Genomic DNA, 51,541 nt, shown 5'->3' with positions numbered 1-51,541 from the left:
ACCTTGTGCTGGGCGAGTACCGCCTGTTGAGCCTTGTGATGGACGATTGCCGCCTGTTGAGCCTTGTGATGGGCGATTGCTGCTTGTCGAGCCTTGTGATGGGCGATTGCTGCCTGTCGAACCTTGTGATGGGCGAGTACCGCCTGTTGAGCCTTGTGATGGACGAGTAGTACCGCCTGTTGAGCCTTGCGCTGGGCGATTGCCGCCTGTCGAACCTTGTGATTGATTTGGAGCCATTTTTTGTTCAGCACCCTTCGTTTCTACTTTTGGCGCACTTTGTTTAGTGACATTGCCACTGAATTTACTATTCAGTTTTGTAATTGAATCATTATCCAATGTAGACATATGATTTGTGACACTTACATTTATCTTTCCAAGCTCATCAATAACTTCTTTACTCGTCCGATTCACTTGTTTCGCGTATTCGTGTACCCGTATTTTCGTCATTAGTCCACCCCCGGTTATATTCGTTGAGCAGCCCGGACACTTTTTTAGCAAAACCATTGTCCGTTAGCGCAAGTACGACCCGCGACTCTTTTCCAACTGCATGTCCAAGCTCTTCTCGATTCCCAAAAACATGCTTCTCAACGTTGTAAAACGTACTTTTATCTGTTAATTTTTTCATCGTATTTTTAGATGCGTCCTCTGAAATAATCACAAGACGCGCCTTGCCGGCACGAATCTCCCGAACAACCAAATCTTCACCCATAATAAGCATTCTTGCCCGCGCCGCCATGCCAAGCATTTGATAAATCTTTTTTGGATCTGTCATTTTAATGCCTCCCGGCGGATTGCGTGGAGAAGATCCTCGAATACTTGTTCAGGTACGGCCGTCCCAAGTTGACTTTCAATCGATCTGTTACGGCGCGCGGATTCAACTGCTTCTTCGGATTTTGACACATATGTCCCTCGGCCTGACTTCTTGCCAGTGAGATCGACTGAAACTTCCCCTTCTTTCGGGCGAACAATGCGGATCATTTCCTTTTTAGGAAACATATTGCCTGTCGCCGCACATTTACGCAGAGGAATTTTTTTCATGTTTGTCATGTGTACTCATCCTTCCTCTCAGTCTTCGTTTTCCGTATCCGTATACAGATCAATTGTTTCAGTTCCAACGGCTTCTGTCACTTCATCTTCAACGAAGTATGGATCGCTTTCGTTCGCGTCTTCATCCAATTGGACTTGTTCTATGATTAACGCACTAGTTGCTGACGGATAAATCCCAAGTTCCCGTGCATCCGTTTCGCTCTTAATGTCGATTTTCCAACCAGTCATTTTGGCAGCAAGTCTAGCGTTCTGACCACGTTTCCCGATAGCAAGTGACAATTGATAGTCAGGTACAACAACCGTTGTCGATCGATCTTCTTCATTCACCTGAACGTCAATTACTTTTGACGGGCTCAGTGCATTTGCTACGAATATAGCTGGATCCTCTGACCATTCGACGATATCGATTTTCTCGCCATTCAGTTCATTTGATATCGCTTGAACGCGGGCACCTCTTGCACCTACACATGACCCGACCGGATCTACTGCATCATTATTCGTATGAACTGAAATTTTAGAACGATCTCCCGCTTCTCGTGCAATCGATTTGATTTCAACGATGCCTTCAAAGATTTCAGGAACCTCAACTTCAAACAACCTGCGAAGAAGGCCAGGATGTGTTCTAGATACGAACACTTGCGGTCCACGTGATGTACGTTCAACTTTTGTAATATATACTTTGATACGATCATGAGGTTTATACGTTTCTGTCAGAATCTGTTCCCCTACTGGTAAAACAGCTTCGACTTTCCCAAGACCTACATACAAATTTCGTGCGTCAAGACGTTCAACAATACCGTTGACGATATCATCTTCCCTGTCGACGTACTCTTCATAGATGATGCCACGTTCCGCTTCCCTCACACGCTGCGTAACAACTTGCTTCGCAGTTTGTGCTGCAACACGACCAAAATCGCGTGGCGTCACTTCTTCTTCAACAACATCCTCCAGTTCATAAGATGGGTTGATTTTATGTGCATCTTCAAGACTGATTTGTAGACGCTCATCTTCGACTTCTTCGACAACGTCTTTTCTTGCATAAACTTTCATCGTTCCTTTATCAAGGTTCAAATCAACGCGCACATTTTGTGCCTGATTAAAATTGCGTTTATATGCGGTTACAAGTGCTGCTTCGATTGCTTCTACTAATACGTCCCTGGAAATGCCTTTTTGCTTTTCTAGGGCTGTCAATGCATCGAGTAGATCACTACTCATGTTAATCACTCCTACTATTCAATTATGCGGAAAAGTCGATTGCCAAACGGGCAAGTGCGATTTTATCCTGGCCGATTACAACCGTTAATTTTCTTGTCTTAATGCGCATTTCAACTTCTGCACCCTCGGGACCATATGCCAACAAATAACCTTCGAACTCTTTCATATCATTAATGGCTTCGTACGTTTTAATGAATACGAACTGTCCAATCGCTTTTTGAAAATCTTCTTCCTTCTTCAACGGACGCTCTGCACCTGGTGAAGATACTTCAAGAAAATAGTTTTGCGGAATTGGGTCAGTACGGTCAAGCTCTTCACTTAACTTTTCACTAACTTGAGAGCACTGATCAATATCGATGTTTCCGTTAGGCGTATCGATATAGACCCGTAAAAACCAGTCTCTTCCTTCTTTAACGAACTCTACATCGACAAGTTCCAATTCTAGTTCCTCAACAATTGGAATGGCGATTTTTGCGACTTCTTCCGTAATATTACTCATCTTAGCCCTCCCGAAATATTAATCAAATACGCCTCGGCGTATTTGCGCCCAGATTAAGTAGATTAATTTCACTACAAAATCCGTAGCATCCGCCGGAGGCTCTAATTTCACTTGATGAAAGCTTGAACTCCTACCAAATAAAATTAAAAAACAGTACAGAACAACAGAAAAGAGCGGGAAATCCCACTCTTTTTGCGCAAGACTATTACAAAAGTTGTTCCCATCATACCATACGATATTTGCTGGTGCAAACAAACCGAACAAGAAGGGTTCGGTTTGCTTGTATAATTCTAGCTCCCTTTGCGGAAATTATACAATAGATACCCAACAACGCACCCTATTGTAATTCAAAAAACATAGCGTAGATTCTAGAAGAGAGACAGCTGATTCGCATCAGGCATGCCTTCCAAACAACCTAACGAGTCCATATACTCGACAATCGTCTTCGAAACACGACCGCGCTGTTGGAAGTCTTCTTTCGAAAGAAACTCTCCGTCTTTCCTTGCTTCAACAATTGAATTCGCAACGTTCGTCCCAAGTGAAGGAACTGAATTGAATGGCGGAATTAGTGTATTGCCTTCAATAAGGAATGTTGTTGCGTCGGATTTATACAAATCTGGTCTTTCTAATGAAATACCGCGTTCCCACATTTCCAGCGCAATTTCAAGTACGGTGAGCAAGCTCTTTTCTTTCGGCGTTGCATCCAGCCCTTTTGCATTAATTTCTTTAACTTGCGCCCGTATCGACGCCGATCCCTTCGTCATGGTCAGTAGATCAAAGTCCGTTGCCCGTATTGTGAAGTATGTTGCATAGTACAAAATTGGGTGATGCACTTTGAAGTAGGCTATGCGCAGCGCCATCAATACATAGGCAGCCGCGTGCGCTTTCGGGAACATGTATTTAATCTTTTTACACGATTCGATATACCAGTTAGGCACGCTTTGAGCTTTCATTTCCGCTTCAAACTCCGGTGTCAATCCACGACCTTTACGGACAAATTCCATAATCTGAAATGCCATCGACGGATCTAATCCTTGATAGATTAAATACACCATAATATCATCACGACAACCGATAACATCTTTCAGTTCGCATGTTTTGTTTTGGATCAATTCCTGTGCATTGCCGAGCCAAACGTCCGTACCATGAGACAATCCAGAAATTTGAATCAGTTCCGAAAACGTCGACGGCTTCGTCTCTTCAAGCATCTGTCGAACGAATCTTGTCCCAAACTCAGGTACACCGAGCGTCCCCGTCTTACAACCGATTTGCTCCGGGGTGACCCCGAGCGAAGTTGTACCACTGAATAATTCCATAACCCCTTTATCATCCGGTGGAATCGTCAGTGGATCAATTCCAGATAAATCCTGCAACATTTTAATCATCGTCGGATCATCATGACCGAGAATATCGAGTTTCAATAAGTTATTGTCAATGGAATGGAAGTCAAAATGAGTCGTCTTCCAGCTCGAATTCAAATCATTCGCCGGAAACTGAATGGGTGTAAAATCAAAAATATCCATATCATCCGGAACAACGATTATTCCGCCGGGATGCTGCCCTGTATTCCGTTTAACGCCAGAACACCCTTGTACAAGTCGATCAATTTCAGCGCCGCGGAAGTTCAAGTTATTATCATTCATATAACCACGTACATAGCCGTAAGCCGTCTTCTCAGCGACAGTCCCTATCGTCCCCGCACGGTAAACAAAATCTTCACCGAACAGTTCCTTGGTATAATTATGGGCATGCGCTTGATAATCACCACTGAAGTTAAGGTCAATATCCGGAACTTTATCCCCATTAAACCCAAGGAAAGTTTCAAACGGGATATCCTGACCATCCTTTTTGAACGGCGTTTCGCATGTTGGGCACATTTTGTCTGGAAGATCGTAGCCAGAACTGACGGATCCATCATCGAAAAACTCGGATTTCTTGCAGGTCGGGCAAATGTAATGTGGCGGCATCGGATTTACTTCAGTGATTTCCATCATTGTAGCGACAAGCGATGAACCGACCGACCCCCGAGACCCAACAAGATACCCCTCATCCAGCGATTTCTTCACAAGCTTGTGTGAGATTAGGTAGATAACCGCAAAGCCGTGGCCGATAATCGACTTCAATTCTTTTTCAATACGCGCTTCGATGTTTTCCGGCAATTGCTCACCATAAATTCCGTGTGCCATCGAATAAGTCAATTCACGTACTTCTTCGTCCGCACCTTCGATTGTTGGAGTATAAAGATCATCTTTGATTGGTTTTACGTTCCCTATTCTAGCTAAAATTGCATGCGGGTTATCTATAACTATTTCTTCCGCAACTTCTTTACCTAGAAACGCGAATTCCTCCAGCATTTCATCCGTCGTTCGGAATTGAACAGCCGGCAGCGAATGCCTGTTCATCGGATTTGCCCCACCTTGTGATCTGACAAGAACTTGGCGGAATACCGCATCCGTTTCATCAATGTAGTGGACATTTCCTGTTGCACAAACCGGTAGACCAACCTTTTTCCCAAGCTTGATCAGTTTGCGCATAATGTCTTCCATATTCCACTCATCGCGAATCAATTCAAGTTCAAGCAGATGCGAATAAACCGGTTTTGGATGTACTTCCAAGTAATCGTAAAACTTCGCAATCTCCTCTACTTCTTCCATTGGTTTCTGCATAAGCCCCTCGAACACTTCACCTTTATCACAACCAGAGCCGACAAGCAACCCTTTGCGGTATTTAACAAGCAATGAACGTGGTATACGCGGAATACGATAAAAGTAATTCATATGTGAGTAAGAAACGAGTTTAAACAGGTTTTTCAATCCTTCATCATCGACCGCTAAAAGTGTACAATGCGATGGGCGAGACCGTTTGTAAACGTCTCCTTCACCAATATGGCGGTTAAAGTCATCCAAGTATTCGATGCCTTTTCCTTCCGCATCTTTTAACAAACGAAGGAACAAATGCGCAGTCGCTTCAGTATCATAGATTGCTCGGTGAGCCTGAGTCAGTTCGATTCCGAACTTTTTCGCCAGCGTGCCTAGCCTGTGATTCCCCATTTCTGGATAAAGGAAGCGGGCCAATTCGAGCGTATCGATGACTGGATAGGCTGCGGCTTCCAAGTCCGCCTTTTTACATGCTTGATAAAAGAAGCCCATATCGAATTTCGCATTATGGGCAACAAGAATTGAATCGCCAATAAATTCGATGAAATCTTTCGTAACATCCTCGATTTCCGGTGCATTTTTTACCATATCATCAGTAATTCCGGTTAGTCTTGTCGTTGTAGAAGATAACGGATGATGCGGATTCGAAAACCTTTCAAATGTCTCAATTATCTCGCCATTCTTCACTCTGACCGCAGCCAGCTCAATGATTCTGTCATACACCGCTGAAAGCCCTGTCGTCTCAACGTCAAATACAACAAATGAATCATCTTCAAGCTTTCTATGCTGTTCATCAAAAACGATTGGCACTCCGTCATCCACTAAATTTGCTTCGAGGCCGAAAATGACTTTCACACCATGTTTTTTCCCAGCGCTATAGGCCTCTGGAAATGATTGAACGTTCGCGTGATCTGTAATTGCGATTGCGGGGTGTCCCCATTTCGCTGCTTGTTCAACAAGTGCAGATGCAGTTACAACCGCATCCATCTGACTCATTGTCGTGTGTGCATGCAGTTCAATCCGTTTTCGGTCCTTCGGCGCCTTGTCTTGTCTGATTATAGGAGACACTTCCATAACGTCTTGAGCCATCATAATGAGATCGCGAACGAACGTATCGTTTTGGATACCGCCGCGGGCTCGAATCCAAGTCCCTTTTTTCAGCGCCTTCATCATTTCCGCATCTTCGTTATCACGCGAGAACATTTTAACAAGAATTGAATCCGTGTAATCTGTTACTTTAATCGTCAACAGTGAGCGTCCACTCCGCAGTTCACGAACATCCGTGTCAAACACATAGCCTTCTATTGTCACGCGACGTTCTTCGTCCTGAATTTGCTGAATTTCGAGCATAGGCTCATCTGGTTTAATTGGCGTTCCGAGACGGAATGGTCCAGATACAGTGCCACTTTCTTTCTGGGATGTTTCCCTTAGTTTTAAATCATCAAGCGCTTTTTTACCATACGCTTCCTCTTCTGCTAGTCGTTGTGCCATAAATGCTTCACGGGCAGCCTCCGCCCCGCTATCTTCCTCTGTCAATTTGAAATCGACGACAGGCCGCGGAAATCCGAATGATGTATAAACATCCGTGATGAGTCCAGCATATTTGCCTTTCATCATTTGCAGTTCCAAATCATTCGTACAAGTAAGCGTCATTTTACCACCCGTCATGACCGGCTTTTGTCCACTAAGACGTTCTCTGATTGGCGGGGACATATCACTCAACTCTTCGATGATAAACGGCCAATAATCCGTTAGTAATTGCCCATCTACTTCCTGGTTTCTGGATGTAATATGAAGCTTAACCGTCGCAATGGCCGCAAATGTTTTATTGATACGTTGCGAAAACACTGTATAGATAGCTGCCGGTAATGGCTTGTCGAGCGTTAAATTAAATTGCCACACTCTTGATTTTCGGTGAATGTTCACACGATTAAGTTCCGCATTTTCAAAGTGAATGACATATTGATCATCCGTCATCTCAATTTGCTGCAGCAAGATATATAATTTATTTATAGCGTCCATAAGTCTCTCCAATCCTTCATCAGCGAAAAACGCAAGGCGCCAAAAGGAACGCAGCTTAAGTGCACCACTTCCTGTGGCAACAGCTGCATGACCTACATCCTGTAGGCCCGCGACAGGCATAAGTCGATCCAGGGGAAGGCAGTCTAAGAGCGCGACTTCCTGTCGCAACGACTGCATACCTGCATCCTTGCAGGTACGACGGGGCGCTCTTTGCCACATAGCTGGATTGACTTTCAAGGAACCTAGCCAAAGTATGCCGCGTCCTGCGGCAATGGCTACGTGACCCACATCCTGTGGGCCCCCGAGCGGCTGGCGCCTAAAGTTAGACACTGTTCTAGGTCAAAAAACGTATTCTTTCTTATTCTTCCGAAAAAGAAGGGAAGTACCGACATGCGGCCTTCCCTTCTCGATAGTTATTCAGCTGTGAAAAATGCTTGTAACTTTTCAGTTAATTCTTCTTTTTGCCATTCAGCCGTTTCTCCGGTTTGTCTGAATTTAATTTCGACAATTCCTTCAGAAGCTTTTTTTCCGACTGTAATTCGAACTGGCAAGCCAATTAAATCCGAATCGGCGAATTTAACGCCTGCTCGTTCAGGACGGTCATCATAGAGTACATCGTATCTATACGATTTTAGAACACTATATAATTCTTCAGCCAATTCTTTTTGACTTTCATCCTTAAGATTAACAGCAATAAGATGGACATCAAATGGCGCAATCTTCTTCGGCCATTTCAAACCGTATTCATCGTTGAATTGTTCTGCGACAGCTGCAAGTATACGTGAAACGCCAATGCCATAACAGCCCATGATGTATGGTTTCGATCTGCCGTTTTCATCAAGGAATGTTCCGCCCATTGGTTCGCTATACGTCGTACCTAATTTGAATACATGTCCAAGTTCAATGCCTCTAGCGAACTTAATCGTACCGTTGCCATCCGGAGATGCGTCTCCTTCGATGATGAAACGAAGATCTTCATAACGATCCACAGCAAAATCACGTTCTGGATTGACATTCGTCAAATGGAAACCATCTTCATTCGCTCCGCATACACCGTTAACGATTGAAGCGATTGAGTGATCTGCAATCACTTTGAGATCAAGAGGAAGTTTAACTGGCCCGATTGAACCAACCCCACAAGAAAGAAGTGCAGTAACATCACCTTCTGCAGCCAATTCAACTTCAGATGCACCTAGTACATTTTTCAGTTTAATATCATTGATTTCATGATCGCCACGACAAAGTACTGCAATTAGCTCGTCATCTGCTTTGAAGATTAGCGTCTTAATAAGACGAGTCGCATCGACATTCAGGAATGAAGCGACTTCGCTGATTGTTTTTTGATCAGGCGTTGCGACTTTCTCCACTTCCTGTAACGCTTCATCAAGTTTTTCATAGTTCACATTCACTTCGGCCATTTCAATATTAGCAGCATATGACGAAGAGTCGCTATACGCGATTGTGTCTTCACCAATGTCAGATAGTGCCATGAATTCATGCGTATCTGTACCACCGATTGAACCACCATCTGCCATAACCGCGCGGAAATCAAGTCCAAGTCTCGTAAAGATATTCGAATAGGCTTGCATCATTTCCTGGTATTTCTCATCAAGGCTCTCTTCCGTCGCATGGAATGAATACGCGTCTTTCATAATGAATTCGCGTCCTCGGAGAAGTCCGAAACGTGGACGCTGTTCATCCCTGAATTTGGTCTGGATTTGGTACATCGTCAATGGTAACTTCTTATACGATTTAACTTCATCACGGACAAGAGAAGTGATTACTTCTTCATGAGTCGCACCAAGAGCGAATTCCCTTTTATGTCTATCAGTCATTCTGAATAGCTCAGGACCATACGAGTACCATCTTCCGGTTTCCTGCCATAGTTCAGCTTGTTGCATAGCAGGCATAAATACCTCTACCGCTTCGATTGCTTCCATTTCTTCACGGATAATTGTCTCGACTTTTTGGAGTACTTTTTTTCCTAAAGGTAGGAATGAATAAATTCCGCTTGTATTTTGTCGGATAAAACCTGCGCGCAAAAGTAATTGATGTGATTTTACATCGGCATCAGAAGGTACTTCACGCATTGTAGGTATGAATGTTCGCGATTGTTTCATCTATGTCCCCACCTTAAGTAATGTTTTTGGAAGTGTTGTTAAATTCTCTAGATTAAACGGCGCCTTGCGCTTTTCTTGTCCAGACTACAGACGCCAGCCCCTCGAGTCGCTTCGGTCCTGTCGATAAAGGCATAGAACGCCTTTACCGACAGGCTCTCCAGCGCTTGTCGGAGCTAAACGGCGACTTGCGCTTTTCTTTAAGAAAAGAAAAAGCGCTGTATATCATTCCAGGTTACAACAAGCATAAGCAACATCAGCAGAACAATTCCAACAAAATGGACCATTCCTTCTTTCTGCTTGTCAACTGGCTTACCACGAATCGCTTCAAACAAGAAGAACAATAGCCTTCCGCCGTCAAGTGCTGGTAATGGCAACAAGTTCATAATCCCCAGGTTAATGCTTAAAATTGCAGCCCAGTTCATAAGACTATATATACCGCTCTTTGCCATCTCCCCAGTAGCTTGGTAAATACCTACCGGACCTGATAAGGCGTCGAATGACAATTGACCCGTTACGAGCATCCCAAGTAATTCGGCTATTCTTTTAAACCATACAATTGTTTCTTCTGCCCCATACTGAACTGCTTTTAAGGGACCTTTCACTACTGGGCTTGTATATTTCACGCCAATCTGACCGTATTCTGTCCCTTTTTCTTCGAGTGTCTTTGGTACAACATCCATTATCACTGAATCACCGTTACGATCCACTTCGAGTTGGAGCAATACACCGGGACTGTTTTGAATGATTGTAGCAAACTCCTGCCAAGTGCTGACAGGTTTACCATCGACCCCTGTAACGTAGTCTCCATCTTTCATCCCTGCAACCTGTGCAGGATCACCGCTAACTACGCTCGTAATAATCGGTTCATATGTCGGAACACCTTGTAACAATCCAATCGCAAGGAATATGAAAAACGCCAGGATAAAGTTAAATAATGGACCTGCAAAGATAGCCATTGCTCGACTGCCTAGAGATTTCGATTCGAATTGGCGATCATACGGAGCAATAAGTGTTTTCTGCCCCTTCTCATAGATAACCGCTTGTCTAGATACGTTGTAACGGACAAGCTGCCCCTCTTCATCATAACCTTCGATGAACAATTCCTTTTCTAAATCAGATGATTCTGTTTCAAGGAACAGAACATCGGGATTCGCAACATTGCGGTTCAAATAAATTTTTTCAACTTCATTTGCAGTATTAATCAATAGACCTACACGATAACCAGCCAGTAATTCAACCGTATCAAAGTCTTCCCCTGCCATCCGAACATAACCACCAAGCGGCAGAAGTCGAACTGTATATAACGTTTCGCCTTTTTGAATACCAATAATTTTAGGCCCAAATCCAATTGCGAATTCACGCACCATAATTCCAGCCTTTTTCGCAAACAAGAAATGTCCTAGTTCATGAAAAAAGACCAACGTACCGAATACGATTATAAACGAAATAACGGTTTCCATGAAAAACCACCTTCACTGACCTCTTAGGCCGTTTCTAAAAAACTCATTCTACCATAGCATACACCATTTTTCGAGTAAGCGAATCTGTTTCCAAAATCGCTTCAAGATTCGGTGTTGAAATTGTTCGATGCGCCTCCATTACCCGTTCAATGATATCTTCAATTTGTACAAATTGAATGCGCCCATTCATAAACAACGCTACAGCCACTTCATTTGCGGCATTCATAGCAGCTGGCATTGTACCACCTTCTCTACCTGCAGCATATGCAAGTCCCAGCGCCTTAAAGCGAACAAGATCCATTTTCTCGAAATGCAACATTCCAATTTCTTCAAGACGAAGCGGCTTCGCGTTTTGCATTGGAATCCGATCAGGATAGGTCAAAGCGTATTGAATTGGCACCCGCATATCAGGTGAACCTAGTTGCGCCATGACACTAGTGTCTTCGAACTCAATCATCGAATGGATGATACTTTCTTTGTGAAGCAAGCAATCGATTTTATCATAAGGCATTGCAAAAAGATGATGCGCCTCAATCACTTCGAGTCCCTTGTTCAACATTGTCGCCGAGTCGATTGTTAATTTATTGCCCATCGACCAATTAGGATGCGCGAGAGCCTGTTCGAGCGTCACGTTGGAAAGTTCTGCTCGCGTAAGATCCCTAAAACTTCCGCCTGAAGCGGTCAAAATAAGTCTAGAAATACGTTTCGGATCTTCTCCGTTCAACGCTTGGAAGAGTGCTGAATGCTCACTGTCCACAGGTAAAATCGATACACCGTATTTACGGGCTTCACTCATGACGATATCCCCTGCTGCGACAAGTGTCTCCTTATTGGCAATGGCGATTGTTATCCCTGCACGGATTGCTTCCAGTGTTGGTTTAAGTCCAACACTGCCAATGACGGCGTTAAGCAAAATATCAGCACCTGTGCGTGCCGCGATTTCAACAAGGCCCTCATCGCCATAAACAAATTCGATAGCTGGAAATTCCGTTTTCAGCTTTTCGGCATCTTCACGTCTGATTACAGATACCATTCGCGGATGATATGCGGAAGCAATTTCCCTTACACTATCGATATTCAAACCAGCCGAAAAAGATACGAGCTTAAATTTATCCGGGTTGGAACCAATGATATCCAGAGTCTGTATACCGATGGAGCCTGTAGCACCAAGTAGACTTATTTTCTTAATCATATAGACACCCTTTCCCTTATCCTACAAAGTGTAGAAAATGAAGTAATGGCAATACAAAAAGGAGACTATCAAACCTGTCTAGAATCCCACCATGGCCTGGTAGGAGCTTTCCTGAATCCTTAACCTCATAATGCCTTTTTAATGCCGATTCGACAAGATCCCCCAACTGCCCGACAATCGATGCAATAATCGTTACAACAATAAGTATGATATATGTAGAAGCAATTGGGAAGATGATTTGGAAGATGCAAGCAAAAACAACTGCTGACAATACACCCCCTACAAAACCTTCGACTGTCTTATTTGGAGATATTTCCGGCCACAACTTGCGCTTGCCGATTTTCCTACCTATGAAATAAGCACCAGAATCGGTCGTCCAAATTACCAGCAAAGCATACACGACATATTCGATTCCAAACAATCTCGTTTCAATCAAATAATAAAATCCGATTCCGACATACAACGTAGCCAAAACAGCAAAAGCGGCATGATCAAACGTAAATCGATTTTTAACAACAACTGTATAAATCAATAGCATAAGGACAATAGCGAATGTCATTTCGATTTTTGTATAACCAACCATTTCGTAGACGTTACCGCTCCAACTGGCAGGCATAAGTAAAATTGCTAGCGCTATCCATGTCAAAATACCTTCGATTGAAAATAGTTGGATGTCCCTCATTCTTAATAGTTCATATAACCCAATTGTTGCAATTGCATAAACTGCAATCGTGAAGGGCATCCCACCTATTACAACTACCGGAACGAAAAAGATAAGCGCAACGATTGCCGTTAATATCCTTTGTTTCAAACGTCCCCATTCCCTTCTACACTTCCAAAACGTCTATTTCGCATTTGGAATTCTTCGATCGCATTCAGCATGCATATTTCATCAAAATCTGGCCACAACACGTCTGTGAAAGAAAACTCGGCATATGCGAGCTGCCACAGCATGAAATTGGACAGCCTGACTTCACCGCTTGTGCGGATTAGTAAATCCGGTTCCGGTAAATGAGCGGTCATTAAATGAGATCCAATGAGTGACTCATTAATATCCTCAGGATTAATTGAACCAGCCGCCACTAGTGCAGCAATTTCTTTCACAGATTCAACAAGTTCTAGCCTACTACCGTAATTCATTGCAAAGTTCAATGTTAAACCGTCATTGTGCTTTGTTTCGTCCATTGCTTTACTAATTGCTTTTTTCGTATGATCTGGCAACATTTCAAAGTTTCCAATCATTTCAACTTTCACATTCTGCTCGATTAGCTCGGGGAGATAAGTGCTAAGAAACTCTCCAGGAAGTTTCATCAGGAAATCTATTTCGAGTTTCGGGCGTTTCCAATTTTCCGTAGAGAATGCATAAAGTGTAAGCACTTTTACACCAAGATCATTTGCGATGCGCGTTATTTTACGAACCTTTTTCATACCTTCATGATGACCTGCTATTCTGGGTAAATTACGTTGTTTCGCCCATCTGCCGTTGCCGTCCATAATAATCGCCACATGAGCAGGGATATGCCTGCTTTTAACAGTTGCAATTCGGTCCGTAATTGAACTAGCTGCCACCACATTTTTTTTCCCGAAAAGTTTTTCTAGCATGTCGTTTCCTCCACTCAGCTACTATCAGAGCAAGTACATACTCTATCGTAACAAATTAGACGGTTAATTTCATTTTTAATTGCAGTTAAAAGAAAAAGACGTCCTGAAATAAGGACGTCTCGAAATATAGAAAGTTCTTCTATCAGATTTCCATTATTTCATTTTCTTTAACTTTTGCAATTTCATCGATTCTCACAATTTGCGAATCCGTCAACTTTTGGATTTCCTCACCATAGCGGCGTAGCTCATCCTCAGTAATATCGCTACTTTTTTCGAGTTTCTTGAAATCTTCATTTGCATCACGACGAACATTGCGAATCCCGATTTTTGCTTCTTCTGCTTCTTTTTTCACAGATTTCACAAGCTCTTTACGACGATCTTCTGTCAATGCTGGAACAGCAAGGCGAATGACGCTACCATCATTCGAAGGTGTAATTCCGATATCCGATTTCATGATAGCCTTTTCAATATCGGCAAGTATTGTTTTGTCATATGGTTGAATGACAAGTAGACGCGCCTCAGGTACTGAAATACCAGCCATCTGTGATATCGGAGTAGGAGCGCCGTAATACTCAATAGTTAATCTGTCCAGCATTGCAGCACTTGCACGTCCTGCACGAATAGACGCTAGTTCTCTCGTATATCCACCAATTGCTTTTTCCATACGATCTTTAGCTTGATCCATTACTTCGTTAGCCATTACAAATTCCTCCTGACGACCGTCCCAATCGATTCACCTAGGACAGCTCTTTTGATATTTCCATTTTCCATAATAGAGAATACTACGAGCGGGATATCGTTGTCCATACACAGAGTTGAAGCCGTAGAATCCATAACTTCAAGCCCTTGATTAATGACATCCAAAAACGATAGTTCTAAGTATTTGACTGCATTCTTATCTTTAGCTGGGTCAGCTGAATAAACGCCGTCCACATTATTTTTTGCCATAAGAATGACATCCGCTTCAATTTCAGCTGCACGGAGTGCTGCTGTCGTATCAGTTGAGAAATATGGATTTCCCGTACCTGCTGCGAAAATAACGACCCGTTTCTTTTCAAGATGGCGGATTGCTTTGCGGCGTATGTATGGTTCCGCAACTTGCCTCATTTCAATTGATGAAGAGACGCGGGTTTCAACGCCGATTTTTTCAAGTGAATCTTGTAGAGCAAGGGAATTCATGACTGTAGCAAGCATGCCCATATAATCTGCTGTCGCACGATCCATACCCATTTCACTGCCTACTTTACCACGCCAAATATTTCCGCCTCCGACAACAACGGCAACTTCGACATCGAGGTCAACAACTTCTTTCACTTGTTCTGCAACGTTTTTAATAACCTCTGGCGAAAGACCGAAACCTTGATCACCAGCAAGTGCTTCTCCGCTTAATTTCAAGACGATACGTTTATATTTTGGGTTGCTCATTTGTATCCTCCATCTATTCTTTATTCTTGAAAAATGGGGAACACACGCATGTGTTCCCCATTTGTTAATCTATAACGGCTCAGTTACCTTTAACTTGACTCATAACTTCGTCTGCGAAGTTATCTTCAGGTTTTTCAATTCCTTCACCTACTGCATAACGGATAAATTCTTTCAATGTGCCGCCAGTTGACTTCACGAAGTCCCCAACTTTTTGATCAGAGTTTTTAACAAACGCCTGGTCAAGAACACAAATATCTTCGAAGTATTTACCGATACGGCCTTCAACCATTTTCGCAACGATGTTTTCTGGTTTACCTTCGTTAAGTGCTTGTTCTGTAAGGATTTTACGTTCGTGCTCAACTTCTTCAGCAGAAACTTGGTCACGTGAAACGTATTTCGGATTCAATGCTGCAATGTGCATTGCAACGTCTTTTGCTGCATCTGAATCTGTCGAACCTTCAACAATAGTAAGGACACTGATTCGTCCACCCATGTGCAAGTATGGACCGAATGCATCGTTATCCGTTTTCGTACGAATTTCATAACGACGAAGCGTGATCTTTTCACCGATTTTAGCAACAGTGTTTGAAATATGATCCGCTACTGATAATCCGTTTGGCAATATAGATGCAACTGCTTCTTCGACTGTAGCAGGTTTTGTAGCAAGAAGATGTACAGAAAGGTCGCTTACAAGCGTTTGGAAACCTTCATTTTTTGCCACGAAATCAGTTTCTGCGTTCACTTCAAGAATAATTGCTTCGTTACCGTCAACGTAAATAGACGTTGTACCGTCTGCAGCAATACGATCCGCTTTCTTAGCAGAACTAGAAAGACCTTTTTCACGTAGGAAATCAATTGCAGCTTCCATATCACCGTTTGTTTCTGTTAACGCTTTTTTACAGTCCATCATACCTGTACCTGTTTTTTCTCGTAATTCCTTAACCATTTGTGCTGTAATCTTCATTTTCTATTCCTCCTATATTAAGCCATCGATTCCGAAAAAAGACGATAAGGGTATAAGCCGCTTATCGTCTTTTCGTTTACTGGATTTACTCTGCAGCTACAGTTTCTTCTTGAGTCGCTTCTTCGTCTTCGCCTTGTCTTGATTCAAGCAAAGCATCAGCCATTTTGCTAGTCAATAGACGTACTGCGCGAATTGCATCATCATTCGCAGGAATGATGTAGTCAATTTCGTCTGGATCACAGTTCGTGTCAACGATTCCAACTAGTGGAATATTCAATTTGATTGCTTCAGCAACCGCGATGCGTTCTTTGCGTGGGTCAACAACGAACATAACATCCGGAATTGCTTTCATATCACGGATTCCGCCAAGGAATTTAACAAGACGTTCGTGTTGTTTCTTAAGTTGTCCAACTTCTTTTTTAGGAAGCACGTCAAATGTACCGTCTTCTTCCATTTTCTCGATTTGTTTCATACGTGCAACACGTTTTTGGATTGTGCCAAAGTTTGTAAGTGTTCCACCAAGCCAGCGTTGGTTAATATAATACATTCCAGCGCGTTCAGCTTCTTCTTTAATTGCATCTTGTGCTTGTTTTTTAGTACCGACGAATAGAACTTTTCCGCCATCAGCACCAACTTGACGCATGAATGCGTAAGCTTCTTCAAGTTTTTTCACCGTTTTTTGAAGATCGATGATGTAGATTCCGTTACGTTCCACGAAGATGAATTTCTTCATTTTCGGGTTCCAGCGGCGTGTTTGGTGACCGAAGTGTACTCCGGCTTCTAGCAGTTGTTTCATTGAGATAACTGACATTTTGTATTCCTCCTGTTTTGGTTTAATTCCCTCCGTGTACCTCATCCGCCAAAACGACCTCTCGGCACCATTCCTGACGTCCGTCCACGTGTGTAGTATTACCATTCGATAATATACCATATGAATATCTTTATTGCAACCTACTTCACCTAAATCTCAAGATTAACTCTATCTCTGTGCGTCCCTTGCTTAGTTGCTTAGCAATTTCTTCTATGGACTGTCCCGCGTCATGCAGCCTAATTACCTGTGTTCGTTCATCCTCGGCTTCTACTGGTGCCACAGCCTCCTCTGGAACCTGTCCTGCAGCCTTATAAGACTTGAGAGCAAGATTAACTGGCATTGTAGGTATGCTGGCACGCATAACGGGCCGGACTTCTTCTGATTTTGCGGATTGTTGTGCATCACGTACTATTGTTTTTTGGAGAGTAGGTTGTTTAACACCGACTGTAAGCTGCTCAATTAAGCGATCGTTCTCGTCTTTCAACTCTGATAAGTATGCGCCAATCGAGTCGTCCATTTCAGTCATTAGCTTGCGCTGTTTTTTTTCAAGATCATCAAACTTTGTAACTTTAGTGTAAAGCAAAGCTAGGAAGTAAAAACTTATTATTTGTATGATGAATAAAAACACTAAGAAAATCGTTATCATCGTCATTAGCCTGTAAAGTCGACAAACGCACCTTTGTATGGGTGTACCGTCTTCTTTTCCTCTTCATTTTGTTGTGGATCTCCGTCCTGAAGCTGACCTTGTTCCTGTCGATGTCCATCCGCATCCGTCTTCGCTGCCTCTTCCGATTCCAATACAGTTTCTTTACCTTTAATTGCTTGTCGTTCCATAAGAGAATTAGCATGGTCTAGGTTTAATTGAGTTTGTTGGTGCTTTTGTTCCGCGATTTCCCCTGCATCGAAAGTCTTGGGTATGGCAATTTGCAGTTCAATCCCTTTCAGACTCATAAAATCCCTCCATCAACAATTTCAGCTGCTAATAGTTTGCGTAGTTTGAACAACGCCTTAGAGTGAATTTGAGAAATCCGCGACGTAGATAGACCTAAAATTTCTCCGATTTCTGTCAGAGTCATTTCTTCTGTATAAAAAAAGCTCAATACAAGCTGTTCATTTTTATTTAGTTCTTTAATTTTAGTGATCAAGTCACCAATCAATTCGGTCATCATTGTCTTCTGCTCAGGTGTTCTTGTACCCTCGTCTTTTATGACAAACGACTTTTGTCCTTCATCGTCATCATCATTGATTTTCTCATCAATCGAAAGAACGTTGGAAAAGTAATGTTCATGGACAGTCTGATAAACCTGTTTTACACTTATCCCCATATGTCCAGCAATTTCTTCCGGTGTCGCATGACGTTGCAACTTCTGTTCAAGCTTCATAATTTCTTCTTCTTGTTTTTTAGATTTCTCCCTTGATGATCGCGGCAACCAATCTTCTTTTCTCAAACCATCGATAATTGTGCCCCGGATACGAAAAGATGCATACGTATCAAATTTAAAATCCCTGCCCGGATCGAATTTCGTCAACGCATCAAATAGACCGTGAAGCCCAAGACTCATGATGTCGTCTCGAGACACATTACGTGGTAGTCCAGAGCTAATCCGTTGCACATGATAGCTTACAAGTGGCGTGTATTTACGGACAAGTATGTCTCCTGCTTCGGGATCACGATTATGAATCCACAGGTCCCAACATACATCTTCCTCCATTAAACCCTGTTTCGACATCGAATCCCTCGCTTTCCATGCTGATTCCGACATAGTTACTTATATTATAGCAAAGAAACGTAAGAAAAGCGCAAGGCGTCTAAAAGGAACGCGGCTTAAGTACGCCACTTCCTGCGGCAATAAGGAGGGATGCAGTTCAATCCCTCCGAGCGGCTGGCGCCTGGAGTCTAGACACCGATCGAAGTAGGAAAAACTTATACTTTCATTCAAAAAAGGCGACTGGACTTACCAGCCGCCGTTCTTAATTGTCCTGCGGCCGAATTCATCCGCTCTATTCTCAGATTTCTTTCGTCCCTAAGTTTACTGTACGAATGTTTAGCATTGATTCTATAGGATTAAATTCAATTGTGCGGCCGCTCGAGCCACCTGTGTCTTCAGCAATAATTGGGATAGACAGTCGTTTCAATTCTTGTTTAACGGCTTCAACGTTTCGCGGACCAATGCGAATCGTGTCGCTTGAACCGAATTGAAACATTTGTGAACCACCCGCAATTTTCGCCTTCAAAGCCATCGGTCTGACACCTTCCGCCTTTAGCAATTCCATCAACGCGTAAATACCGGTATCCGCAAATTTAGCGACATTAATGCGATCCGATTTACCAAGACTGGAATCCGGAAGCATGATATGTACCATACCCGCAATTTTTTTGCGCTCATCGTAAAGCACAATTCCGACACATGAACCCAGTCCCGAGGTTCTAATTGTCATCGGTTCCTTGACGATATTCATATCCGCAATCCCTACCCGAATTACCTCATTCAAAATATCCATCTCACATTACACCTAGTGATCGGAAAATTGTAACGTAAGATGAGGGGTCCGGAAGCAGGAAAAAGTGACCGTTCACACTTGAAATTCCTTCCCCACTTTCCTCACGTATCTGCGTGTCAATAACGATGACCTCATCGCTATAATGAGATACTTCAATCAGTCCGAAACTGACGATTGCACCAACCATGTCGACACTTAATGAAGGTACTGTGGGATAAATTTTCAAGCCTGTAAAATCGGACAGTGCGGACAAGTAAGATCCCGAAAGAATATTGCCTAGTTCTTGCATTGCGGATACACCTATATCAGGTAGATTAGGGGAAGCAAAATCGAATGTCTCGTCCCCAATTAATTTTCTAATGAAGTGATTTGCTGATTTAACTGGAAGAACGAAAAACATGCTGCCAGACAAATCCCCCTCAATTCGGAGGTAGATTCCAGCAACTATTGTTTCGGCACCACCAGCAAGGTCACACATCTCATCGAAAGATACTAGTTTGACATTCGGAACATGCATATCGATTTTACGGTTAAGCAGTTGTGACAATGAAGTCGCCGCATGTGCAGCTCCAATATTCCCCACTTCTTTCAATACATCAAGATGCATATCTGTAATTGAATTGTCAGAGTTCATCTGACGTCACCCGCTTCACAGGCTCTAGAACTTTATCTAGATTCAGCATAACAAGTAGGTGTTTCCCAACTTTTGCGACACCTGATATGAAGTCTGATTCAACGGAACCGACAACTTCTGGTTGTGGTTCGATTGCATTCACCGGAATGTCGAGTACATCATTCGCAGCATCTACAATTAGCCCTACATCAAATTCGTCCAAAGTGACAATAATTATTCTTGTACTGTCATCTATCTCTTTTGATGTGAGGCCAAACCGCTCACGTAAGTCGACAATTGGTGTAACAATTCCTCTAAGGTTAATGACTCCCTTAACATAAGCTGGCGTTTTGGGAACCCGAGTAATCGAAAGCACTTTCTCGATTGACTGAACGATATCAACATTGATGGCATACTCCATATCCAACAATTGAAAAACGATTACTTTCATTTCTGTTTGATTGAGTTTGTCAGTCATATTCTTCACCCCCGCTTATTTAATCAATGCGTTGCAATCGACAATGAGTGCAACTTGTCCATTTCCAAGAATCGTTGCACCGGATATCGCAAATACACTTTGCAAATAATTCCCAAGCGATTTCAACACAATTTCCTGTTGTCCGATGAATGAATCAACAATCAGTCCGGCTAATCTTTCGCCTTTACGGACAATAACTACAGACTGATAGCCATCCAACTCACTATTTTGTTCTGGTATTTCGAAAATTTCAGTCAAATTTAATAATGGAATGATATTGCCACGGAAATCGATAACTTGTTGGTTATGCGCATTCATAATTTCAGAAGTCTGAATGATAGCCGTCTCAATGATTGATGACAACGGAATCGCAAACACTTCTTTTTTCAACTCTACTAGCATAACGGAAATGATAGATAACGTTAACGGAAGTTGTACTTGGAACAAGGAACCTTGTCCTTCTTTCGATTCAATTGACATAAACCCGCCGAGCGATTCAATGGTGTTTTTCACGACATCTAACCCTACGCCCCGTCCAGATACATCCGAAATTTTTTCAGCTGTCGAGAAACCTGACGCAAGAATGAGTTCAGCTACTTGACGGTCCGTCAGCGTTTCAGCCGTCTCTTTTGTAACGATGCCGCTTTTAATTGCTTTTGCAAGGACGCGTTCACGATTTACACCAGCTCCATCGTCTTCAAGCTCTATAAATACATGATTACCTGAATGATAAGCACGTAGTGTTACTGTACCTTCCTCAGGCTTTCCTTTTGCAACTCGCTCAGTTGGATTTTCGATGCCATGATCCAGTGCATTACGAATCAAGTGAACGAGCGGATCCCCGATTTCGTCAATAACTGTTCGATCAAGTTCGGTTTCAGCTCCAATGATTTCAAGTTCGACTTTCTTGTTAAGATCACGTGCCAACTGCCTGACCATTTTAGGAAAACGATTGAATACTGTCTCAACCGGTATCATGCGCATGTTTAAGATGATGCTCTGCAAATCACCAGATACACGCGTAATCCGTTCGACCGTTTCATTCAATTCTGGGTTATGGATTTCACTTGCGATTGATTGAAGTCTCCCCCGATCAATAATCAGCTCTTCAAACAGATTCATAAGAACATCTAGTCTATCAATATTCACCCGGATTGTTTTATTACCGGATTGCACGCCTGAGTTACGTTTTCCTTTTTTAGCTTCTGCATCGATAGTAGTAGGCGCTATCGATTCTGTCTCTTTAGTAGACTCATCATCTTCATCTGCATCGCGCATCAAATAATCAGTTTTAACAGGCATGACAGTCACATGTTCAATTTCGGACACTTTCAATACTTTAGCTTTCAAGACATCCGCATCTTCTTTTGTAATAAGTGCCACTGTAAACGTTTCGTTAAAGTCTTCATTTTCAAGCCGTTCTACTTTGGGTTCAGATTTAATGATTTCACCGGATTTTTCCAGTATTTCAAATACCATATAGACCCTTGCCGCTTTCAATAAACAATCGTCTCGTAGTTTCACATTAATCTCAAATGCGCTGAAGCCTTGCTCAAATGATTGACTAATAACAGTCATTTCGTACCCATCATACCTTAGTGAATCCTCATGACTAACTTCTTCTTCAAGTACAACAGAAGCTGCAGTTTCAGCTACTACCGCGCCACCTACTTCAATCCTATTCAATGATTCTACAAGTTTGGAAACGTCTTTTTTTCCTGTTCCACCTGAGGCGATATCCATAACCATCTCTTCAAGGTAATCGACAGCTTGCAAAACGACGTCCAAAATTTCAGTTGTCACACGAATCTTTGAATTACGGATTGCGTCCAATACATTTTCCATCATATGTGTAAGATCGGCGATGTCTTCATATCCCATTGTTGCCGACATCCCTTTCAATGTATGAGCGGACCGGAATACTTCATTTACAATGGCAAGATCTAGCGGGTTTTTCTCGAGTTCCAACAGATGCTCGTTGCATGCTTGTAGATGCTCCTTACTCTCATCTATAAACATTTCCAAGTATTGGCTTGTATCCATCGTGACGCCTCCTTTAAGACTTTATGATGCCTATGATCGATTCTGATATATCGTGTAAGTCCACGACCTCGTCAGCAAAACCAGCTTCTTTTATTGCTTTTGGCATGCCATATACAACAGATGTCTTCGCCGATTCAGCAATCGTAATTGTTTTACCGTTTTTACGTAACACTTCCATACCATTTTTTCCGTCATACCCCATGCCGGTCATAATAACGGTCAAAAAGTACAACTCCGCGTTCGCTGCAGCTGACTCAAGTAGAACATCAACGGATGGTCGATGTCCTGCACGAGGGGGATCTACCGCGTCTAGTCGGACATAATAGGCCATGCCTTTTTTTATCATTTTAAGATGTTTTCCGCCCGGTGCAATATAGGCTGTACCCTTTTCAAGTAACTCGCCATCTTCTGCTTCTTTTACTTGAATATCACAAAGTCCGTTCAGTCTATCTGCAAGAGATTTTGTAAAACCTGGTGGCATATGTTGAACAACAAGTATTGGAACACCGATTGAAGCGGGTAAACCCGTCAGTACTTCTTGCAGTGCCCGAGGCCCCCCTGTCGATGTACCTATTATAACAAATGTTTTGCCTGTTTTGGGAATCATATATTTGGACACACTTGTTAGCTGACTCAGATTAGGGAAAAAGGCGGGTATTTCAACAGCTTTATCAACCGTTTTTGAACTAATCTGCTGCGTCAACCGCCGCCCTGCATTCTTTCTTGCCAGCGTAGACAGCCGTACACCAGAAGCGGCAATGACTTTCCCCAGAATTTCTTCTTTCACCTCGTGAAGGTTCAAGGATATTGCCCCACCCGGCTTCGCGACAAAGTCAACTGCACCGTATTCCATAGCGAGTATGGTATTTTCGGCACCAATTTTAGTTGTACTTGACAACATGACAATCGGTACTGGATGGCTCGCCATAATTTCTTTTAACGCTTCGAGACCATCCATAATTGGCATTTCAATATCCATGGTCACAACGTCTGGTTTCAACGTTTGCACTTTTTCGACAGCCTCTTTACCATTGCGTGCAGTCCCTATTACTTCAATTTCCGGATGGCCCGACAGGAAGTCGGATATGAGCTTACGCATAAATGCCGAATCATCCACAACAAGCACTTTCTTGCGATTGCCTGTGCTCAAATCATCCACGCCCTTTCGCAAATATACTTCTCATTTTACCGAGGAATCCTTCTCCTTGTTTGAACCCTACTTCAGAAGTTGGACTAACAAACGACTCTGCAATTGCCATCATTCTTTGGGATATAGGAGCTTTGGGATAAAGTAGCAAAAATGGCTCCTGCGCAAGCACGGCCTTATGAACGACTGGATCTTCAGGCAGGAAACCTAGAATTTTAGTTTCTTTCCCTAGGAACTTACGCATAGCATATTGAAGTCTCGTAACAGCATCATTGCCATCATCCCCCTTTGAAACACGGTTACTGACGATGCTGAATACCTTATCGGGATCTTCCAAGCAAATAAATTTCATCATGGAGTAGGCATCAGTGATGGATGTTGGTTCAGTTGTCGAAATGACAATAATCTCATCCACAGAGACAATCAATTCAATTGAACGTTGCGTTGCCCCCGCTCCCATATCAAACAAGATAAAATCATATCTTTGTTGTAAATGTTCAAACGCTTGGATTAGCCTGTCGAACATAGCTGCCGACCATTCCATAACCCTATCCAGCCCAGACCCCCCAGAAATGAACGATAATCCTCCAGGCGCTTCATTTACCACTTCATCTATTTCTACCTTATTAAGTAAATAGTCTGTCAAACTATTCCGCGGTGCCATCCCAAGTAGAATGTGGATGTTGCCCATTCCAATGTCCATATCAATGATAATTACTTTCTTACCTTTAGCTAAAAGGGCATGGGCGAAATTTGTTGAAAAATTAGATTTCCCAACACCACCTTTACCACTGACTATAGCAATCGATTTCGACAGTTTACCTTGGGACTTCAGCATCTTGAGCCTGAGTTTTTCCGCCTGATCACGCATCATAAGCACCCTTTACTAACAATGAAATCAGTTTCATACTATCTGCATCGGTAATATCTTCCGGCACTTCCTGACCATCCGTGTAATATGCGGTTCCAATACCATAGTCCTTCATCAGATTAAACATCGGACCGATTGTGCCGGTTTCATCCATTTTAGTGAAGATGAACTTTTCAACGGAAAATGACTTGAACTGTTCAATGATTGCCCGCATGTCTTCCTCTTTAGACGTCATAGAAAGAACTAGATACGATTCCATATCAAGCGAAAAATCGATTAGACGCGTCAAATCTTCTACGTATTTAGCCTCTTTGTAATTACGACCTGCGGTATCAATAAATATTAGATCACGGTCAGCCAATTTCTCGATTGCTAGTTCGAAATCCTTGCTGTTATATGCAATTTCCACTGGAGCTTGCAACAAGTTCGCATATGTACGAAGCTGTTCAATCGCTGCAATTCGGTACGTATCAGTGGTGATAAAACCGATTTTCTTCTTTTTTTCAAGTAGTGCCCGTGCAGCAATTTTGGCAATAGTTGTGGTCTTTCCAACACCTGTTGGTCCAAGAACATTAATGAATCTTTTATTGAAAGAAATGCCCCCGAACGGTAAATCACCAATTTCCCGTTCAAGTAATTGTTTCACAATAACAAGTTGCTCTTCATTTGTGAAATCTTTTTTCTCCACTTTCATCCTATCGTAAAGATGTTCACCCAACTCAGTAATGAAATTTGCAGACAATCCCTGTTTTTCAAGATGCGTAAGTAACGGTTTCACTTCATCTGGAAAACGGGAATGGGTAGCGGCTTGCTGTATATCCTTCAACATTTTTTTCATTTCAGACATTTCTCTTTTTAAGTCTCCGGACGTATCGTCGCCTCTTTCAGCATGCAATGATATAGATGGGAGAACTGTTTCTTCTTTTCTCGAGACCGGTTCATCAAAACCCGCAACCACTTCCACAGATTTCTTTTTAAACAAACCTAAGAACCCTTTGGATTTAATGACATTTGAACTAAGGATAAGTGCATCATCACCAAAGTCCAGACGAACTTTTTTCATGGCTTCTACCATTGTTACCGCTGTATATTTTTTCATTTTCATCAGATATCCACCACCCCAACACTTTGGACTTCAATTGAAGCTTCAAGTTCATTGTATGATAATACTGGAATTTGAGGGAAATATCGTTCCGTTATTTGCCTCAAATACATGCGGATTGCTGGCGTACAAAGGACAACCGGCGATTGATCCATCAGTGCGACACGTTCTACTTCCCCTGCAATCGATTCGAGGATTTCCTGGGAATGTTGTGGGTCTAGTGATAAATAATTACCTTGTTCCGTTTGTTGGATACTATCCGCAATCATTTTCTCAACTTTGCCAGAGACGGTCAGTACTTTGAGCGATTGACCAGTCGGCGCGTACTGATTTGTAATTTGCCTTGCAAGAGCCTGTCTAACATATTCTGTTAAGACGTCGACGTCTGATGTATATTTCGAATAATCCGCAAGCGTTTCAAAGATGATTGGCAAGTTCCGTACTGAGACATGCTCGTTCAGCAACTTCGCAAGTACTTTTTGAATTTCACCAATCGATAACGGTGTAGGTGTGAGCTCGTCGACAAGTATCGGGTACGTTTCACGCACGTGATCGACCAATTGTTTTGTTTCTTGACGGCCAATCAAGTCCGCAGCATTCGCACGAATCACTTCTGTCAGATGCGTCGAAACAACACTTGGTGGATCGACAACCGTATAACCAAGAATCTCTGCATCTTCTTTGACATCTTCCGTTATCCATTTAGCCGGAAGTCCGAATGACGGCTCGATTGTATCAATACCCTCAATCGAATCGTCTCCGCCCGGACTCATTGCTAGGTAATGATCAAGAAGTAATTCCCCTCTTGCTAATTCACTTCCCTTAATCTTGATTCTATACTCATTTGGTTGTAACTGGATATTATCCCTAATACGAACAACCGGGATAACGAGACCCAGTTCAATTGCCAACTGCCTACGAATCATAACAACACGGTCGAGTAAATCCCCACCCTGCGTCGCATCTACTAGCGGAATAAGCCCATAGCCGAACTCAAATTCAATTGGGTCTACATTCAGCAAATTGACAACATTCTCCGGGCTTTTCAGACCTTCTGTTTCAACATCTTCTTCCATCTCCAGCAGTTCCTTAGGATCTTCTACGGCCTTTTTAGACATTAGATAGGCCCCGGCTGCCAGTGCAATCGCAACCGGAATTGTAAGTATGTCGTTAATAGGTGTAGCAAGCCCGAGTAAAAATACTGTTGCAGCTGCGACGTAAAGTAATTTGGCTTGTCCAAAGAGCTGGCTGATAATATCGGTACCTAGATTGCCCTTAGACGCGGCACGTGTGACGACAATACCTGTTGCAGTTGAAATAAGCAGCGCTGGTATTTGTGAAACAATACCATCACCGACTGTCAATTGTGAAAAGAGCAAAGCGGCTTCCGCGAATGGTAGCCCCATTTGAACTACCCCAATGATCATCCCAACAAGCAGGTTGATAATGACGATAATGATACCGGCGATTGCGTCTCCTTTAACGAACTTTGTTGCCCCGTCCATGGCTCCGTAAAAGTCGGCTTCATTACTGACTTTTTCACGTCTCATACGCGCTTCCGTTTCAGAAATCATACCGGCGTTCAAGTCAGCATCGATACTCATCTGTTTCCCTGGCATTGCATCAAGCGTGAAACGGGCTGCTACTTCAGATACCCGCTCCGCACCTTTTGTAATGACGATAAACTGAATAATGACAAGGATAACGAAGATAACGAGACCGACGACGATATTTCCTCCCGTAACAAAGGTACCGAACGTTTCAACAACTCCACCCGCATCTCCGTTTGACAAAATTGCCCGAGTCGTTGAAACGTTAAGGCCCAAACGGAAAAGTGTAAGCAAAAGTAATAAGGTAGGAAAAATTGAAAACTGTAACGCTTCCTGCATGTTCATGGCTGTTAAAAGAACTAAAAGTCCAAGTGTAATATTTATAATTATCAAGAAACTCAAAAGCCATGGTGGAAGCGGGATGACAAGCATCGCAACAATCATAATTACCGCCGCGAGTACTCCTATATCTCTGAATTTCATGTCATCCCTACTTTCTAGTATTTAATCAAACACGCCTCGGAGTGTTTGCGTCCAGATTTTAAAATTGAGCTTGTGCCTGCAGGACGCAGGTATGCAGCCTTTGCCGCAGGATGCGGCGAACTTAGGTTGCCTTTTCACTCCTTTCAAAATCTGTGACATCAGCTGGCCGACTAAAGGAGCCGCGTCCTGCGACAACGTCGGCACTAGTACGTCCTGTACGTCGGAGGCATTTGGTCAACAGGAGGAAGGATTGAACTACATCCTTCCTCCTGTTGACCAAATCAAATTTTACGTTGAATTCTGTATACATACGCAAGTATCTCAGCTATCGCCTTGAAGAACTCTTCAGGAATCCTTCCACCAATTTCAACATCGTCGTAAAGCGCTCTCGCGAGTGGTCGATTTTCTACCATGGCAATGTTATTTTCTGTGGCAATCAATTTAATCTTTTGAGCGACGAAATCGACACCTTTTGCGACAACGATGGGCGCATCCATATCCCCGTCCTTATACTTCAGTGCAATCGCATAATGGGTCGGGTTCGTAATAACGACATCAGCGTTAGGAACTTCCTGCATCATACGTCGCATCGCCATTTCACGTTGTTGCTGCTTAATCTTGGATTTTATAAGCGGATCCCCTTCGGAGTTTTTATATTCATCCTTAATATCCTGTTTGGACATCCGAAGATTTTTTTCATAGTCATATTTTTGATACATAAAGTCTAGAATGGATATGAATAACAGGACAAACGCTGCTGTTATTCCCATTAATGCGGCAAGTTGCCCAATCGTCGTTAATACGTCCCAAGGGCTTTTAAATGCCAGCCCTAGTACTTTATCAATATTCGCCATAAGAATAAGCGTAGTAGTTGTTCCAATAAATGAAATTTTCAATATGGACTTCATCAATTCAATAATGGCACGGATCGAAAAAATCCGCTTTAGCCCTTTGATTGGATCTATTTTCTTCAAATCCATCTTCAGCGGTTCAGCGGTAAGAAGCAAACCGAATTGAAATATATTCCCAGCCACTCCTGCAACAACCGCAATTAGCATGACAGGCAATAGAAGAAATGCCATTTGAATTAAGACATCTCCATAAATGAGCATTGCCTGATCCTCATCTAGATTGGATATAGGAAGATATTCAGTGAATGCCTGATGGAAAAACATGAAAAAGCGGTCCCTCATAAATCCTGCAGCAAAAAACAGGAAAAGGAACACGGATAGTAGCAGGATTGCACTTGTAACGTCCTGACTTTTTAATACCTGGCCTTTTTTTCGGGAATCTTGACGTTTTTTCTGAGTGGCTTTTTCGGTCTTTTCCCCTGCGAAGAATTGCAGATCAAGCCGCAACATCATACTAGCCACCTCCAAGAATTAACATCAAGTCCCTCATACTGATCATCATCACTTCAAACAATTTCTTCATCATTTGGACCATAACACCCATCATAATAAACAGAACGACGAAACTAACCCCAATCTTGATTGGGAATCCTATAACGAAAATATTTAATTGTGGCACTGCTCTTGCAGTGATTCCAAGTGCTATATCGACAAGGAATAATGTTGCAACAATTGGAATAGACATTTGGAAAGCAATTGCGAATGAGGTTGCAAAAGTCCGAATGACGAAATCGACTACCCCTTCTTTTCCAAAGGCCGGCCACAGTTGGTCCGCCGGGAGAAATTGATAGCTATAAAAAATACCATCTAAAAGCATATGATGGCCGTTTAGTGCTAGTAACAACAGGATGGCCAACGAGTTAAAGAATTGACCAAGAAGTGGAGATTGTGCTCCAGTCTGCGGATCAATTACGTTCGCAATCGCAAAACCCATTTGAAAATCGATAAAACCACCGGCAACTTGAATAGCAGACATAACGATGAATGCGATGATGCCAATGAATAATCCAGTCATGGCCTCTTTTACAACTAACAAGAGGTATGCCCCATCAATCTCCAGCACAGGCATGTCGACTGTATAGACCATTGCCCACGCTAGCAAAGCACCAAAAATGATACGTTGGGTAGCCGGTATCGCACGGTAGGAAAATAGTGGAAGTGTGACAAAAAAAGCAGTGACTCGGGTCAGTATAAGTAAGTATGCGGCTAATGAAGGTACTAATTCTTCCATTTAATCACCCGACATACCGTCCAAGATTTTCAAAAATATCTGCTGCATACGTTGTGACTCTTGCTAGCATCCAGGGGCCGAAAATGACAATTCCAACTAAAACAGAAACAATTTTAGGCACGAATGCTAGTGTTTGTTCCTGAATCTGTGTAGTTGCCTGGAAAATACTAACGGACAGCCCTGTCACAAGTGCAAGGATAAGGAGAGGGCCTGAAGTCAAAAGAATGACCCAGATGGCACGCTCAGCTATCTCTATGACTAATTCTTGCGTCATTCAAAACCCCTCCTAAAAACTTTGCAACAATGATTTGATAATGAGATACCAACCATCCACAAGGACGAACAGCAATATTTTAAACGGCAACGAAATCATAACTGGCGGTAACATCATCATTCCCATTGACATAAGGATACTTGCTACAATCATGTCAATAACTAAAAATGGAATGAAAATCATGAAGCCCATTTGGAATGCCGTTTTAATTTCACTCAGTGCGAATGCAGGGACTAACATTGTCAGTGAAATGTCTTCTAGTGATTCAGGTCGATCTGCTTTATTGTAGCGAAGGAATAACTCCAAATCCTTTTGTCTTGTATGTTTACTCATGAACTCTTTGAACGGGATACTTGCCTGTTCATATGCTTCGTCAAGTGAAATCTCATCGGCAAATAATGGTGTTAGAGCCTTATCATTCACTTGCTGAAACGTTGGAGCCATAATGAAAAATGTTAAAAAGAGTGCTAGACCGACAAGTACTTGGTTGGGAGGCATCTGCTGTGTTGCAAGTGCAGTTCTGACGAATGACAGAACTATGATAATCCTCGCAAAAGATGTCATTAAAATTAGAATAGCTGGAGCAAGGGACAAGACAGTCAGAAGCAACATCATTTTGATAGATGTTGATACATTTGTTGGATCACTATCTGAGAAAAACTGAGCAAAATCATTCATCTCGGTTGCGCTCCTTTTCTGTCAACCGGCTGATATGCCGTTTTCTCTCTTCTTTCATCTCCTCAAGCTTTGATTGAAATATATTACCGAAGTCAGGTGACTCTTGCGTTGTCACATTCGAGGCACTTTTCGGTTTTCCTGTTACTTTAGCAAGAATCCGATTGAGCATCCCATCTGTTAACTCTGAACTACCACCCTCGTAGAATTCAACTAGTTTATCGACTTCATTGGGATCCGTAATCTCTTTTAACAGGCGGATATCGTTTCCAACCCCGATAACGTAATAGGACTCACCTATTAAGACCAATTGTATCGATTTATGCTGACCGAGCGAAATACCACCCATGTTTTTCATAAGTCGATTTTTATCGTAGAGCTTATTTTTCCGATTAACGAACTTCAATAGACCGAATAATAACCCTAGGACGAACACTAAAGCGAATAACGTTTTTATGTAGTCCCCCGCAGAGGAACCGACGCCCGCCTTATCCGTAGTCAGGTCATCAGCAGGAGGCGGTGTTAACTTGCCCTCATCGGTGTCGGTACTGGTACCCTTTTCCGGGTCTTTGTTAAACATATCGGACACCGGTTTATTCGGATCCACGTCGGTGTCTGCGTGAACGGATGCGTATGGCAATTGGGCTACTATGAAGATGATTAGAATGAACGCTGACAAGTACTTTAGTACAATCGTTGATTTCATCCTTCGATTATCCTAATGCTTTTTCGATTGCTTCAACAACTCGATCTGCCTGGAATGGTTTAACGATAAAGTCTTTTGCACCAGCTTGAATTGCATCGATTACCATAGCCTGCTGCCCCATTGCTGAACACATGATGATCTTCGCCGAAGGGTCTTTTTCTTTAATCGCTTTTAAAGCTGCAATACCATCCATTTCTGGCATTGTAATGTCCATTGTGACAAGATCAGGTTTTAAATCGAAATACTTTTCAATAGCTTGTACACCATCTGCCGCCTCGCCAACCACTTCGAAATTGTTCTTTGTCAAAATATCTTTAATCATCATTCGCATGAAAGCTGCATCGTCTACTATTAATATACGTCTACTCATTGTCATTACCCCCGTTAAGTTATCTTAAATTATTTACACGTTCTGCTTGGCTCAAAATATCTGTAATTCGTACTCCGAAGTTTTCGTCGATAACAACAACTTCTCCTTTTGCGATATGGCGGTTATTTACTAATATATCAACCGGTTCTCCCGCAAGTTTGTCCAGTTCAATAATGGAACCACTCGACATTTCCAAGATTTCCTTAACCGAACGCTTTGTTCTTCCAAGTTCGACCGTTACTTGTAAAGGAATATCAAGGAGCATATTCAAGTTATTGGATTCAGACTTATTCAAAGATGGGCTGTCAAAGCTTGCAAACTGTGCTTGCTGAACTTGTACCTGCGGTTGTTGCGGACGCATTTGCATCTGTTGTTGTGGTGCTGACTGTCCGTATTGCTCGTCATAAGCTGGTTGCTGCATCCCTTGTCCATAACCATTTTGTTCGTACGACTGTTGTTGCACTTGTTGTTGCTGTGCTGGCTGGTGGACTGGAGTGGATTGCTGTTCTGTTGGTCGAGTCATCTCGAAAACTGCCACAGTTTCCTCTTCCGCGTCGCCACCCATGAGAGAGGCAACTAATTTCTTGCCGAATCCTAGTGGTAGTAATTGCATAATGTTTGAATCGATCAGGTCGCCTACTTTAAGCGCAAAGGATACTTTTATCAATAAGTCATCTTTCGGAATAAGATCCCGGCCTTTATCAACAAGGACATCCATCAAATTGATTGTTGGTGGTGAAATATCGACTTTTTTATTGAACAAAGTCGACATTGAAGTAGCCGCGGAACCCATCATTTGGTTCATAGCTTCTTGGACAGCACTTAGATGAATTTCACCAAGGTCCATATTCGGATTTAAACCATCTCCGCCCAACATCAGATCCGCAATTATAGCCGCATCACTTTGTTTTATAACGAGTAAGTTCATGCCGCTAAGACCTACTGTATAGTCTACCTTAATGGCAACGTATGGATGAATGAATTCATCTTCCAAAGCTCCCTTATCGACAACCGAAATAGTAGGTGTCGTTATGTCGACTTTTTGTCCCAGCAATGCCGATAATGCTGTTGCTGAACTGCCGAAAGAGATATTACCAATTTCACCAAGCGCGTCTTTCTCCATATCATCCAAGTAATCTGCAGTTACTATTTCTATCGCGCTAGACTTCTTAGGCTCATCGCTTGACAATGGATCCCCACGTAATAATGCTTCAATTTCTTCCTGTGAAAGGATATTATCACTCATCATCTTCATCCACTCCGATCTTTGTATCAATTATCTGAACAGCCATCTGGTTTTTCAAATGCCCCGGCTGTGCGGTGAATTTCGGTATATCACCGATTTTTATGACGAGTGGATCGTCAATTTTACGATTTAACTTTACAACATCCCCCACTTGAAGGTAAAGGAAATCTTCAATCGTCATTTCTGCATTACCTAGCTCGGCGATGATAGACAAAGGAGCCTGTTTCAATCGTTTTTCAAGAACCACAGTTTGCTCTACTGTCGGTTCCTTCTTGTTGGTTTGCATCCAATAGCGTACCGACAAATTAGGTACGACTGGTTCAAGAACCACGTGTGGAATACAGATATTGATCATTCCACTTGATTCTCCGATGATAAGATTGAACGAGATAACAACGACTGTTTCATTCGGCGATATCATTTGAAGGAACTGTGGATTGACTTCAATCTCCGTCAGGAATGGATCGATATCGATGATCCCTGACCATGCTTCGCGTAAATTATCAAAAGAACGTTCGAATAAATTCGTCATGATTTTCAATTCAATTTCAGTTAAGTTATCAACTTTCCCCGGACTTTCTCCAACTCCACCCATCATGCGATCGAGCATCGTATAAGCTATGTTCGGGTTCACTTCCATTAGGATATTGCCGTCTAGCGGTGGAACTTCAAAAATATTAATTAAGGTCATATTGGGAATAGAACGAATAAATTCTTCGAAAGGAATCTGATCGACCGATGCAACATTGATTTGGACATACGTTCTCAACTGTGCTGAAAAATACGTCGTTAATAGCCTCGCAAAGTTCTCGTGAATCCTGGTCAAACTGCGAATCTGGTCTTTGGAAAATCGGAGTGCACGTTTAAAATCATACACTTTTACTTTCCTAGTCTCATCTTCCTTTTTCATGTCTTCAGCAGACATTTCCCCTGTTGAAATCGCAGACAATAATGCGTCGATCTCACTTTGGGATAATATATCCCCGGCCATATGGTCACCTCCCGCTATCTGACTCTAGTTCAACTACTTGATTATATAGGTTGTAATAAAGAATTCCATTGAATTCGCTGCGACGCTAGGGGACATCTTTGCTATTTACATAGTTATTCATACATTCAACTAAACTAGTTATTGAATAATGTAAGATACGATATAGACTTTTTGAACTTCCCCATTTTGCATAAGCGGGTTGAGTTGTCCGATCAAGACATCCTCGAAAGCCTTTTTACCAGCTTTTCCTTCAAGGTCTTTCGACGTCATCTCGGATAGTTCTTGGATAATAATATTTTTCACTTGGAAATCCCTTTTTGCAAGTTCTTCTCCAGCTAACTTATTATCTGTCTGGATTTTCAAGGTAAGTCGGACAAATTGTCGGTCGCCAAGATTCGTCGTAATTTCGCCGATATCAACCGAGGATTCAATAATCTCATCAATTGTTGGCTCTTTTGCATCGCCGCCTTTATCCAGTTGCATAACGAGAATGAGTCCAACTACGCCGAATAGGGTAATACAAACTAGTATGATAAGGGATACCGTCATTACTTTATTCTTCATCTTCTACACCTCGTATATGCGGATTTGATAATAACTGGACCGCCTTATAAAATTCGATGATGCGGCTGTTAACCTCTTCGGCGGTATCAAAGACTACATACTTCGTTCCTGTCGTTAGGGTAATCGTTGTATCAGGAAATGACTCGACTTTCTCAATGTACAGCGCGTTCAATGTAAACTCGGTTTTGTTTAGACGCGTAACTCGTATCATATGTAAGGGGCCGGGCACAGAGCCGGCCCGACCCTCCTTTTCTAGTGAAGCTATGTTTGGGGTGCCAGATACTGACACCCCATGTTTGTTTCCGGGTTAAAGAAATTATCGTTTCAAGTTAACAAGTTCTTGTAAAATCTCATCAGATGTTGTGATTATACGCGTGTTTGCTTGGAAACCGCGTTGTGCTACAATCATTTCCGTAAATTCTTCAGCTAGGTCAACGTTGGACATTTCTAGGAATCCGGATTCGACCTTGCCTATTCCTTGTGCTGTTGGTTCACCATATACTGCTCCACCCGAGTTAGGTGAAACTTGATACTTGTTACCACCTACTTTTTCAAGACCGCCCGGATTTGGGAATTTGGCCATTACGAGGGTACCCGCATACTTTAAAACTCCCTCACTATCAACAAAAGTTACTTTACCATCTTGAGCGATACTCATACTTTGCGCTGTTGTAGGGATACTAATTCGTGAAAGTGCGTCCCTTGTAGCATCTGGAGTAGTTGGATCGATTGGCGTAACAGTAGCTATATCCGCATCCTCATATATATCAGGGGTAGCCGGATCAACCGGAACTGTAACTTCAACTCCGTCAACACCAACTAAAAGCTGCCCCTCTCCATTCACAAGATACCCCAAATTATCCATATAGAAGTTACCCGCTCTTGTATATTGAATGTTTTCCACTTCACCATCATTTATCTGTCCTACCTGGAAAAATCCATCCCCTGCAACTGCAAGGTCTAATGTATTTCCCGTAAATTGTGTAGACCCACCAGTATGAATTGTATCAATTGCCGCAATTTGCGATCCAAGTCCAACTTGTTTCGCGTTAACCCCACCACGTACATCTCCAGATGCTGAAGCACCTGCCACTGTTTGTGAAATCAAATCTTTAAAAATCGTACGGCCTTTTTTAAATCCGTACGTATTAACGTTGGCGATATTGTTACCAATTACATCTAGCTTTGTTTGGAAGTTTCGTAGACCTGAAATTCCCGAATACATTGAGCGTAACATTTATATTTTTCCCCTCTCGATTTTAAAATGTGTAGCCGCCTCTATCAGTTAGCGGCTGATGGCATCCATATAGGTCCTGCCGATTTTTAACTAAGCACAATTGTTCCGTCAATATTTGTGAATAATTGGTCTTTTGCTTCCATACGATCCATTGCCGTAATGACGGTTGAGTTCTTCGCACTTACAATGAGTGCTGCCTGGTTCATCAGTACTAGCGATTCTTTGATTCCCTTTAACTTCGCCTCGTTCACCTTTTCAGTGACATGCTCCCACTCCGCATCCGATATATGGATGTTTCGTTCTGCCAAACGTTCTGATGCGTGTTTGCTTATTTTTAATTCGGCAGGCTGCACCGCATTGTTTAGATGTTCAAGAAATGATTGCTTCGGGCTTTGTCCGATTTTCGGCGATTTGCCTGGATGGATAACTGGTTGTCCTGAGATACGATGAAGATTTAATTTATCCATATCATCACTTCACTGTCGCTTCTTCGCTAATCGAGGTGAAATTTTTACCGTCAATTCGAGAACCGTTATCCAAAATGTATTGCAGTTTCCCATCTTTATTTGATACGGATACTACTTTACCTTCCTTCTCTTCCTCAGCGTCTTTGTAGCCGACAAACTTACCGATTAGCATACTTGCTTCAACGAGACTGTTAGTTCCGCCTGAGCCAGACATCACTTCTGAGATATTTCCTGGTGTTAATTCTTTGCCGTTATCCATAATGAATTTGACAGAACCATTGTCATACTTCACGGACACAATACGATTGGTCCCTTCATCGACGAGAGGTTTTCCATCTTCCCCAACAACCGGCGTGCCTTTATCATCTACCCTTAATTCATGCCAACGGACATCTTTTCCGGCAAAACTGTTGTACTGAATGAGTTGTAATTGACTTTGTGCTTCCGCGAACTTTTCAAAGGATTTCGATAAGTTCATCGTCTGTTCAAGCGCTGAAAACTGAGCCATTTGGGCGATAAACTCGTTATCTTTCATCGGATTTGTTGGGTCTTGGTTTTGTAATTGGGCGATGAGTAATTTCATGAAATCATCTTTACCCATAACTCCGTCACCGGTTTTACGATCATCCCGCTGCTTATTAATTAAATAATCCGATCCCGAAATAGATTTTTGTCCTGCTATCGTCATTCGTTACACTCCCAAATCAATCATATATTCTTGGAACGTCATTTCTTCTTCGTCATTTTGTTCCTGTTTCCCATCTGTTTCTTGGCCTTCTTTTCTGAAGTGTTGATTAAAGGCCTGGTCACGATCATTTTTCGCTGTATCTTGTAATGTTTGAGAAACGTCGATTCGTTCTACTTGCAGATTTTGTTGGAGGAATGCGCTTCTAAGCTGATGCAACTGACTATCGAGCATCTCTTTACCGAGTGCAGTGGATGCCAGAATTCGTGCCGTCATGATGCCATTCACCTGCAGCAATTCAATTCGAACTTGCCCCAGATGTTCTGGATACAGTTTGATTAGGAGACGATTTGTTCCGTCAGTTTGACCGAAATTCGAACGTTTAAAAATAGTTTGCATTTCTTTCATCAAGGCTTCATTTCGTGCGTTATTGCGATTTTCTACTTCAGTAAGTGTAAGTTCACCTTTAGCTGTTACCACAGTACCAAATGCGCTACTGGCAACTTGTTGCAATGCATCTTTGGAAGTTCCATCATCCGTCATTGTTCGCCCTGCTTCTACTGGAATAACAAATTGGACTACGTTTTTCGACTCCATCAATTGTACCATGCCATTCTTCGCAGAACTGCTGGAATTAAGTACATATTCGAAACGTTCACTTGCCGTTGCAAGGTAGCCTTGCAGCGTGAAAACTTGCTGTTCTTGTTTCATCAATAAATCGGTTTTTGGCGCGACAAGTTCCGCTGTTTTTAGCAACATCAACAATTCAACCGCCTGCTGTTTCGGTATTCCACCTTTTCCTTCAAGCGCATCTGTCAATTTAGCGAAAAACTGAGATGCCACGTTGTCAATGGTATTCAACACAGTCCAAAAGTCATACATATTAGACACTGCCAACAGTCCCTTTTCATCAAGACCTGCTTGTTCCAATAGTTGAAGCAAGCTTTCAATCAGTTGTTTTGGTTCAAGATTAAGTAGACTTGCAAGCTCTTCAAGATTGGAAATTGAGTCTAGTTTACTTTCGCCATCTTTTAATTCTTCAATAGAAGTTGCATTAAAAATTGCCATTATCGATTCATCGTTTATCCCGCTGACAATCTGTTCCTTTACGGGAGCGACAGTTAGTGGGCCATTTCCAGCGATATTGCTAAAAACTGATCCAAATGAATTTGTTGCCCGCTGACCTGACGGCACATTATTCGACGAAGTTTTCACACTTTTCCCAGCAATTGCTTGCAATGATGCGATGTTCACTAGTTCACCTCCCTTCAAAAGTAGCTATGTAAAGTCCCAATTACTTGGTCATCATCGTCATATATTTTGCTGCATCTTCAGGTGTCATTTTTTCAAGAATCGAAGCAAGAGTAGCAGGTTTCAAGCTTGTCAAAATCCGTATTGCTTCTGCATCGCTCATTTTGGTAATGACAGGTGCTGATGATTTTGCGGACATTTGCTCAAACGTCTTTACGATTTCAGTGAAGTTTTGTTTTGAGTCATCTTTATCGCGCATCAGCACTGCAATCTCATCAAGGAGCTTTTCTTGTTCAATCAGCAATTTTTCATTTTCAGTAGCTGATTTATCAAGATCTTGTTGGACCTTGAACAGTTGGGCTTCTTTCTCTTGAATTTCCGCCTGCATCGTCACGAGCCGCTCTTCGAGAACGAGATCACCCATAATAGGATCTTCTTCTTTCTTTTCAGTGGCGAATGGCAAATTACCAGTCAACTCTTTTGTCTTGTCGAATACGTTGACATCTGCGAACTTTGCAATTATTAGCACGAGCGCCATTGTGAATAACAGCGGAATCAGCACCCAAAGCAACAGTTTTTGGAAGGTGTTGCTTTTCCCCCCCGGTTCTACGCTAGCTACTTGTTCTGTTTGTTTAGTCTTTTTCACCAAATTATCACCTATTTTCTCTTCTTCGGAACTTCAACGTCGACAATTCATCGAGCTGAATCGCTTCTAGCTGTTCCATTTCAGTGCGATAATGTTCACGATCTTTTTCTTTCATCTTTTCAAACTTTCGAACTTCAAGCGTTTTCTCCAAAAGCTTATTCTCGTACCAATTCATTTTCGAGCGCGCTTGCATGACCTGCTGCTGCACTTCTGCAATTCTTTTCTCTAAGCTGCCAATGAAACGCGAATAATAATGAATTTCATTGACCGAAAAACCGACCGCCATCTTGACCTGCTGCTCGCTGAGCGTGTCTTCTTTCTTTTTCAGTAGTTCATACAGTTTAGTTGCCACCGTTTCGAATGCCTCAACCGAACCTTTAAATTCCACTTCAGTCTCCGTTTTTTCTTGTTCGCGGAAAGTCAGCACTTTTTCAAAGCGGTAATTATAAGGCTTCATACGTTCCCGCCTCCAACACCAAGCGATACAAGCTCAGCTATACTATCTTCGATTGAAATGTTATCTTTGAAACCTTGTTTTAAAAAATTTGTAATAAGTGGTTCGAATTCAATTGCTTGATCAATTTCTTTTGATGTCCCACGTTTATAAGCTCCGATGTTAATAAGGTCTTCGGATTTATTGTAGGTGTAATAAAGTTCGCGTAATCTTTCGGCTGCTTTGACATGCACTGGATCTGCAATGTGGTTCATAAGCCGGCTAACACTTTTCAGAACGTTGATTGCTGGATATTGTCCTTTGTTCGCCAGTGTCCGGTCTAGTACGATGTGACCGTCCAAGATTCCCCGGACCGCATCAGCAATTGGTTCATTCATATCATCGCCATCCACAAGCACTGTATAGAACGCTGTAATTGAGCCGTGCTCATTGGTACCTGTACGTTCTAGCAATTTTGGCAAGATAGCAAAGACTGAAGGCGTATAACCGCGCGTAGCAGGTGGTTCCCCGACTGCTAGGCCTATTTCCCGCTGTGCCATTGCTACCCGTGTGACTGAGTCCATCATAAGCATGACATTCATACCTTTGTCTCTGTAATACTCAGCGATTGCTGTTGCTGTAAAGGCCCCTTTAATACGCATGAGTGCCGGCTGGTCCGATGTTGTAGCAACAACAATCGACCTGCTCATCCCTTCAGGTCCAAGATCACGTTCAATGAATTCACGGACTTCACGGCCACGTTCACCAATCAGCGCAATGATATTCAAATCGGCTGTCGTATTGCGGGCAATCATCCCAAGCAATGTACTTTTCCCTACACCAGACCCCGCAAAAATCCCTACCCGTTGACCTTTACCAACTGTCAACATGCCATCAATGGCCTTGACACCCACCGCAAGTTTTTCGTTGATTGGCGGACGCGTGAGGGCATTAGGAGGATCTTGCTCAGTCCTAACAGTAGTTAATCCTCTTGGAAGAATGCTGTTATCGATTGGGTTCCCCATTGAATCTAGCACTTTCCCTACTAAATTCATCCCTACTTTAATTTCAAGCGGTTTGCCCAAACTTTCAACAAGGCACCCGCTGGATATATCACGGATATTCGTATAGGGCATCAGAATGACGATTTCTTCCTTGAATCCGACAACTTCTGCCTTAATAATCGAATCTTTGTTACCTGTATTATTTAAATGGATATGACAGACATCCCCGATTGAACTTTCAGGTCCTTGTGACTCAATCATCAACCCTACAACTCGGACAACGCGCCCCATTTTTTTGAAAGTCTTTACATTAGGAATGACCCCAATCAAGTCCGCTGCTTTTTTCATCGTCAGTCACCACTTTCCATGATACCGATGAGTTTCTCCCTTAATTCATTCAACTGCTCGTCTATGCTGACTACAATTCGCCCATGATTAGTTTCGATATAACACTCCGTTGATTCGAAATCATCATTTGCAAATATCAGGAATGGTACATTCGGCGGGAAAATTGATGCAAGTTCAGAACGACTATTAGAAACGAGTTCGTAATAATCGAGCGACACATACAATTTAATTTCTTTCATTTCACGCGTCTCTTTTAAGGCTCTTTTGACAACCGACAAATAAATTTCTTCATCGTCTAGAAGTGTTTGTCCAATAATCCGTTCCGCGGAAAGCATAGCAAGATCGAGAATGATGCGCTCCTGGCTTACAAGATATTGACTTGCGTTTTCCGAAGATAACGCTGTTGTGTCATTTGCAGTACGAACAGAAGCCGCCATATCGGCTAATGACTTGTTATGTCCCTCTTCGTAACCTACTTGAAACCCTTCGTCATATGCTTGTTGCTGAAGTGCCGTTTTTTCGTTCTGCCAGGCCGCTTGCATTGCTAGGATATCTTCGGTAGCCGTTTGTCTTAGCCGTTCGATTGCCTCTTTTTCCTGTTCAATTATCGTGTTGGCCTCTTTCAACAAGCGGTCCCGTTCAACTAGTATGGTATCTAATGACAAATTCACTTCCGTGTCGACTTCCTGTGAAACCGAAAGACTGCGAATGGAGATTTCTTTCGTTTTTCCCTCCTCCAATAGCGTATTGAATGAACGAAATACATTAGACAATGATGTCATCTCCTCCACCACGAGCGATTATGATTTCACCTGATTCTTCCAATCTACGAATTGTGCTTACAATACGAGATTGAGCCTCTTCGACATCTTTCAATCGTACGGGTCCCATGACTTCCATCTCTTCTTGGAACGATTCTGCCATCCGTTGGGACATGTTCCTGAACAAGACTTCTTTCACTTCTTCACTAGACACTTTCAGTGAAAGGATTAGATCTTCATTTTCACAGTCGCGGATAATACGTTGAATTGAACGGTTGTCCAATGTAACAATATCTTCGAAGACAAACATGCGTTTCCTAATTTCTTCTGCGAGTTCCGGATCTTGAATTTCAAGTGCATCAAGAATCGTTTTCTCTGTTGTTCTGTCAACTCCATTAAGCACTTCGACGACTGCATCGATGCCACCCGTTTCCGTGTGATCCTGCGTTACAGTTGAAGATAGTTTCCGCTCAAGTACCGCTTCGATTTCACTTATAACCTCTGGTGAAGTCGAGTCCATCGTTGCAATTCGTTTCGCGATATCTGCCTGCATTTCCTGTGGCAATGCCGATAAAATCATTCCAGCCTGTTCTGCCTCTAAGTATGACAAGATCAGTGCAATGGTTTGCGGATGTTCGTTTTGAATGAAATTCATAATTTGTGATGGATCGGCACGTCTAGCAAAATCGAAAGGTCGGACTTGTAAAGATGAGGTCAAGCGATTGATAATTGCTTGCGCATGATCTTTACCAAGCGCTTTTTCAAGTATCGTTTTTGCATAGCCTATACCGCCTTGCGAGATATAATCCTGAGCAAGTGCGATGTTATGAAATTCTTCGATAATTTCTTCTTTCACGGATGCCTCAACTTTTTTCACACCTGAAATTTCAAGCGTTAGACGTTCAATTTCGTCCTCATTCAAATGCTTATAAATGGATGCTGATACTTCCGGACCGAGAGAAATGAGCAGAAGTGCTGCTTTTTGTTTTCCTGTCATCCCTTTTTCTTTCTTAACCACAGTTCATCCCTCCGTCATTCCTCGGCTATCCATGAACGCAATAGTTTGGCAAACTCTTCCGGTTTCTCTTTCGCCATCTTCTCGAGTTGTTTCCTGCGAATAGTTCCTTCTGTTTCAAATTCATTATTAATGTCTTCCACATCAAATGTTGCAAGTTGTTCTTCCATTATTAGTTCTTCTAGCTCTTCCGCTTTTCGTCGATTCCTGATGAACATAAACACAACAATACCGATAATAAGAATGACTACCCCACCAATCGCGTAAATCCACCATGGGATTGCGGACTTTGGTGTAGCGAAGTCGTCTACTTTACCATTAAAAGGTTGTACTGAAACGGCTATTTTGTCATTTAATTCCTCCATAGTCAACGCTCCGGCAGCCTCTTTGTCAATGGATGTGCGAATGATTGTCTCCAGTATACGTTGGACATCATCTTGCATCCCTGGTGGCATCGATGTTGGGTCATCTGCTGTTGGTGGTTCAACCATTACCTGGATTCCGATATCACGAATCTTATATGGGCTTTCAACAATTTCTTTACGAATGCGATTCACTTCATTATTAACCGTTTCTTCGATTTTTTCATAATCGCCGTTTGAAAATGACCCTTCCACATAGCCGGTTCCATTATCTGTAGGGTCTTCTCCTGCGGGAGTCCCTCCAGCGACTGGTCCGTTTCCTGTAAACGACTCGGTAAGTCGTTGCACACTAAGTGCAATTCCTTCCATACTTTCCTCGTCAACAGGCAACACTAAATTTTCTTCCCTGTTTTCAAGTTGAAAATCAATATCTGTTGTGACTGATACAACAATTTTATCTTGCCCCATCATTGTTCCTAGCATCATCTGTACTTGACGTTGCAAATCACGCTCTACTGTCTTTTTTAGCGTCATTTGGTCCGCAATGCTAGGTCCATATGTATTATTGGTTGCTTTCAAATCAAAATACTCAGAGTACTGGTTCATGATGACAATATCATCGGTAGCTAAATTCGGTATACTTTTTGATATTAGATTATACAGTGCTGTAATCTGCGGATCAGTGAATTGGTGTCCCGCATCTGTTTTCAACATAATTGATGCACTTGCCTGTTGCGTAGTCTCATTTAAGAAAACACTCTCCGTCGGCAATGTGACCATCACTTTTGCATCTTTCACACCTTCGATTCCTTTAATTAGGTTCGCAAGTTCAGTTTGCATCGAAGCCAGTTTAATCATATTGAACTCGTTATCTGTCGTTCCAAATCCCGCATTTTCTGCAAAGAATGAGTAATCAATCATTCCTGAATTCGGAAACCCCTCTGCTGCAAGTGACACAAGCAAGGAATCTACATTGTCCCGTGGCACCAGTATCGATGTTCCACCCGGCGCAACCTTATTTTTCACCCCTTGAGCATCTAACTGTTCTTTAATACGTCCGATTTCTGCCCGAGATACCTCCGAATAGAGTGGCACATATTCCGTCTTTGACAGAAAAAACGTCAAGCTAGCGGCGATTAAAATAACAGCTACAATAGATACCAAATAAGTAGTTTTTTGTTTTTTTGTACGACTTGACCAAAACGTCTGAAGATCCGCTCTGATTTTCGTCAATCTATCATTCATTGTAATCCCCCGGTCAGCTTACGTAATTCAAATATGGATAACACAAATGCTACGTACATTCAAACAGGCATCCGGATGACTTCTTGGTACGCTTCTATTACTTTATTCCTTACTTCCATCGTTGCATTTAACGTGATCGTCGCTTTTTGGGCTGTAATCATGACATCATGAAGCTCGACATCTCCGCCACGCACTAGTTTTTCTGTCATCATATCTGAATCTGATTGTTTATTGTTGACCTCTTGAATTGCATCTTTTAAAAAGGTTCCGAAACTTTGTTGCGCCTCATAGGGCGTTGACGCTGGTTTCATTTGATTGTCCATCTTAAGTAGCCCTGCTGATTGCGCAGGATTAAAAATAGATTGTATGGCCATTCGAGTAACATCCTTCCAGTATCATTATTTGCCGATTTCAAGTGCTTTCATAAGCATTGATTTATTAGCATTAATCACAGTTACATTTGCTTCATAAGAACGTGTAGCGGACATGAGGTCAATCATTTCCCGTAGCGGATCGACATTTGGCATTGACACATACCCTTCGTTATTTGCATCGGGATGAGACGGATCAAAGACAAGCTTAAATGGCGTTTCGGTATCTTCTTTAATCCTAGAAACCGTAACGCCATATCCTGCTGACCCTTTTATTTGTTTGCCCATCGATGCATTTAACATCGATGAGAATTGCCCTTCTCGCGGCAGGAATGTAACCGATTTACGGCGATAAGGTTGCCATTCACCATCAACCATTTTCCCGCGCGTTGTATCGATGTTCGCCATATTGGATGATATAACATCCATCCGCATGCGTTGCGCAGTCAATGCTGATGCAGACGTATTTAAGCTATGGAATATCGTCAACGTCAACGACCTCCTTTAATAACATTTTGTAACGTATTGAACTTTCCATTAATACGGTCCACAACTGCGTTATAGTAAATTTGGTTGGCCGCAAGATCAGCCTGTTCCTTATCCATATCCACACCATTTCCATCTTGTCGATAACGAAGATTGGAATAATTGAAAACACCAGGGCTCGTTCCGTTAGATTTAAAATTCATATGCCGCTCATCTGTTTTATAAGTTTCTAACGAATTCCCTTGCACATTTGCAAACACTTCTTTAAAACTGACATTTTTCGCTTTATAATTTGGTGTATCGATATTTGCTATATTCTGCGAAATCGTTTTCCCTTTTGTTGCAGAATAATCCAATCCGCGCTCCAATTGCGTTATCATTGATCCAAATAAATTCATTGCCTGCACCTCATGTTCCCTCTATTGGTGAATCAAAATAGTATTCACTTCGCAGTACTAATCTAGTACTCTTAATACATACTTCTATTGTAGCGGATTTTGTTGATGCTTGTCTATACATGTCGAGTACTATCTATTAGCCAAAAACAACCTGTTTCAGAGTAGCTTGTTTATATAAAATAAATTATTAGTTCCAAAACCACCATTTAGCCGTTCCTTCTATATATACCCACTAGATGACAGTTAACTCCTTTTATTCCATTTTAATTTAATATAAAAAACACTTCTTCCAAATTCGGAAGAAGTGTTTTTTCATCTATAACATACTTATGATTTTTGTTTTTCAAGTTCTTCAAGGAATTTATTATTAAGGACCTTGATATATGTCCCTTTCATTCCTAGGGAACGAGATTCGATGACGCCAGCACTTTCTAGTTTACGAAGTGCATTTACGATTACTGAACGTGTAATACCTACACGGTCTGCAATTTTAGATGCTACTAGTAGACCTTCATTGCCATCAAGCTCATGGAAAATGTGCTCAATCGCTTCGTGTTCACTATATGAAAGTGAATTGATAGCCATTTGAACAACTGCTTTACTACGTGCTTCGATTTCAATTTTCTCTGATTTCTCGCGTAAAATTTCCATTCCCACAACAGTCGCTCCATATTCCGCTAGGATCAAATCATCATCCTGGAAATCTTCTTTAAGTCTAGCCAAGATTAGTGTACCTAGGCGTTCACCGCCGCCAACGATTGGAACAATTGTTGTTAAGCCGTCTTTGAAGAGTTCACGATTTTCAATTGGGAAGACTGTGTGTGAACTGTATACATCCAGATTCGAAGATGTTTCTCTTACTTCAAACAAACGATGTGTATATTCCTCAGGGAATTTACGATCAACGAACATTTGCTTCATGCGTTCGTTTTCGATTTGGTGGTGTATTTCTAAACCAAGTAATTTTCCTTTTCTGCTTACGATGAATGCATTACAGTCGATAACAGAACTAAGCTTCTCAGCCATTTCCTTAAAGTTTACTGGTTTACCTGCCGATTCTTGTAGCATTGCGTTAATTTCACGTGTTTTTGATAATAAATTCATTTGTTTTCTTCCTCCTCATAATAGTTGCTAAGCGTTTAAAGAATATTCTAAAGGTTTTTAATCATTAAATAAACTAAAACGTTTCGATTAAAGTATAAATTGCGACAAATCTTTATTTTTTGCGATATCTTTCAACTTTTCATCGACATACGCGGGCGTTATTTTTATTGTTGCCGGTCCGATATCAGCCGCTTCATACGATAGTTCTTCGAGTAGTTTCTCCAAGATGGTATGTAGACGTCTTGCACCAATATTCTCCGTATCATCATTCACTTCAAATGCAATTTCAGCAAGTCGGCTGATTGCTTCATTAGTAAAATCCAAAACAACATTTTCTGTATTGAGCAATTTTTCGTATTGACGGATAAGAGAAAAATCAGGCTCTTTTAAAATACGTTCAAAATCATTCTTTGTCAGCTTTTCAAGTTCAACCCGAATTGGAAAGCGTCCTTGCAGTTCCGGAATAATATCGGAGGGTTTTGACATGTGAAACGCCCCTGCCGCAATAAACAATATGAAATCGGTCTTTACTGTACCGTACTTTGTCGAAACAGTCGAGCCTTCAACGATTGGTAAAATGTCCCGTTGAACGCCTTCTCGTGAAACATCGGCTGACGAACCACTTCCACCCCGACTTGCAATTTTGTCCATTTCATCAATGAAGATGATACCTGACTGCTCTGTAAGCTCGATTGCACGTCTCGAGATTTCATCATGATCAATCAGTTTGTCGGCCTCTTCCGCTTCAAGTGCGATTCGGGCATCCTTCACTTTCATCTTCCGTTTGACTGTCTTTTTCGGCATAAGGGAAGAAAGAGCATCTTGCATATTCGCACCCATCTGTTCCATACCCGACCCTTGTAATGCGTCAAACATGGATGGCTGCTGTGCGGAAACTTCTACAGTGACCATTTGTTCTTCAAGTTCTCCAGCTTTTAGGCTCGTCGCAATCTCAGAGCGTTTACGCTTCACTTCGGCTACTTCTGCATAATCAGGCTCTTCCTGCTCTGCTTTTTGGCCAAACAGCATTTCGAACGGGTTTTGCATACCGCCCGTTTTCTTTTTTTCGGGAACAAGTAATTCGATTAGCCGCTCTTCTGCAAGAATAACCGCATTCTCTTTCACAGCTTCACGCTGCTCTTCCCGAACAATTCGAACACCAGCTTCTGTTAAGTCTCTTATCATCGACTCGACATCACGGCCTACATAGCCTACTTCAGTAAACTTCGTCGCTTCCACTTTTAGGAATGGAGCATTTACCAGCTTAGCGATTCTTCTTGCGATTTCAGTCTTCCCAACACCTGTAGGGCCAATCATAAGTATGTTTTTCGGTATGATTTCACTTTTCTCGTCATCAGAAAGCAGACTTCTTCTGTACCTGTTACGAATGGCTACAGCCACTGCACGCTTGGCTTTGTCTTGACCGATAATATATCTGTCAAGATGTGCAGTCAATTCCTTGGGTGTCAGCTCTTGTCTTTTTATCATTCGAGTACCTCCACAATAATATGATCATTTGTGAAAACGCATATTTCTGCGGCGGTCTCTAGTGCCGCTTGGGCTATTTCTGCAGCAGTGAGCGAATGTCCGCTATACTTTTTCAAAGCCCGGCCAGCGGCAAGTGCGTAATGGCCGCCTGAACCGATTGCCAAAACACCATCATCCGGTTCAATCACTTCACCTGTTCCAGACACGAGTAACAAACGCTCATTATCCATAACAAGTAACATCGCCTCAAGTTTCCGTAGAATCCGGTCACCACGCCATTCTTTCGCAAGTTCAACAGAAGCCCTTTGAAGGTTCCCATTGTACTCTGTCAGTTTGGCTTCAAACAATTCGAATAGCGTGAAAGCGTCCGCTACCGATCCCGCAAAACCTGCCAGTACTTTACCACCAAAAATTCGGCGGACTTTTTTTGCCGTATGTTTCATGACGACTGCGTTTCCTACCGTCACTTGCCCATCACCTGACATGGCACAAGACCCTTCATGGCGAATGGCAAAGATTGTCGTTGCATGGAATTCCATCAGATCATCCTCCTATGCTCGCGGGTGCGTATTCATATATGTTTTCCGTAAATGCTCTTTTGTTATATGTGTATACACTTGCGTTGAAGATAAGTGACTATGTCCAAGTAGTTCCTGAACGGTTCTCATGTCGGCGCCCCCTGCCAAAAGGTGGGTCGCAAAAGAATGGCGAATCATATGTGGATAGATTTTCGAGTGAAGTGATGCGCGTTCCATCATCATGCTAAGAATATGGCGCACACCGCGGTCAGTCAGTGGGTCCCCCCGTAAATTGACGAACAGCATGTCATGCTCTTTCTGTTTCATCAAATTCAATCTGCTGTTCTCACGATAAGCATCCAGTGCAGATTGCGCAAAACTCCCGAATGGTACATATCGTTCCTTACGTCCTTTTCCCATAACCAAAACAATGCCGAGGTGATCATCGATATCGTGCATTTTGACAGCTGTCAGCTCGCTGACCCGCATGCCGGTTGCGTAGAGTAATTCAAGGAGTGCATAATCACGCAAAGACTTGCTATCTTCCCCTTCACAGGATGAAAATAAAGACTCCATTTCCTCTTCATAAAAAAAAGCCGGAAGTCGTTCTTCCTTCTTCGGGTGATGGAGAGAACGAAATGCGCTATCACTAATGCCATACCTGTCATTCGAAAATTTAAAAAAGGAACGGATAGAAGATATTTTTCTAGAAATCGATGCTCTCGATAAACCCAAGTCATACAGTTCAGTAGCATAAAGTCTTGCTTCAGGATAAGTCACATCGTTCAAATCCGTAATGCCTTCAACTTCCAGAAATGACAGAAATGCATCAACATCTTTTTCATACTCTGACACTGTGTAAAATGAATAGTTCTTTTCTAAGCGTACGTACGAAATGTATTCATCACGGATGATAGAAGGTTGTACTGTCATACACTTCACCCCCCTGAATAAAAAGCCTTTAAGTTATTAAAGTATTTTGAGTCATTTGAATAATAACACATTATTTACGAAACGCCATAGCAAAGCGAGTTGACTAATAGCCGAAAGATAGCGACTAATCCAGAAATTCAAAAGTCATCCACGATTCACTATACAATACTTGTTGATCGTACGGCAACTATCTATTACCAAGAAGTCTGACCTCTTTCAAATTGTTCTTGTTACCGACACAATTTGTTCATATCCAGGACAAAAGCGCAAGTATTCGCCGCCTTAAGGGACTAGAACTTAGGCGTCTATTACCTTATTTTCAACTTATTCACAGTACGAAACTTACTAATTTCCTGGACAATAAAAAGAAGAAGGCTAGGAATACTTTCTCTAGCCTTCTCCTTTAAAAAACAAACTATTCAAGATAATGATACTAATTGGAACTCACTAATCGCTTTAAGCGCACGTTCTGCATGCTTCTCGGCACGTTCTAATTTAGTTCTAACGCGTTTACCAAGTTCCGGAAAAAGACCAAAGTTGATATTCATCGGCTGGAAGTTTGTTGGATTTGCCTCGGTAACATATCTCGCCATGCTGCCAAGTGCCGTTTCGTGTGGGAAAAGGACTAACTCTTTACCAAGTGCTAGATTGGCAGCGTTAATGCCGGCAATAAGGCCTGAACCTGCCGATTCGACATATCCTTCAACGCCCGTCATCTGTCCCGCGAAAAACACATTAGAGTTCGCCTTTAACTGGTAAGTCGCATCGAGTACACGTGGTGAGTTAATAAATGTGTTGCGATGCATTACACCATAGCGAACGATTTCAACGTTTTCAAGACCTGGGATAAGGCTAATAACTTCCTTTTGCGCACCCCATTTCATATGCGTTTGGAATCCTACGATGTTATACAAGGTTCCGGCTGCATCATCTTGACGAAGCTGAATGACCGCTTTTGCAAGTTTGCCTGTTACCGGATGTTCAAGTCCAACTGGTTTAAGTGCGCCGAATAACAACGTCTGCGCACCGCGCTGGGCAACCACTTCCACCGGCATACATCCTTCGAAGTAGATTTCTTTTTCGAACTCCTTAAGCGGTACAATTTCTGCCGCCACAAGCGCATTATAGAAACGTTCGAATTCTTCCTCATCCATTGGACAGTTTAAATAGGCTGCTTCGCCCTTATCATAACGGGATTTTAAATAGACTTTGTCCATATCGATTGAATCTTTTTCAATAATTGGTGCTGCAGCGTCATAGAAATATAGATATTCCTCGCCTGTCAGTTTACGAATTTGTTCAGCAAGTGCCGGTGATGTCAACGGACCAGTAGCGATAATCGTAATGCCTTCTGGCAGTTCCGTCACTTCTTCATTAATAATTTCGATAAGCGGATGGTTTCGAATCGTGTCGGTAACATGACCAGCGAACTCATGGCGGTCGACCGCCAACGCCCCTCCAGCGGGAACCGCGCAAGCATCAGCTGCTCGTATAATGAGAGAGTCGAGCATTCTCATTTCTTCTTTAATAATACCAACTGCATTCGTCAAATTGTTCGCGCGCAACGAGTTACTGCACACGAGCTCTGCAAATTTGTCTGTATGGTGCGCAGGCGTCTGTTTTACCGGCCGCATTTCATATAAGCGTACATTCACTCCACGGCTAGCAATTTGCCATGCAGCCTCACTCCCTGCGAGGCCTGCGCCTATCACATTTACGATGGGTGTCATCCCGTCACCTTCTCTCTAGTGTTCTTTTTGTCTAGCTCCTGGCGCCAGATGCTTGGGTCATAAGCAGTCCAGCTATGTGGCAAAAACCGCCACGTCGCTGGATCGTCTTATGCCTGTCGCGGGCCCACAGGATGTGGGTCACAAAGCCGTTGCCACATAATGTGGCGAACTTAGGCTTTGTTCATTTGTAGCGGCGCCTTCCGCTTTTCTTGGTTGTCCAGCTCCGGGCGCCAGATGCTTGGGTCATAAGCAGTCCAGCTATGTGGCAAAAACCGCCACGTCGCTGGA

54 protein-coding genes are annotated in these 51,541 nt (G+C 42.4%); all 54 read right to left on the bottom strand.

What is annotated here, in order from left to right; genetic code table 11:
• Positions 1-447: translation initiation factor IF-2 N-terminal domain-containing protein (locus tag I2483_RS15505; protein ID WP_207278008.1), on the bottom strand; the 447-nt coding region annotated here is incomplete at its 3' end.
• Positions 395-772 carry a YlxQ family RNA-binding protein gene (locus tag I2483_RS15500; RefSeq protein ID WP_186671207.1) on the bottom strand — a complete coding sequence of 126 codons (378 nt, stop codon included), beginning with the start codon at positions 770-772 and terminating at the stop codon, positions 395-397. The genes I2483_RS15505 and I2483_RS15500, both read right to left, overlap by 53 nt.
• A complete protein-coding gene (rnpM, locus tag I2483_RS15495) occupies positions 769-1,047 on the bottom strand; it encodes an RNase P modulator RnpM (RefSeq protein WP_067211155.1) in 279 nt (92 codons plus the stop codon). The genes I2483_RS15500 and rnpM overlap by 4 nt, the downstream gene beginning before the upstream one ends.
• Positions 1,048-1,065: 18 nt before the next feature.
• Positions 1,066-2,262 (bottom strand): transcription termination factor NusA, encoded by a 1,197-nt coding sequence (nusA, locus tag I2483_RS15490; protein ID WP_207278007.1) that lies wholly within the window; start codon positions 2,260-2,262, stop codon positions 1,066-1,068.
• A gap of 22 nt (positions 2,263-2,284) precedes the next feature.
• Positions 2,285-2,761 (bottom strand): ribosome maturation factor RimP, encoded by a 477-nt coding sequence (rimP, locus tag I2483_RS15485; protein WP_207278006.1) that lies wholly within the window; start codon positions 2,759-2,761, stop codon positions 2,285-2,287.
• Positions 2,762-3,129: 368 nt separating this feature from the next.
• The gene (locus tag I2483_RS15480; protein ID WP_207278010.1) at positions 3,130-7,440 is read right to left on the bottom strand and encodes a PolC-type DNA polymerase III; all 4,311 of its coding nucleotides are present in this window, start codon (positions 7,438-7,440) and stop codon (positions 3,130-3,132) included.
• 413 nt (positions 7,441-7,853) lie between these two features.
• Positions 7,854-9,560: a proline--tRNA ligase gene (locus I2483_RS15475; protein WP_207278005.1), complete on the bottom strand. Its 1,707-nt coding sequence runs from the start codon at positions 9,558-9,560 to the stop codon at positions 7,854-7,856.
• Positions 9,561-9,757: 197 nt separating this feature from the next.
• On the bottom strand, positions 9,758-11,020 hold the full coding sequence (gene rseP / locus I2483_RS15470; protein WP_207278004.1) for an RIP metalloprotease RseP: 1,263 nt from the start codon (positions 11,018-11,020) through the stop codon (positions 9,758-9,760).
• A gap of 43 nt (positions 11,021-11,063) precedes the next feature.
• A complete protein-coding gene (locus I2483_RS15465) occupies positions 11,064-12,209 on the bottom strand; it encodes a 1-deoxy-D-xylulose-5-phosphate reductoisomerase (protein WP_346267737.1) in 1,146 nt (381 codons plus the stop codon).
• A gap of 19 nt (positions 12,210-12,228) precedes the next feature.
• Positions 12,229-13,023, bottom strand: a complete 795-nt coding sequence (locus tag I2483_RS15460) for a phosphatidate cytidylyltransferase (RefSeq protein ID WP_207278002.1) — start codon at positions 13,021-13,023, stop codon at positions 12,229-12,231.
• Complete coding sequence (locus I2483_RS15455) at positions 13,020-13,814, bottom strand: isoprenyl transferase (RefSeq protein ID WP_207278001.1); 795 nt, start codon at positions 13,812-13,814, stop codon at positions 13,020-13,022. The genes I2483_RS15460 and I2483_RS15455 overlap by 4 nt, the downstream gene beginning before the upstream one ends.
• Positions 13,815-13,956: 142 nt before the next feature.
• On the bottom strand, positions 13,957-14,514 hold the full coding sequence (frr, locus tag I2483_RS15450; RefSeq protein WP_186671215.1) for a ribosome recycling factor: 558 nt from the start codon (positions 14,512-14,514) through the stop codon (positions 13,957-13,959).
• On the bottom strand, positions 14,514-15,239 hold the full coding sequence (pyrH, locus tag I2483_RS15445) for a UMP kinase (RefSeq protein WP_186671216.1): 726 nt from the start codon (positions 15,237-15,239) through the stop codon (positions 14,514-14,516). The genes frr and pyrH overlap by 1 nt, the downstream gene beginning before the upstream one ends.
• 79 nt (positions 15,240-15,318) lie before the next feature.
• On the bottom strand, positions 15,319-16,203 hold the full coding sequence (tsf, locus tag I2483_RS15440; protein ID WP_207278000.1) for a translation elongation factor Ts: 885 nt from the start codon (positions 16,201-16,203) through the stop codon (positions 15,319-15,321).
• 85 nt (positions 16,204-16,288) lie between these two features.
• Entirely contained in the window at positions 16,289-17,014 is a 726-nt protein-coding gene (gene rpsB, locus I2483_RS15435) for a 30S ribosomal protein S2 (protein WP_067211184.1), read from the bottom strand.
• Positions 17,015-17,159: 145 nt separating this feature from the next.
• On the bottom strand, positions 17,160-17,660 hold the full coding sequence (locus I2483_RS15430; RefSeq protein ID WP_207277999.1) for a DUF6115 domain-containing protein: 501 nt from the start codon (positions 17,658-17,660) through the stop codon (positions 17,160-17,162).
• 5 nt (positions 17,661-17,665) lie between these two features.
• A complete protein-coding gene (locus I2483_RS15425) occupies positions 17,666-17,965 on the bottom strand; it encodes an RNA polymerase subunit sigma (protein WP_207277998.1) in 300 nt (99 codons plus the stop codon).
• Positions 17,962-18,744, bottom strand: coding sequence for a FliA/WhiG family RNA polymerase sigma factor (locus tag I2483_RS15420; protein WP_207277997.1), 783 nt, complete (start codon positions 18,742-18,744; stop codon positions 17,962-17,964). The genes I2483_RS15425 and I2483_RS15420 overlap by 4 nt, the downstream gene beginning before the upstream one ends.
• A gap of 277 nt (positions 18,745-19,021) precedes the next feature.
• Positions 19,022-19,516 (bottom strand): chemotaxis protein CheD, encoded by a 495-nt coding sequence (locus tag I2483_RS15415; RefSeq protein WP_207277996.1) that lies wholly within the window; start codon positions 19,514-19,516, stop codon positions 19,022-19,024.
• A 1-nt stretch (position 19,517) separates the two neighbouring features.
• On the bottom strand, positions 19,518-20,150 hold the full coding sequence (locus tag I2483_RS15410) for a chemotaxis protein CheC (protein ID WP_207277995.1): 633 nt from the start codon (positions 20,148-20,150) through the stop codon (positions 19,518-19,520).
• A complete protein-coding gene (locus I2483_RS15405; protein ID WP_207277994.1) occupies positions 20,140-20,607 on the bottom strand; it encodes a chemotaxis protein CheW in 468 nt (155 codons plus the stop codon). The genes I2483_RS15410 and I2483_RS15405 overlap by 11 nt, the downstream gene beginning before the upstream one ends.
• A 15-nt stretch (positions 20,608-20,622) precedes the next feature.
• On the bottom strand, positions 20,623-22,650 hold the full coding sequence (locus tag I2483_RS15400; RefSeq protein ID WP_207277993.1) for a chemotaxis protein CheA: 2,028 nt from the start codon (positions 22,648-22,650) through the stop codon (positions 20,623-20,625).
• A 13-nt stretch (positions 22,651-22,663) separates the two neighbouring features.
• Complete coding sequence (locus tag I2483_RS15395; protein ID WP_207277992.1) at positions 22,664-23,800, bottom strand: protein-glutamate methylesterase/protein-glutamine glutaminase; 1,137 nt, start codon at positions 23,798-23,800, stop codon at positions 22,664-22,666.
• 1 nt (position 23,801) lies between these two features.
• Positions 23,802-24,668, bottom strand: a complete 867-nt coding sequence (locus I2483_RS15390) for a MinD/ParA family protein (RefSeq protein ID WP_207277991.1) — start codon at positions 24,666-24,668, stop codon at positions 23,802-23,804.
• Positions 24,661-25,773, bottom strand: a complete 1,113-nt coding sequence (flhF, locus tag I2483_RS15385; protein WP_207277990.1) for a flagellar biosynthesis GTPase FlhF — start codon at positions 25,771-25,773, stop codon at positions 24,661-24,663. Before flhF ends, I2483_RS15390 begins: the two co-directional genes overlap by 8 nt.
• A complete protein-coding gene (flhA, locus tag I2483_RS15380; protein WP_207277989.1) occupies positions 25,773-27,803 on the bottom strand; it encodes a flagellar biosynthesis protein FlhA in 2,031 nt (676 codons plus the stop codon). Before flhA ends, flhF begins: the two co-directional genes overlap by 1 nt.
• A 281-nt stretch (positions 27,804-28,084) precedes the next feature.
• Positions 28,085-29,167 (bottom strand): flagellar biosynthesis protein FlhB, encoded by a 1,083-nt coding sequence (flhB, locus tag I2483_RS15375; RefSeq protein WP_207277988.1) that lies wholly within the window; start codon positions 29,165-29,167, stop codon positions 28,085-28,087.
• Position 29,168: 1 nt separating this feature from the next.
• Positions 29,169-29,945 (bottom strand): flagellar biosynthetic protein FliR, encoded by a 777-nt coding sequence (gene fliR, locus I2483_RS15370; protein WP_207277987.1) that lies wholly within the window; start codon positions 29,943-29,945, stop codon positions 29,169-29,171.
• A gap of 4 nt (positions 29,946-29,949) precedes the next feature.
• Positions 29,950-30,219: a flagellar biosynthesis protein FliQ gene (gene fliQ / locus I2483_RS15365; protein WP_207277986.1), complete on the bottom strand. Its 270-nt coding sequence runs from the start codon at positions 30,217-30,219 to the stop codon at positions 29,950-29,952.
• A 12-nt stretch (positions 30,220-30,231) separates the two neighbouring features.
• A complete protein-coding gene (fliP, locus tag I2483_RS15360) occupies positions 30,232-30,897 on the bottom strand; it encodes a flagellar type III secretion system pore protein FliP (protein WP_186671231.1) in 666 nt (221 codons plus the stop codon).
• Entirely contained in the window at positions 30,890-31,600 is a 711-nt protein-coding gene (locus I2483_RS15355; RefSeq protein WP_207277985.1) for a flagellar biosynthetic protein FliO, read from the bottom strand. Before I2483_RS15355 ends, fliP begins: the two co-directional genes overlap by 8 nt.
• Positions 31,601-31,607: 7 nt before the next feature.
• On the bottom strand, positions 31,608-31,970 hold the full coding sequence (locus tag I2483_RS15350) for a response regulator (protein ID WP_186671233.1): 363 nt from the start codon (positions 31,968-31,970) through the stop codon (positions 31,608-31,610).
• Positions 31,971-31,989: 19 nt separating this feature from the next.
• Positions 31,990-33,216, bottom strand: a complete 1,227-nt coding sequence (fliY, locus tag I2483_RS15345; protein WP_207278009.1) for a flagellar motor switch phosphatase FliY — start codon at positions 33,214-33,216, stop codon at positions 31,990-31,992.
• On the bottom strand, positions 33,209-34,207 hold the full coding sequence (gene fliM / locus I2483_RS15340; RefSeq protein ID WP_207277984.1) for a flagellar motor switch protein FliM: 999 nt from the start codon (positions 34,205-34,207) through the stop codon (positions 33,209-33,211). Before fliM ends, fliY begins: the two co-directional genes overlap by 8 nt.
• A gap of 138 nt (positions 34,208-34,345) precedes the next feature.
• Entirely contained in the window at positions 34,346-34,771 is a 426-nt protein-coding gene (gene fliL / locus I2483_RS15335) for a flagellar basal body-associated protein FliL (RefSeq protein ID WP_207277983.1), read from the bottom strand.
• A complete protein-coding gene (locus tag I2483_RS15330) occupies positions 34,761-34,982 on the bottom strand; it encodes a flagellar FlbD family protein (protein WP_186671338.1) in 222 nt (73 codons plus the stop codon). Before I2483_RS15330 ends, fliL begins: the two co-directional genes overlap by 11 nt.
• A gap of 105 nt (positions 34,983-35,087) precedes the next feature.
• Entirely contained in the window at positions 35,088-36,008 is a 921-nt protein-coding gene (locus I2483_RS15325) for a flagellar hook-basal body complex protein (RefSeq protein ID WP_207277982.1), read from the bottom strand.
• Between the two features lie 86 nt (positions 36,009-36,094).
• The gene (locus I2483_RS15320; protein ID WP_207277981.1) at positions 36,095-36,475 is read right to left on the bottom strand and encodes a TIGR02530 family flagellar biosynthesis protein; all 381 of its coding nucleotides are present in this window, start codon (positions 36,473-36,475) and stop codon (positions 36,095-36,097) included.
• A gap of 4 nt (positions 36,476-36,479) precedes the next feature.
• On the bottom strand, positions 36,480-37,163 hold the full coding sequence (gene flgD / locus I2483_RS15315; protein WP_207277980.1) for a flagellar hook assembly protein FlgD: 684 nt from the start codon (positions 37,161-37,163) through the stop codon (positions 36,480-36,482).
• Positions 37,164-37,166: 3 nt separating this feature from the next.
• Positions 37,167-38,414 carry a flagellar hook-length control protein FliK gene (locus I2483_RS19705; RefSeq protein WP_207277979.1) on the bottom strand — a complete coding sequence of 416 codons (1,248 nt, stop codon included), beginning with the start codon at positions 38,412-38,414 and terminating at the stop codon, positions 37,167-37,169.
• A gap of 40 nt (positions 38,415-38,454) precedes the next feature.
• Entirely contained in the window at positions 38,455-39,057 is a 603-nt protein-coding gene (locus I2483_RS19700) for a magnesium transporter MgtE N-terminal domain-containing protein (protein ID WP_207277978.1), read from the bottom strand.
• Positions 39,058-39,064: 7 nt separating this feature from the next.
• The gene (gene fliJ / locus I2483_RS15300) at positions 39,065-39,514 is read right to left on the bottom strand and encodes a flagellar export protein FliJ (protein ID WP_207277977.1); all 450 of its coding nucleotides are present in this window, start codon (positions 39,512-39,514) and stop codon (positions 39,065-39,067) included.
• Positions 39,511-40,842 carry a flagellar protein export ATPase FliI gene (gene fliI, locus I2483_RS15295; RefSeq protein WP_207277976.1) on the bottom strand — a complete coding sequence of 444 codons (1,332 nt, stop codon included), beginning with the start codon at positions 40,840-40,842 and terminating at the stop codon, positions 39,511-39,513. Before fliI ends, fliJ begins: the two co-directional genes overlap by 4 nt.
• Positions 40,843-40,844: 2 nt before the next feature.
• Positions 40,845-41,624, bottom strand: coding sequence for a flagellar assembly protein FliH (fliH, locus tag I2483_RS15290; RefSeq protein WP_481886353.1), 780 nt, complete (start codon positions 41,622-41,624; stop codon positions 40,845-40,847).
• Positions 41,608-42,621, bottom strand: a complete 1,014-nt coding sequence (fliG, locus tag I2483_RS15285) for a flagellar motor switch protein FliG (RefSeq protein WP_207277974.1) — start codon at positions 42,619-42,621, stop codon at positions 41,608-41,610. The genes fliH and fliG overlap by 17 nt, the downstream gene beginning before the upstream one ends.
• A 14-nt stretch (positions 42,622-42,635) precedes the next feature.
• The gene (fliF, locus tag I2483_RS15280; protein WP_207277973.1) at positions 42,636-44,225 is read right to left on the bottom strand and encodes a flagellar basal-body MS-ring/collar protein FliF; all 1,590 of its coding nucleotides are present in this window, start codon (positions 44,223-44,225) and stop codon (positions 42,636-42,638) included.
• Positions 44,226-44,284: 59 nt separating this feature from the next.
• Positions 44,285-44,599 carry a flagellar hook-basal body complex protein FliE gene (gene fliE, locus I2483_RS15275; RefSeq protein ID WP_207277972.1) on the bottom strand — a complete coding sequence of 105 codons (315 nt, stop codon included), beginning with the start codon at positions 44,597-44,599 and terminating at the stop codon, positions 44,285-44,287.
• 24 nt (positions 44,600-44,623) lie between these two features.
• Positions 44,624-45,085, bottom strand: a complete 462-nt coding sequence (gene flgC / locus I2483_RS15270; protein ID WP_207277971.1) for a flagellar basal body rod protein FlgC — start codon at positions 45,083-45,085, stop codon at positions 44,624-44,626.
• 2 nt (positions 45,086-45,087) lie between these two features.
• Complete coding sequence (flgB, locus tag I2483_RS15265) at positions 45,088-45,480, bottom strand: flagellar basal body rod protein FlgB (RefSeq protein ID WP_186671249.1); 393 nt, start codon at positions 45,478-45,480, stop codon at positions 45,088-45,090.
• Between the two features lie 327 nt (positions 45,481-45,807).
• Positions 45,808-46,584: a GTP-sensing pleiotropic transcriptional regulator CodY gene (gene codY, locus I2483_RS15260; protein ID WP_186671250.1), complete on the bottom strand. Its 777-nt coding sequence runs from the start codon at positions 46,582-46,584 to the stop codon at positions 45,808-45,810.
• An 87-nt stretch (positions 46,585-46,671) separates the two neighbouring features.
• Positions 46,672-48,069, bottom strand: coding sequence for an ATP-dependent protease ATPase subunit HslU (gene hslU, locus I2483_RS15255; protein WP_346267736.1), 1,398 nt, complete (start codon positions 48,067-48,069; stop codon positions 46,672-46,674).
• Positions 48,069-48,614, bottom strand: a complete 546-nt coding sequence (hslV, locus tag I2483_RS15250; protein ID WP_156476072.1) for an ATP-dependent protease subunit HslV — start codon at positions 48,612-48,614, stop codon at positions 48,069-48,071. Before hslV ends, hslU begins: the two co-directional genes overlap by 1 nt.
• A 9-nt stretch (positions 48,615-48,623) precedes the next feature.
• On the bottom strand, positions 48,624-49,523 hold the full coding sequence (gene xerC, locus I2483_RS15245; protein WP_207277969.1) for a tyrosine recombinase XerC: 900 nt from the start codon (positions 49,521-49,523) through the stop codon (positions 48,624-48,626).
• Positions 49,524-49,942: 419 nt separating this feature from the next.
• The gene (gene trmFO, locus I2483_RS15240; RefSeq protein ID WP_207277968.1) at positions 49,943-51,253 is read right to left on the bottom strand and encodes an FADH(2)-oxidizing methylenetetrahydrofolate--tRNA-(uracil(54)-C(5))-methyltransferase TrmFO; all 1,311 of its coding nucleotides are present in this window, start codon (positions 51,251-51,253) and stop codon (positions 49,943-49,945) included.
• Between the last annotated feature and the right edge of the window lie 288 nt (positions 51,254-51,541).

It is taken from the genome of Sporosarcina sp. E16_3 (assembly GCF_017347125.1).
Lineage (GTDB): Bacteria > Bacillota > Bacilli > Bacillales_A > Planococcaceae > Sporosarcina.
This window is presented reverse-complemented; position numbering and strand designations above follow the sequence as displayed.

Bases quoted from the DNA above. Each gene is read 5' to 3' on its own strand.
- I2483_RS15500 (WP_186671207.1), bottom strand. From the start codon at position 772: ATGACAGATCCAAAAAAGATTTATCAAATGCTTGGCATGGCGGCGCGG.
- rnpM (WP_067211155.1), bottom strand. From the start codon at position 1,047: ATGACAAACATGAAAAAAATTCCTCTGCGTAAATGTGCGGCGACAGGC.
- nusA (WP_207278007.1), bottom strand. From the start codon at position 2,262: ATGAGTAGTGATCTACTCGATGCATTGACAGCCCTAGAAAAGCAAAAA.
- rimP (WP_207278006.1), bottom strand. From the start codon at position 2,761: ATGAGTAATATTACGGAAGAAGTCGCAAAAATCGCCATTCCAATTGTT.
- I2483_RS15480 (WP_207278010.1), bottom strand. From the start codon at position 7,440: ATGGACGCTATAAATAAATTATATATCTTGCTGCAGCAAATTGAGATG.
- I2483_RS15475 (WP_207278005.1), bottom strand. From the start codon at position 9,560: ATGAAACAATCGCGAACATTCATACCTACAATGCGTGAAGTACCTTCT.
- rseP (WP_207278004.1), bottom strand. From the start codon at position 11,020: ATGGAAACCGTTATTTCGTTTATAATCGTATTCGGTACGTTGGTCTTT.
- I2483_RS15455 (WP_207278001.1), bottom strand. From the start codon at position 13,814: ATGCTAGAAAAACTTTTCGGGAAAAAAAATGTGGTGGCAGCTAGTTCA.
- frr (WP_186671215.1), bottom strand. From the start codon at position 14,514: ATGGCTAACGAAGTAATGGATCAAGCTAAAGATCGTATGGAAAAAGCA.
- pyrH (WP_186671216.1), bottom strand. From the start codon at position 15,239: ATGAGCAACCCAAAATATAAACGTATCGTCTTGAAATTAAGCGGAGAA.
- tsf (WP_207278000.1), bottom strand. From the start codon at position 16,203: ATGAAGATTACAGCACAAATGGTTAAGGAATTACGAGAAAAAACAGGT.
- rpsB (WP_067211184.1), bottom strand. From the start codon at position 17,014: ATGTCAGTTATCTCAATGAAACAACTGCTAGAAGCCGGAGTACACTTC.
- I2483_RS15430 (WP_207277999.1), bottom strand. From the start codon at position 17,660: ATGATAACGATTTTCTTAGTGTTTTTATTCATCATACAAATAATAAGT.
- I2483_RS15425 (WP_207277998.1), bottom strand. From the start codon at position 17,965: ATGAGTCTGAAAGGGATTGAACTGCAAATTGCCATACCCAAGACTTTC.
- I2483_RS15420 (WP_207277997.1), bottom strand. From the start codon at position 18,744: ATGTCGAAACAGGGTTTAATGGAGGAAGATGTATGTTGGGACCTGTGG.
- I2483_RS15415 (WP_207277996.1), bottom strand. From the start codon at position 19,516: ATGGATATTTTGAATGAGGTAATTCGGGTAGGGATTGCGGATATGAAT.
- I2483_RS15410 (WP_207277995.1), bottom strand. From the start codon at position 20,150: ATGAACTCTGACAATTCAATTACAGATATGCATCTTGATGTATTGAAA.
- I2483_RS15405 (WP_207277994.1), bottom strand. From the start codon at position 20,607: ATGACTGACAAACTCAATCAAACAGAAATGAAAGTAATCGTTTTTCAA.
- I2483_RS15400 (WP_207277993.1), bottom strand. From the start codon at position 22,650: ATGGATACAAGCCAATACTTGGAAATGTTTATAGATGAGAGTAAGGAG.
- I2483_RS15390 (WP_207277991.1), bottom strand. From the start codon at position 24,668: ATGCGTGATCAGGCGGAAAAACTCAGGCTCAAGATGCTGAAGTCCCAA.
- flhF (WP_207277990.1), bottom strand. From the start codon at position 25,773: ATGAAAATGAAAAAATATACAGCGGTAACAATGGTAGAAGCCATGAAA.
- flhA (WP_207277989.1), bottom strand. From the start codon at position 27,803: ATGAAATTCAGAGATATAGGAGTACTCGCGGCGGTAATTATGATTGTT.
- flhB (WP_207277988.1), bottom strand. From the start codon at position 29,167: ATGATGTTGCGGCTTGATCTGCAATTCTTCGCAGGGGAAAAGACCGAA.
- fliR (WP_207277987.1), bottom strand. From the start codon at position 29,945: ATGGAAGAATTAGTACCTTCATTAGCCGCATACTTACTTATACTGACC.
- fliQ (WP_207277986.1), bottom strand. From the start codon at position 30,219: ATGACGCAAGAATTAGTCATAGAGATAGCTGAGCGTGCCATCTGGGTC.
- fliP (WP_186671231.1), bottom strand. From the start codon at position 30,897: ATGAATGATTTTGCTCAGTTTTTCTCAGATAGTGATCCAACAAATGTA.
- I2483_RS15355 (WP_207277985.1), bottom strand. From the start codon at position 31,600: ATGAAATCAACGATTGTACTAAAGTACTTGTCAGCGTTCATTCTAATC.
- I2483_RS15350 (WP_186671233.1), bottom strand. From the start codon at position 31,970: ATGAGTAGACGTATATTAATAGTAGACGATGCAGCTTTCATGCGAATG.
- fliY (WP_207278009.1), bottom strand. From the start codon at position 33,216: ATGAGTGATAATATCCTTTCACAGGAAGAAATTGAAGCATTATTACGT.
- fliM (WP_207277984.1), bottom strand. From the start codon at position 34,207: ATGGCCGGGGATATATTATCCCAAAGTGAGATCGACGCATTATTGTCT.
- fliL (WP_207277983.1), bottom strand. From the start codon at position 34,771: ATGAAGAATAAAGTAATGACGGTATCCCTTATCATACTAGTTTGTATT.
- I2483_RS15330 (WP_186671338.1), bottom strand. From the start codon at position 34,982: ATGATACGAGTTACGCGTCTAAACAAAACCGAGTTTACATTGAACGCG.
- I2483_RS15325 (WP_207277982.1), bottom strand. From the start codon at position 36,008: ATGTTACGCTCAATGTATTCGGGAATTTCAGGTCTACGAAACTTCCAA.
- I2483_RS15320 (WP_207277981.1), bottom strand. From the start codon at position 36,475: ATGGATAAATTAAATCTTCATCGTATCTCAGGACAACCAGTTATCCAT.
- flgD (WP_207277980.1), bottom strand. From the start codon at position 37,163: ATGACGATAGCAGGACAAAAATCTATTTCGGGATCGGATTATTTAATT.
- fliJ (WP_207277977.1), bottom strand. From the start codon at position 39,514: ATGAAGCCTTATAATTACCGCTTTGAAAAAGTGCTGACTTTCCGCGAA.
- fliI (WP_207277976.1), bottom strand. From the start codon at position 40,842: ATGAAAAAAGCAGCGGACTTGATTGGGGTCATTCCTAATGTAAAGACT.
- fliH (WP_481886353.1), bottom strand. From the start codon at position 41,624: ATGACATCATTGTCTAATGTATTTCGTTCATTCAATACGCTATTGGAG.
- fliF (WP_207277973.1), bottom strand. From the start codon at position 44,225: ATGAATGATAGATTGACGAAAATCAGAGCGGATCTTCAGACGTTTTGG.
- fliE (WP_207277972.1), bottom strand. From the start codon at position 44,599: ATGGCCATACAATCTATTTTTAATCCTGCGCAATCAGCAGGGCTACTT.
- flgB (WP_186671249.1), bottom strand. From the start codon at position 45,480: ATGAATTTATTTGGATCAATGATAACGCAATTGGAGCGCGGATTGGAT.
- codY (WP_186671250.1), bottom strand. From the start codon at position 46,584: ATGAATTTATTATCAAAAACACGTGAAATTAACGCAATGCTACAAGAA.
- xerC (WP_207277969.1), bottom strand. From the start codon at position 49,523: ATGACAGTACAACCTTCTATCATCCGTGATGAATACATTTCGTACGTA.
- trmFO (WP_207277968.1), bottom strand. From the start codon at position 51,253: ATGACACCCATCGTAAATGTGATAGGCGCAGGCCTCGCAGGGAGTGAG.